Consider the following 57,671-nt stretch of genomic DNA (forward strand, 5'->3'; position numbering starts at 1 on the left):
CGCTTGATTCACTTCTTTTGCCGTTCAGAAAACGGGGTCCTTTGCACTTTTGGGGTCTAGTTCAAAAACGGGGCGTTTCGATTCGGACCGTATGGGTCCGACATTATTCGATAAAGACCGCATCACGCATCATCGATCGGCGGCGAGCGACAAGGCTATTTCTCCTCTTCCTCCGATTCGTCGACGGTAACCCAGAACTCGACCTGACCGATGCGGCGGACGTCCATCGAACGAACCACGAAGCGAACGCTTACGTTGCCTTCGGCATACGTGGTTTCGTCGCCGGCCTCGGGAATGCGGTCGAACGATTCGAGCAACAGGCCGCCGAGGGTTTCGTACTCGGGGAAGCCATCGGGATCGAAGCCCACGCATTCGGCGAAATCGTCGATAGAGCATGCGCCGGTGGTAAGGAAGTGACCCTCGGAAACCTTGGTCAGGGTTTCGTTGTTGCTATGCACGTACTCGTCGTCGTAATCGCCGATGATCTCTTCGAAGATGTCGCCCATCGTAACGACGCCGGACGTGCCGCCATGCTCGTCGACCACGATGGCAATCTTGGTCTTCTCCTTCTTAAGCAGCTGAAGAAGCTTGACCACAGGCATGCTCTCAGGCGCGGCGACGATGCGGCGAATACGGATATCGGACATCGTGATGCCAGGATCGAGATTGTAGAGGTCCTTGATATGCACGAATCCGACGATATCGTCTTTATCCTTGCGATACACGGGGAAGCGCGTGAACTTATGCTCTTCGACCACATGCAGATTCTCTTCGAGCGAATCCTCGAGGCCCAGGCATACCATATCGGGACGCGGGGTCATGATCGCTTCGACGTCTTTATCGGCGATATCGAAGATGTTATCCACGAATTCGTTCTGCTCGGAATCGATCAGGCCGTTTTCGGTGCTTTCGTCGATAAGCAGACGGATTTCCTCTTCGGTATAGACGTCGTGCTCGTCGGCGGGGTCATGGCCCATCAGACGCACCACGCCATTGGTGATCGAATTGAACAGCCACATAATCGGATAGGTGAGGCGATAGAACCACACCAGGGGACCGGCCGTGAACAGCGCGTATTTTTCGGTGCTGAAAATAGCGAGCGATTTGGGAATGAGCTCGCCCACCACGATATGCAGCGCCGTGACCAGGCAGAAGCCGATCGCCACCGACACGGCGAAATTCACGCTGTCGGGAACGCCGAGAAGCGTGAACAGCGGGTGGAACAAAGCCGATACGGCAGGCTCGCCCAGCCAGCCGAGGGCAAGCGAAGCCAACGTGATGCCGAGCTGACAAGCGGAAAGATAGGCGTTGACGTTATTGGCGATCAGCTGGGCGTACTTAGAGCCCGGACGGCCCTCTTCGACCAGCATATCGACCTGCGATTTACGCACACGCACAAGCGAAAACTCGGCCATGACGAAAAACGCGTTCATCAGAAGGAAGAAAACGACAAGAAGCAGACTTAGGCCAACAGGCATAGGTGAGACTCTCTCCTTTCAGGACGGTTGCAAGGGTCTCGTCGGAACCCGCCCTATGCGAATTCCGAAACGGCTTGAACAGCCGTTTTTCAATACCAGCAAATGATACCTGAACAGTAGCCCCTCGAGTATCGGAAATGCGCTCTACCCGGATCCGTCACCAATCGGATACATGCGCGAAGCCTCCGGAAGCCGACGCGGAATCGAAGGATGAGAAGATCGGCGCCGTCGATCAGCGCATATATTTCAACGTGTCGCCCGAAGCGGAAGAACTCCCAGGTGCAGGCGACTTCCCTCGCCCTTCGTCGCCGTCGTCGAACAAGTCGGATTCTTCATCGAAGCGCATCGTCTTCTCTTTACGCATGCGGCGCCTGCGCTCCTTCTTGCCGCCGCCCAGAAACAACGCCCTGATGACGTATGCCAGGCGCTCGAACGGACGCGACACATACGGCGTCAAATCGATAGGATCGTCACCCGTGCGCCAATCGAAATACACGCTCGCATAGCGCAGCACCAGGACGGTAAGAACGCAAATCGCCGCGGCGACCGCAGGGTCGATGCCGAACGAAGCGAAGAAGACGTACGCGAACGACCCGCCGATGGCCGCGACGGCATAGTAATTGCTCGATTTGAAAATACCGGGAACTTCGCCGACGAACGAATCGCGAATAGCGCCGCCGCCGACGCCGACGATGGCCCCCAAAACGACCGACATCACCACGCCGCTTCCGCAATCGAACGCCTTGCTCGCGCCCGCGACGGCATACAGCGCGACCGAAAGCGTGTCGCACAGAAAAATAAGCGAGGGCAGGTGACGGAAGATCCCCCGGAAATAGAACACGAAGAAGCAGAGTCCGACGCATAGCAAGAACAGGTACGGGTGCGACATGAAATACACGCCCTCGTCTTGCAAAAGGAAGTCGCGCAGAATGCCTCCGCCATAGGCGGTAAGCAGGCCGCACACCGTGGTTCCCACGATATCGAGTTTCCGGTCGCAAGCGAACATCGCCCCCGTGACGACGCCCACCACGACGGCGAAGTAATCGATGAAGGCAGGCACCACGCCGCCCGAAGCGGTGATGCGCTCGGCGAACCATACGAAGATTTCGTCCAACTTTTCCGCCTCTCACGAGTACGAACGAGCCGATGGCCCGCCGGATCGGGCCATGGCGGCATCTTAGCACGCCACAAGCCCGAGAAATACGCAGTCTGATTCCCGGCGGACGAAGCCGACCGCTGCATCGACGACGCATGTTGTGCGAAATCATGCGAAACAAGCTGCGAACCGATCAAGCTCAAACCGGTCCGCAACGGCGCTGCGGCTATTCGGCGGACGGTTCATCAAGCGCGCGCACGCTTTTCGGCAGATAAAGCGCGATGCCGATGAGCGCGCAGACGATGCCGTCGATCACGAAGAACGGCGCCACGCCGATGGGTTCGGCCGCAACGCCGCCGATGGCGATGCCGATCGGAGACGCCAGGCCCATGGCGGCCGTGACGAAGCCGAGCGCGCGACCCATCTTCTCTTCGGGCACATTGCGCTGGACGAGCGTGACCGTGGGTCCGTTGAACCAGGCGCACACCATGCCCATGAGCACGCACAACACCGCGAACACCCAAAACATCGAAGGCGCCAGCAGACCCGACGCGGTCGCCAGCACGCCGAACGCCACGCACGACACACCCAACAGCAGCGCCAGACGCTTTCCGCCGCCCCACGCCATGATGATGAGCGACCCGACGAACAAGCCGCCCGCAAACGTCGCCTCGGCCACGGCCGCCATGAAGCCGTCGCCGCCGAAGTGGTCATAGGTCATGAGCGGATAGAGCGAGCCCATCGGCCCGAAGCTCACCATGCCGAGCGTGATCAGCACGATCAGCAGGAACAAACCGCGGTTCGCGCGCAGGGCATCCCAGCCCTCCTTCATCTCGGCCAGGGGATGGCGCTTCTCGCAGGCGGCCGCCTCTTCATGAACGGAAGGAATGTGCGCCTTGACCAGCGCAAGGCAGGCCAGCGCAGCGCCGGCGAAATCGAGGAACATGACGGCATGGAAACCGACGCCTTCGTAGAGCATGATGCCCAGCGCGGGCGACACGATGCCCGCCACGCTCATCAGCATCATGTCGAGCGTGTTGATGCGCAGAAGATGTTTCTCGGGAACGAGCATAGGCATGGCCGCCATCATAGCCGGCCCGTGGAACGCCTGACCGACGCTGCGCGCGACCACCATGAACATAATGGCCGCGATGCTCACATCGCCCAACAGAATGAACAGGCCGAGCGCAAGCGACACCAGCCCCACCGCCATGTCGGCCGCGATGATGACCGCCTTGCGGTTATAGCGGTCGGCGACGACTCCTCCGTAAGGCGACAGAATGCCCTGGGGCAGATAAGCGCAGATGCTCATGGCCGACAGCAGAATGGCGCTACCCGTGGTCTCGGTGACGCACCACACGGCGGCGAAGCTCGCCGCGTAGCTCGTGAACATAGAGACAGCTTGGCCGGCCCAAATAAAAGCGATGATTGCAAGCCAGTTTTTGGAAAGAGGGCGGCCAGACGCGCTCAAGCGCGACTCGGCGGAATTATCCGGAAGCGGACGGGAGGAAAATCCCATAGAAGTTCTCCTTATGTCGAAAGAATGCAGGTATGCAGAAATCGCGGCTGAAAAGCCGCGTGATGCAGAACGCGCGGAATAGACGACGATGTCGCAACGCACGCGATCCGTATAAGAGGTTATTTCCTACAGGAAATACGGCTGCACCTACATAAGTCCTTCCGACGTGGAGAAAATGACGGCCCGCTACGAAATAGCAGGCCGCAAAAGTCTATCACATACGCCGCCGCGCCTTCCAGTAGCGGACGGCTCGTTTCGCGGAATGGGAAGCCGATGAAGTTAATACGCCTCGTCGAGCGGAGCATGGGCCTTCACGTCAAGCGACCAATCGGCGAATTTGCCCTGTTTATAGCGGTCGTGCGCCACAAGCGCAATCATGGCCGCCTGGTCGCCGCAGGCCGAAAGGGGCGGCATCGAAAGGCGAACGCCGCGCTTCTTGCAAGCCTTCTCGTACGCCGCGCGCAGGCCGGGATTGGCGGACACGCCGCCGCCCACGCAGAATTCGCGCGCGCCCGTCTCGTCAAGCGCCGCCATGGCCTTTTTCACCTGCACGTCCACCACGGCCTGCTGGAAGCTCGCCGCGATGTTCGGCATGTCGAGTTCGCGGCCCGCCTGCTGCTCTTTCTGTATATAAGTAGTCACCGCGGTCTTGAGGCCTGACAGGCTGAAGCGCAAATCGCCCGAGTGCATGAGCGCGCGCGGGAAATCGATCGCCTTCGGGTCGCCCTTAGCCGCCAGCTTGCTGATGATGGGACCGCCGGGATATCCAAGGCCGAGCGCCTTGGCCACCTTGTCGAAGGCCTCGCCCACCGCATCGTCGATCGTCGACCCCATGGTGACGTAATCGCCCCAGTCGCGCACGTGCACGAGCATGGTGTGGCCGCCCGACACGAGCGACACGACCATGGGCGGCTGGATGTCCGGCGTGGCGATCTTGTTCGCATAAAGATGGCCCTCGAGATGGTTCACCGCGATCAGCGGCAGATCGGCTCCCCATGCGGCTCCCTTGGCGAAGGCCACGCCCACCACGAGCGCGCCCACCAGGCCGGGCGCGTACGTCACCGCGACGGCATCGAGGTCGCGCCAACGCAGGCCGCGAACGCCGAGGCTGCGCGCGGCGGACTCGAGGCATTCGTCGCACACGCCGCAGATGGCTTCGATATGCTTGCGGCTGGCGATTTCAGGAACCACGCCTCCGAAACGCGAATGGAAATCGATCTGCGAAGCAACCACATCGGACAGAAGCGCGCCCGTGCCGTCGACTATCGAAGCGGCGGTCTCGTCGCACGAGCTTTCGATGGCAAGGATCAGCGGATGCGATGCGGTCTCGCACGCATCGGTGCCGCCCGCCACGTCGTCGACATGCAGGCGCATGCCCGCCACGTCGCGGCGCGCCTCGGGCAAAGGACCGCTCATGATCGTCGCGTCTTCGCGGTCGCTGTAGTAATGCGGACGCGTGCCAATGTTAACCAGGCCCATACGCTCGTAGAACGTCTGGGCGCCGGCGTTGGACGCACGCACCTCGAGCGACATCTCCGTCGCCCCCAGATTGCGCGCATCGGATGCCACCAAAGCGATCAACTCGGCGGCGATGCCGCGGCGGCGATATGCAGGGTCGGTCGCGATCTTGAGGATCTGCACCTGGCCGTCAACAACCCAACCGCCGCAATAGCCTACCAGCGCAGGACCATCGAAGGCGGCCCACCAGGTGCGATCCTTGCGAGGAAGTTCGTCGGCCACAAGCGACGCCTTCCAGGCATCGCTTCCCATGGTCATCTTCTCCAAGCGTGCCACATCGGCTGCGTGGGCCGCGTCGAGCGGACGGTAGTCGATCGGGGCGGCGTCCTGCGAGCCCTCGAACAGCTGCACGCCGGTGCGCAGGTTCTTGCCGCCGTCTTCTTTCGCCAGGCGGATACGCTCGTTTTCCTCGGCATCGGAAAGACGGGTGTACACGGGCAGCAACGTTGCGGGGTCGGCGCCTAGGCGCTCGGCCAAGAGCAGACCGCGTCCGCTGACGGCCCACAGGGATTCGTCGGCCACGACGCCCAACGGCTCGAAGATATCGGCGTATTTCACCAGGCCATCGCCCAAAACGGCATCGAAGCGGCATGCATCGGCGCTCTCGCCGAGAGCCTGCAGGGCCTCAGCCGCCCACGCAGGGGCATCGACCGCTTTGACCACGGCATCGGCAGTCAGGCGCGAAACGCCCGCCTCTGCGATGTCGAACAACACGGGATAGACCTCTTTGCGCATGGCGTCGGCGGCGACCAGCACGCGACCGCGCAGGCCCTGCGCCCATGCGTTCCATGCGACGGCATCGAGCGTGGACACGCCGAACAGCGGCACCTCCAACGCGGATGCGGCGCCCTTCGCGGTAGCCATGCAGATGCGCACGCCCGTGAAGCTTCCAGGACCGCGGCCGCACACCACGGCAGCGATCATGTCCTTCGAAACGCCCGCCTCGGCCAGCACGTCATCGACCAAGGAGAGCAGCACGGTATTGCTGGCACGATGGGCTTCGACCTCGCGCGCGGCTGCGATGTCGGACAGGGCGCACGGCCGCCTCAATGTCGCCACGTCGTCGCGCGACGCCGCATCAATGCGGCCGAGACCGACGGCCACCACCTCGTTGGCCGTATCGAACGCCAGGATATATGCATGTTCAGCCATCGCCGAAACCCTCCGAATTCTTCGAACGCGCCGTCTATCGCGAAAGCGCCGCACACCGCGGCTTCGTGGCACCAGGACCTGGATGCGGCGGCTGCGCGGCAAGACGGTAAAACAAAAGACCGGCGGGCGCTGCGGCTTCGCTGCGCGCCGGGCCGGTCGAAACGATACGGATTTTACAACGCCCCTCGCGCGCGAACGCGTCAATCGACGTGATTGCGCACATAATCAAGAACTTCCAGCGCTGGTGCCTGGTTGTTCTTTCAAATGCCCCACCCTCGTCGAAAGCGGAGCCGAGGGGCCGGAATCCGTTCGGGACGAAGCGCAACGAGGGCATCCTTTACACAAACGGGCGCCGGCTGCGACACGCCGGCGCCCGTCCTCGCGTTTGCACGCATATATACAGTTAGTCCTTTCGGCCCTTACGCCTTGTGCTGCGCGGCGCGAAAGGCAGGCACGGCGCTTTCGACCGTCTGGGCCAGCGCCACGCCGACGAACAGCTTGATGGCGTCGAGTACGATGAAGGGCGCGATGCCTGCGGCGAACGCTGCCACCGGGCCCATGCCCGTCAGCACCATGAGCTGGATCCAGCCGCACAGATACGACGCCAGAAGCAGCACCAGGGCGCCCGCGCCTGCACGCGCCGCGCGCATAGCCTTGCTCTCGGGACGACGCCAGGCCTTGAACAGCAGCACCGCCAGAATGGCGCCGATGCCGAAGCCCACCAAGAAACCGCCCGTCGGACCCACGATGGAGGCCAAACCGCCTTTCATGCCCGAAAACACCGGCACGCCCACGGCGCCCAAAGCAAGGTAGCCGAAAACGCCGATCAAAGCCTGGCGTGCGGGAAACAACGTCACGATGAACACCAAGACCATGGTCTGCAACGTGAACGGCACCGGGCCGAACGGCACGGTGACCCAGGCGCTCACGGCCAGAAGCGCGATGGCCAAGCCGCAGAATGCGACCGTTTCGGTTCGCTTAAGCGTCGTATTCTTCATAAACCTTCCTCCTTACGTGGTCGGCAGCAAAACGTCAGGCATTGTAGCACTTTAGCGTACGATAGTAAAAGCCGAACCGTGTGGACCGTGAGGACCCAGCGGGCCGCGCCCCCGCTTTGGATGCGGTCGCGTATGATGAAGCCGACCCCGGCGAGAGGAGCCCCTCATGATCAACCGATTCTGCAAAACGCCGCTGTGGGAGTGCAGCAAGACCCTTGCCGACGTGGCCCTAGGCCGCGCCCCCGCCGAAACCGTGGTTCGCAACGCACGCCTGGTCAACGTGAACACGCGCGAAGTCATCGAAGGCGTCGACGTAGCCGTTTCATGCGGACGCATCGCCTATATAGGAAACGCCGCGCACTGCATCGGCGATGGGACACGCGTCATCGAAGCGGACGGGCGCTACCTTGCGCCCGGATTCCTGGACGGACATATCCACGTAGAGTCGTCCATGATGGGCGCAGCGCAGTACGCGCGAGCCGTTGTGGCCCATGGCACGGTGGGCATCTACTGGGATCCGCACGAGGTGGCGAACGTCGTCGGCCTCGCCGGCGTGAAGGCCATGGTGGAAGACGTGCGCCGTACGCCGCTCAAGGCCATGGTGACCACGCCCTCATGCGTACCGGCCGTTCCCGGGTTCGAAGACACCGGCAGCGCGATCGGTCCGGACGACATCGCCGAAAGCATGACGTGGGATTGCGTGGTAGGCCTCGGCGAAATGATGAATTTCCCCGGCGTGCTTTCAGGCGATGCCCGCCCGCTCGATGAAATAGCGGCCACGCTGAAAGCGGGCGGCTGCGTGACGGGCCATTACTCCGTCCCCGAAACCGACCGCGGCCTGAACGCCTACATAAGCGCGGGCATCCGCTGCTGCCACGAATCCACACGCGCCGAGGACGCGCTGGCCAAAGCGCGCCTGGGCCAATACGCCCAACTGCGCGAAGGTTCGGCCTGGCGCGACCTGGCCCAGCTGGCACCCGCCATCGCCGACGGGGCCGTGGACACGCGCTTCTTCAACCTGATATCGGACGACACCCATCCCAACACGCTCGTCGAATACGGCCACCTCGATCATATTCTGCGCCGCGCCGTGAAGGAAGGCATCGACGCGCTCGTCGCGCTGCAGATGGTCACCATCAACACGGCCACGTGCTTCCATATGGAACACGAGCTGGGAAGCATCGCGCCCGGCAAGTGCGCCGACATGGTGCTTTTCTCCAGCCTGGCCGATTTCGACATCTCGCTCGTCATGATCGACGGCGAGGTGGCGGCCGAAAACGGCAAGGCGACGTTCGAGGTGGAGCCTTTCGACTACCCCGCCTGGATGACCGATACCATGCACGTGGGCGAAGACATCGCAGCGGACACCTTCCGCATCCCCGCAGTAGCAGCCGACGGGCGCGCGATCGAAAGCGGCGCCGTGCGCGTGCGCGTCATGGAGGCGCTTTCGGGACGCGTCAACAACGTCGAGCGCATCGTCGAAATGCCCGTCGAAAACGGCGCCATCGAAGCCGATGTGGAACGCGACGTGCTGAAGGCTTTCGTCTTCGAGCGGCACAACGCCACGAAAACACACGGATGCGGCCTAGTTTCAGGCTTCGGCATCAAGGGCGCGTTCGCACAGACCGTGGCCCACGACGCCCACAACCTGCTAGTGGTGGGAAGCAGCGACGAAGACATGGCGCTTGCAGCCAACACGCTGATCGCCTGCGGCGGCGGGGCGACAGCCGTGCGCGACGGCGAAGTGCTGGGCTTGGTGGAGCTTCCCGTAGCGGGCCTGATGAGCACGCGTCCGCTCGAAGACGTGGCCGCCCAGGTGGCGGGGCTCGAGCGCGCGTGGGAGCAGATGGGCTGCGCCATGCCGTCGCCGTTCATGACGATGGCCCTGCTCTCGCTCGCCTGCATTCCCGAACTGCGCCTGACCAACCGCGGGTTGGTGGACTGCCGCACGTTCGAGTTCGTGCCCCTCGTGATCGACGAAATTCGCTAAACGACGCGAAACGAAACGACGCCTCCGCTGCTCATGCGCGGAGGCGTCGTTGTTTCGATGGACTGTGGAAGGGACTTGAAACCGTCCGTTTCCGCAGACCATATACCCCTTATCCGTATCGAAACGCCCTATGCGAGCGACGCCTCGTCGGCGGCGAGCGCCGCGGCCGCCTCGTCCAGCTGAACGCGCACGGCGTCGTGGCCGGTGCCGCCATAGGTGGTGCGGGCTGCCACGATGGCGTCGATGTCGAGCTCGCCCGCGATGTCGTCCTCGAACAGATTGCTTGCGCTCTTGAGCTGCTCGAGCGTCAGATCTTCGAGGCCGCAGCCCTCGGTTTCGCACAGCAGGACCAAACGTCCCACCACCGCGTGGGCCTCGCGGAACGGCATGCCCTTCTTCGCCAGATAGTCGGCCACATCGGTGGCGGCCATGAAGCCCTGGCCCGACGCCTTGCGCATGGCGGCCTCGTTAAGCTCCATGGTCTCGATCATGCCGCCCATGCACAGCATGCAGTCGTGCAGGGTCTTCGCGGCGTCGATCGCGCCCTCCTTGCATTCCTGCAGGTCCTTGTTGTAAGCCAGCGGCAGCGACTTCATGGTGACCAGCAGGCCCACCAGGTCGCCAACCACGCGGCCCATCTTGCCGCGCGTCAGCTCGGCGAAGTCGGGGTTCTTCTTCTGCGGCATGATCGAGCTACCGGTCGAGAAGGCGTCGGAAAGCGTGATGAAGGAATACTCCGACGACGACCACAGGATGATTTCCTCGCACAGACGCGACAGATGCATCATCGACACGCTGCAGGCATACTCAAGATCGAGCAGATAGTCGCGGTCGGACACGGCGTCGAGCGAATTGGGGATCGCGTGGTCGAAGCCCAGCAGCTCGCTCGTCATGGCGCGGTCGAGCGGATAGGTGGTTCCCGCCAGCGCCGCAGATCCGAGCGGATTCGCGTCAGCCGCATCGTATGCGGCGGCCAGGCGCGCGAAGTCGCGCGTGAACATCCAGAAGTACGCAAGCATATGATGGCTGAACAGCACCGGCTGGGCATGCTGCAGATGCGTGTAACCGGGCATGACCACGCCGAAGTGAGCCTGCGCCTTCTCGATCAGCACGTGACGAAGCGCGATATTGCCCTCCATCAGCGACATGAGCAAGTCTTTCGCATACAGACGCAGGTCGGTGGCCACCTGGTCGTTGCGCGAGCGGCCCGTGTGCAGGCGAGCGCCGGCCGAGCCGATGTCGGCGATGAGCGCCGCCTCGACCGCCATGTGGATGTCTTCGTCGTTCACGTCGAAGACGAACGAACCGTCGTCCATGCGCTCCTTCACGGCCGCGAGGCCCGCGTCGATCGACGCGGCATCCTCGGCGGAGATGACGCCCTGCGCGGCGAGCATCTTGGCATGGGCGCGCGATCCGGCGATATCGTGCGCGTACATGTTCTTGTCGACCTCGAGCGATGCGCCGAACTCCTGGGTGAAGGCATCAACGCCTCCGACGAACCTTCCCGACCACAGTGCCATTGATAAAACCTTTCCCGCACCATGCGTCGCCTGCATGGTTTCTTTCAGATAGCTTCGAATTTGACGAGGTATTTTACAGAACTTCTGTCTACGCGGCGTTGGCTGCGGCCGTCTCGTCGGCGGCCTGATCGGCCTGCGGCGCGACATCGGCCGCGGGACCCTGCATAGCCGACCACGTGGTCACGGGCAGACCGTACAGGTCGATGAAGCCCTTGGCCGACTCGTGGTTGAATACGTCGTCGGCGCCGTAGCTGGCCAGGTTGAAGTCGTAGAGCGAATAGGGGCTCTTGCGGCCCGTCACGGTGCAGCTTCCCTTGTACAGTTTCATCTTCACCGTGCCGGTGACGTATTGCTGCGTCGCGGCGCAGAACGAATCGAGCGCCATCTTCAGCGGGGAGAACCACATGCCCTGATACACCGCCGTGGCCCACTGCTGCTCGACGCCCAGCTTGTAGTGCTGCGTCGCGCCGTCGAGGCACAGGGTCTCAAGCGCCTTGTGGGCGTCGATCAAGACCTTCGCCGCGGGAACCTCGTAGCACTCGCGCGACTTCACGCCCACGAGACGGTTCTCCACCATGTCGAGACGTCCGATGCCGTGCGCGCCGGCCTTCACGTTGAGGGCCTTCACGATGTCGACGAAGGGCATGTCCTCACCGTTAAGCGAGCAGGGAACGCCCTGCTCGAAGCCGATTTCGACGTACTCGGCATGGTCGGGGGCGTCGGCCGCATCAGCGGTCAGCGTCCAGATGTCCGCGGGAGGTTCGGCCCAGGGGTCCTCGAGCACGCCGCACTCGATGGCGCGTCCCCACAGGTTGTCGTCGATCGAATACGGGGACTTCTTCGTGGCGGCAACCGGCACGCCGTGGGCCTTCGCCCATTCGATTTCCTCCTCGCGGCAGTGCAGGTCCCACTCGCGCACCGGCGCGACGATTTCGAGCGTGGGGTCGAGCGCCTTGATCGAAGTCTCGAAACGCACCTGGTCGTTGCCCTTACCCGTGCAGCCGTGGGCGATGTAGTGCGCGCCGAGCGCGTGGGCCACTTCGACCATGTGCTTTGAAAGCAGCGGGCGCGAAAGCGCGGAAAGCAACGGGTAGGAGTTCTCGTACAGGCCGTTGGCGGCGAGCGCCAGGGCGAGGAACTCGTTGGCGTATTCCTCGCGCATGTCCACGGCGAACGAGGCGATGGCGCCCATGTCCAGGGCCTTCTGCTTGATCGCGGCCAGGTCGCTTTCGTCCTGGCCCACGTTACCGCACACGGCGATGACGTCGAAGCCCTTCTCGACCTGCAGCCACTTCAGGCACACCGAAGTGTCCAGGCCGCCCGAATACGCCAGAACGACCTTTTCTTTGGCCTGGCCCTTGTTCGCGTTCATCGTGGTTTCCATGTTCAATCTCCTTTTCGTCAGCCGCGCCGTTGCTGCTTGCGCGGCCGGCGTCGCGTTCGATTCGCCGCCCCTGCGGCCCGTCGTATGCATGCCCGATGCATGCGCTGTCATGGTTTCTTGCGGTGGCTGCGGCGCTTCGCCGCCATTCGCCCGAAAACAAAAAAGCACCCGGCGATGCCGGGTGCTTCAGGGTCCTTATGATGGGATGCTACAAGGAAGCTACCTTGTATGGACCGCAAGAAACACACGCGTGCATCGCAGCGTGTTACGTCGGTCCTGGCGTCGGAAGGAAAACTGCTGTGCGGTTGCGAACATGTCAGTTACTCCTTTCCGTTGAATCGCCGTTCGGGCATACATGGTACTTCGCTTTATTGCATTAAAGCGTAAATCGAACTTTAACGAATATTCCAAAACAATGCAAGGAGAAATATAAATTTTCTCATTTCAGAATATCTATGCGTATAGAAGGAACGCGCGGGCGCGTTAGAGCACCGTTTTCGTGGCGATCGCGTCGATTCCGGTGTCGCAAATATCGGCCACGACCACATCTCCTTCACGGACGGGAGGCTGTACGCGCGCGGCCGCGAGAACGGCGGCGACTTGCATGATCTTGTTCTTCGGAACGGGCTGCGCGGTCTTCACGCTCACGGGGCTGAGCCTGCCCTCGACGGGCACGCTCGCCGTGACCATGCGCACCGGATGGGTGGCTTCCTGGCGTGCATAATCCTTGCCGCGCTTGCACTTGTAGCCCACCACGCCCAGCGTATCGAGGCCCTCGTCGCTTTGCGAAAGCATCACCGTGAGCCTGCAGCCCAACGGACAGCAGATGCACGTGTACGTTTCCTCGAACGTGCGCTCGGGACGCCCCGTCTTCAGCGGCCCGCCCGGACGCGACGACGCGACGCCGCCCCACCGCGGCGCGTCGGCCTGCACGTTCTTGACATCCGAACGCAAAAACGCCCGTTCGGTCGATGCGCCGGGATTCGCGCCGGCGCCGGTTTCGTTGATATCGCTCATCGCTGCTCCTGCACCTTCACCGTCACTTCGATCGCCTGCGACAACACGTCGCCAGCGATGTCGATGCCCTGCATCTCGGCGGGCACCGCCACCGGCACGCGGCGCTTTTTGACCGTATGCCACGCGCCCTCGGCGTCGCGCGCCTCGACGAGCACCGTCGCCGCCTCGAACGCCTTCGACGTGCGGAAACGCAGCGTGATGCGCTCGGATTCGTCGCTGATGAACTGCGGCACCGCGTAGCGCACGCCTTCGCCCGCCGTCACGGGAACGCCGCGGCGGGTTTCGTATCCCGCGACGCCCGCGGCGTGACGCGCGGCCGCCATGCCGGCGCGCTCGCCCTCGCTCGACACGAAGTCGACCAGGTCGTGGATGTGCAGCGCGTTGCCGCACGCGAACACGCCGTCGACGCCGGTCTGGAAATCGTCGTCGACCACTGGGCCTCCCGTCACCGGGTCGAGCTGCACGCCCGCAGCCGACGCCACGGTGTTTTCGGGCACCAATCCCACCGACAGAAGCAGCGTGTCGCACGCGATGCGCTGCTGCGTGCCCGCGATGGGCTTGAACGTCTGCGGATCGACGCGGCTCACCTCGACGGCCTCGAGGCGCCCCTCGCCCTCGATGCGCGTGACCGTGCGCCCCGTATACAGCGGAATGCCGAAGTCGTCCAGGCACTGCACGATATTGCGGCGAAGGCCGCTGGGCTCCTGATTGATTTCGAAGACGCCTACCACGCGCGCACCCGCGAAGGCCAGACGGCGGGCCATGATGAGGCCGATATCGCCCGAGCCCAGAATGACCGCCTCTTTGCCGGGCAGGCACCCTTGCAGGTTCATCAGGTTCTGCGCCGAACCCGCCGAATACACGCCGGCAGGGCGCTCGCCCGCCACGTCCAGGGCGCCGACGCCGCGCTCGCGCGAACCCGTGGCCAGCACGACCGCGCCCGCGCGCACCTCATGCGACCCGAGCGGATCGACGTAAGACACCCGTAGCGCCTCGCCGTCGGCGCGGCCGAATCCGAGCACGCTGGCCTCGGCCACCACATCGACGGAAAGACCTTGCAGACCGGCCAGCTCGCGCGAAGCGTATTCGGGGCCCGTCAGCTCCTCGCCGAAACGATGCAGGCCGAATCCGTTGTGGATGCACTGCTTGAGAATGCCTCCTTGGTCGGGCTCGCGGTCGATCACGAGCACCGACGCCCCTGCGCGGGCCGCCGACGCAGCGGCCGCGATGCCCGCCGCGCCGCCGCCGATCACCGCCACATCGTAGGCTGCGCGCGCAAGATCCTGCAAGGCTTCCGCCCGTTCGCGCGCAACATGGTCGAGCCGCGCGGTTGCGCAGTACTGCTCGGGAGCCGCTGCCGCCAGCATGCCGCCCTCCAGGCGCTTCGGCAACTCATCGGGAGAAACTCCCAGCTCGCACGCCACGATCTTCGCTATTTCGGGAACGCAGAAGCCGCCGTTGCAGCCGCCCATCATGGCCTCGGTGCGCCACTTCACGGCATCGATGCACAGCACGGGAATACGGGTGTGCAGCACGGCCGCAACGTCCGCTTCGCTGATCTTCTTGCAGCGGCACACGAGACGGCCGGCGCGCGGATCGGCCGCGATGGCGGCGGCACGGCCCCGGTCGTCAAGCGCCGAGAACAGCGGCGGCATCTTCACCACGGGGTCGAACGATTCCTTGCGCGGCGCGCCCACGTACGCCGCGATACGCGGCGCCATATCGACGGCCACGGCAGGCGCCGACGTCAATCCCGGCGAATCGAAACACGCCACGTTGAAGAATCCAGGCGCATCCGAAGCTTCGCCGATGACGAAATCGCCCGTGTCGCCCGTTGCGCGCACTCCCGCGAAATTCGCGATCTGGGTGCGAGGATCGAGTCCTGGAAACGTCTTGCGCGCGGCATCGAAGATGAAATCGAGCCCCTCGCGCTGCGTCGCCACGGCGTCTTTGCTCTCCTGTTCGACAGCGTTCGGACCCACCAAAAGGTTTCCGTGCACCGTCGGCGACACGAGGACGCCTTTGCCCGCCTCGGTCGGCGCCTGAAACATCGTGTGCGCGAACTTCTCGCCCGCCGCCGTGTTCATGAGGCGGTAATCGCCGCGGCGCGGCGTGATGGAGAAGCCGGCGTCCGAAACGCAGGCGGCAAGCTCGTCTGCATGAACGCCCGCCGCATTCACCACGGCGCGCGCATGCACACGGCGGCCGTCGGCAAGCGCCAGCACGTATCCGTCGCCTTCGGCGGCACGCTCGATGCGCTCGACGCGCGACGAAAAACGAAACTCCACGTCGTTCGCAGCGGCGTTTTCGGCGGCACGCCACGCCACCTTGTACGGGTCGCAGATGCCGCCCGTCGGCGCCAGCAGGGCGCCGATCGCTTCAGGGGAGACGTTCGGCTCCAGATCGCGCAGCTCGGCGGAGTCGATCACACGCAGCCCCTCGACGTCGTTGCGCTCGCCGCGCTGCGCCAGCGCGCGCACGGCCTTCAATTCGTCATTCGTGAACGCCAAGACGATCGATCCGTTTTGCTTATAGGGAAATCCCAGTTCGGATGCCCATTGGGGGTATAAACGCGACCCTTCGACGTTATAATGCGCCTTCGCGCTGCCGGGTGCGGGATCGAACCCTGCGTGCACGATGCCGCTGTTCGCCCGCGTCGCCCCGCCGGCCACGTCGAGACTGGCCTCGAGCACCACGACGTCCGCCTTGAAACGCGCGCATTCTCGCGCCACGCAGGCGCCCGCGACGCCTGCGCCTACGATGGCGATATCGAACCTTTCCATACGCTCTCTTTCTTTTTTCGGATATCCGTTGCGCAGGATACGCCGGGCATGTCTTACGCATCGGGTCGCTCCGTCGAACCGCTTGTCCGCCTGTGCGAACGGCGCGCGAACGCAAAACGGGCGCCCCGCATACGGAACGCCCGCGAAAACCCTACAGTTCGATACGTTCGAAAAGCTCCTTGCCCACGCCGCAAATCGGGCAGCGGAAATCGTCGGGAAGCTCGTCGACGTATTCGATATGGCCGCAGATCGTGCAACGCCACGCCACTTTGCGCTCGGCGGTCTCCTGCGGCGCGGCGACCTCGACCTGCGCGTCAGGTGCTTCGTAGCTCGACGCCTTCGGGGGCGTCTTGCCGCCCTTGACCTGGTGATAGTATGCATACGTCATAGGCTCGTCGGAAGAAAGCGCCTCGGCCTGCACCACTTCGCCGACGATGAGCATGTGGGTTCCCAAATCGAGCGCGCCCTTCACCTTCGCCAGAAAATGGGCCACCGTCTGCTCGGCCACGTAGGGAATGCCCGCCTCGTCGAATTCGATCGCGGTGTCGGAGAATTTATCGGTGTCGGCGCTCGTATGGAAGCCGAAACGGCCGATCAGCTCCATCGTTGCATTCTGCGACAAAACGGACGCCTCGAACATTCCCGACTCCAGGATGACCGCCGTGGTGGCGTTTTCCTTGTTGATGGCGATGCTCACCTGTGCGGGAGTCGAAGTGACCTGGGCGAACGTATTCACAACGCATCCCGCATTGCCCGATTCGCCCCGAGCCGTCACGATATGGAGTCCGTACGAAAGGCTCCTGAATGCTTTTTTATCGATTGCCATAGCTGCCCCTTTCGATGCGCATGATGCCTTCACATCCGTCTCCAAACCTGAAAAAGCTCTGGAAACGGACTTTGTTCGCGGCGCAATTTCCATTGTTCCATTTTAGCCAAACCCACTCGGTGCTACAGTTGCGAAGAAATATCGCTCATACCCAACCGAGGAGCATCTTTTATGACCGATGGAAACCATCGTCGTCCGAGCGCCCATGACAACAACGGGCTCGACGACGAAGCGCGCGAAAGGGCTCGCGAACACCTGCGTCAACGCCAACAGGCCGAAGGCCGTCGAAGCGGCCCAGCGCACGCAGCGAGTCGCGAGAAGCAAGACGACGCGCGTCCGCAAGCCCGTAGCACGGCCGACATGGCGGCTCGCGCCGCAGCAGGCGCACGATACACAGCCGACATGGCATCCGCCCTTCCCAAAAGCGCGCTGGCGATCGCGGCGGCGGTCGTGATCGCGATCGCGGGATTCGCTGCCTTCCAATGCACCCGTCCCGCAAACGACCCCACGACCGAACCCGAGCCTGTCGCAACGCAGGTAGAAACGCCCGACGCCGAGGAAGCTTCCTCGGAATCCGAGCCCGTGCCCTTCGAGCCGACCCCCGAAGCGCTCGACGGCATTCCCGAAGGAAACGGCTTGCAGACCTTCGCGCTTGCGGGCGAAGACGCACCCGGCCTCTCCGATACGCAACGTTCCGCCATCGAGGACGCCATCGACAACGCCGAAGAACACGGCGACGTCAGCCTGGTGTTCTACAACCTGGAAACCGGCAAGGGCATCAGCTACGATGCTGACACGACCGTCTACGGCGCCAGTTCGTTCAAGGCCCCATACGCGCTGTACGTGTGCCAGACGCAGGTCGACACCGGCAAGATCGACCTCGAAGACTCCTGTCAGGGCACGAGCGCCTATGACCCCAATAGCTACTACAACGGCGGCTCCTATCCGCTGTCCGACCTGATCGCAGATGCGATCGTCTATTCGGACAACAACGCCTTCGGCTCGCTGCGCGACGCATTCGACTCCGAGGGCTATGACGAATGGGTCGACGAACTCGGTCTGGACGACGTGCACTATCGCGCCGATTCATGGTATCCGTGGTACTGCGCCCGCACGTCCGCCAAGCTGTGGACCGAAATGTATTCCTACCTGCAGACGCCGAGCGAGGCGGCACAGCTGCTCAACGAGCTCACGAGCCAGACGGAAGTCTCCTTCATCCGCGAAGCGTTGCGCACGACCGGCGCATCCGTGCAGGACAAAGCCGGCTGGTGCGCCGACTCCGACCCGCTTTGGAATGGCGTATGCGACGCGGGCATCGTGACGCTCGACGGCAAAACCTACATCCTCTCCATCATGACGGGCATGCCCGACGGAGATACGAGCTATGCGCTCTACGAAGACATCGCCGCGGCCGTCTTCGATGTGCGCGACACGCTCGCGTAAGGCGCGTTCGCAACACGAATGGCCGACGGGCGCTTACGGCAATGCGCCCGCAGGCCGTATAATGATCGGGCCGCGCGAATCGACCGTGCGGCCCGCATTGTTCGCATAGCTTGAAAAGAAGCGTTTCTATGGCATTTTCCATCGAAAACCGGCTCGTCAAACCCCAGCCGAGGCTCGGCGCAGGAGGACTGCTCATTCTGCTTGTCGCGGCCTCGCTCATTACGCCGCTTTCACTCGACATGTACACGCCCGCCGTACCCGGAATGGCGCGCCACTTCGACACCGACGTCTCGCTCGTGAACATGACGCTCGTGGGCTATTACGCCTTCTTCGCACTAGGCATGCTCGTGTTCGGACCGATGAGCGATAAGCACGGACGCCGCCCCGTGTTGCTGGCAGGCGTCGGCCTGTACAGCGTCTCATCGGCAGCATGCGCCCTGTCCCCCACGATCGAATTCCTCATCGGAGCACGTATCGCGCAAGCCCTCGGCGCCGGCGCCATCAGCGCCGTCTGCACGGCTGCAGTGAAGGATTCGTTCCAGACGTATTACCGCGAGAAGATCCTCTCGGTCATTCAGGTGCTGTTCGTCGTAGGACCCGCCACCGCGCCCGTAATCGGCGCGGGCGTCGTGGCCGCGGCCGATTGGCGCATGACGTTTTGGATTCTGGCGGCGATCGGCGTAGGATGCCTCGCCCTGACCGTGCTTTTCGAAGAAACGCTGGACGAAAAGGAGCGGTCGAGGGGAAACTTCTTCCATACCATGGCGCAACTCGTCGTTGTCGGCAAGAATCCCGGATTCATGACGTTTCTACTGCTGACCAGCCTTTTCGAAATTCCTTTCATGGGATATATCGCCGTCGGCTCGTATATCTACGTCGACTTCTTCGGCACGGGCGAAGTAGGATACAGCCTATTTTTCGCAGTAGCCGCGATCGTCATGGCGGCAGGGCCGTTCATCTGGCTCGTGGCGTCGAAACGCATCTCCGTTATTCGCTTCACCACGTTCATGCTGGCATTTTCCATCGCCATGGGAATCGTCATGCTGCTCGTCGGCCAAAGCAGCCCATATGCGTTCTGCGCCTGCTTCATCGCCTTCGCCATGGCCGAATCGTGCACGCGGCCTTACAGCATGAACATCCTGCTCGAACAGCAGGCGCGCGATGCGGGATCCGCATCGGCGCTGATGAACTGCATCCGCACGGCGATCGGCAGCCTGGGCATGGTCTTGGCGGCGCTTCCCTGGCCGAATTACGTCGTAGGCATCGGCGCATTGATCGTGGCGTTCATGACCGTATCGTTCGGTATGTGGACGATGCTTCTACGCTCGGGCATTCCGCTTGTCTGCGTGAAGGAGGATAGACCCGTCAAAATATGGTGACCCGCTTCGCCGCGACAACGTAAAAATCAAGAACCCCTGATGGAGTACCCTTCAGGGGTTCTTTTTTCAGTAACATCGTCAGCGCCGTCAGGCAGCATGCATCGAAGACGGAGCGGATAGGGCGCGCCTAGACCGTCTCGTTCCGCTCGAAGAAGGAACACGCGTTCTCGAAGCAGATCGCCTCGGCCACTTCCACGCCGAACTCCGCAGCGAACAGATCGTACAGCGTACCGACCTTTTCTGCGGGTTCAAGCCACTCGGGCACGTCGCAGCCGTCGTAATCGCTTCCCAGCGCGACGACGCGTTCGCCGCCCAACTCGAGCATATGGTCGACATGGCGCAGCACGTCATCGCGCGTCACGGGGCCTGCGTCCGAAAGGAAGCGCTGGCAGAAATTCAGGCCCACGATGCCGCCGCGTTCCGCGAGCGCGCGGAACTGGTCGTCGGTCAAGTTGCGCGGATGGCCGCACACTGCGCGAGCGTTAGAGTGCGATGCGGCGAACGGACGCTGCGCCGCCTCCAGCACATCCCAGAAACTGCGATCGTTAAGATGCGACACGTCGACGACCACACGGCGCTGTTCGAGCATGCGCACGGCATCGCGGCCGAAGAAGCTCAGGCCGTCGACGGTTTTGTTTCCGGAAGCGATGGCGTTTTTGTCGTTCCAGGTCAACGTCAGCATTTTCACGCCCGCGTCGGCCGCTTCGTGAATGCGGTCGAGGTCCTCGCCGATAAACGATCCGCCTTCTACCGTGAACATCGCAGCGCAGCGGCCCGCGTCGACGATGCCGCGGATATCGCGCGCATCGCGCACCTGCTCGACCAATGCGGCGTGCTGTTCGAGCTGCCCCGCGAAGTAGCGGCGCACTGTGTCGAACACGCGGTAGCCGCCCTCGACGCCGATGTCATCGGGAATGAACGCAGCGAAGCACTGGCACCATGCGTAACCTGCACGCGCCATACGCGTCAGGTCGATATGGGCGTCGTTGTCGGCCAGCGAGCTCATGCGGTAGGCGGGAATGGCGGCGTCTTCGGCCATGAAGCCGGCCTCGGGAATAACGCTATGCAGCGCCAGGCGGTCGAGCGTGTCGCAATGCAAATCGAAGATACGCGTCGGCTGCGTGATGATAGGCATGATGGATCCTTTCAAATACAAGAAGGGCTCCGGAATCGGAGCCCTTACAGAATACCGTCGAAATAGAAGGAAGGGGAATCCCCCGATCGGCCCGACCGGCGCAGGGAGCGTGCTTCGCACGTGACCGGAGCACGGAGGGACGAGACAGGGTGCCCGGCGGCTTTGCAGCGTCGCCCGGTTTCGTCGGCCGAACGGCCCACGAAACTACTTAACCTCGTACAGCCAGTCGCTGTATTCCTCAAGCTCGCCGGCGGTCATGGCGAAGAAGCGCTCCTGGATGGCCTTGGTAATCGGGCCGCGGCCGCCGATCGGGCGGTCGTCGATCGCCGCGACGGGCGTCACCTCGGCCGCAGAGCCCGTGAAGAACACTTCGTCGGCGGCGTACAGGTCGGCACGCACCAGGCGCTCTTCGACAACAGGAATATCCAGGTCCATAGCAAGGTTGAGCACGGTGTCGCGCGTGATGCCCTCGAGCAGTCCTTCGGCCACAGGCGGCGTGGAAAGCACGCCGTCGCGCACGATGAACAGATTCTCGCCCGTGCCCTCGCACACGTAGCCGGCCTCATTGAGCATGACGGCCTCGGAATAGCCGTGGGCCTTCGCTTCGAGCTTGGCCAGGATGGAGTTCATGTACGACGCTGAAGACTTCATCTGCGGCGGAATGGCGTTATTGGAACGCTGGCGCCAAGAAGAAACGCCGGCGGTGATGCCCTTTTCGAGAGCCTCTTCGCCCAGGTAGGCGCCCCAGGGCCAACACGCGATGATCACATCGACGGGAGCACCCGTGGGATCGACGCCCATCTGGCCGTAGCCGTGATACACCAGAGGACGGACATAGCAGGAAGGAAGCTCGCAAGCCTTGATGGTCTCGAGCGTAGCGGCGACAAGTTCGTCGGCGGTGTACGGAACGTCGATCATGCACATCTTCGCGGAACGGACCATACGTTCCATATGGTCTTTCAGACGGAAGACGAAACTCTTTCCGGTCTCTTCGTTGTAATAGCAACGCATGCCCTCGAACACGGCCGAGCCGTAATGCAGGGAATGCGTGAGCACATGCGTGGTACACTCGGCCCACGGAACCAGCTCGCCGTTCTTCCAGATATACTTCGCTTCCTCCATCGCCATGGCCGATGCTCCTTCCCTGCGTACGCGACGCATTGCTCGAAACGATGCGCTTTAATTCGGTATCGAAGGATTATACTCCATCACAGTAGAGTGCGAAGTAAATTCAGTGTTACAGGACGCTTTCGCGAAAAACGCGGCGAACGGGAAGGACGCGAAGCTATTTCAAGCGGGCTCCGCATTCTTCGACGGCACGAACGGCAAGCACTTCGAGCGCGTCGACCACCAGCATCCCCCGAGCCTCGGAGGGCGCATCGATGACGGAAAGCTCGGTACAGCCCAAAAGCACGCTGTCGCAACCGCGCTCGCGCAGATGGGCGCATACATCGTCGAAAGCCCGCATATCGGCAGGACGGCCCGCCTTCACGTCGTCGTAGATGATGCTCATGACCTTGGCCTGATGCTCTTCGTCGGGAAACACGGCGACGAGGCCTTCGGCCTCGAGCGCCTGCTGCAGCACTCCCGCGCGGCCCGTTCCGTCCGTCGCCATGACGCCGACGACGGCCTTTCCTTCACGCGCAAGATAGCGCGCGGCCTCGAGCGGCATATGGAGGACATGCGCCGTGGTCAGGCACCCGAACGTCTCGTCGCTTTTGTAATGGCCTGTCACGCACGGCATGCACAGCACGTCGCAACCCATGGCTTCGAGCTCAAGCGCCGCCTCGCGCACGGCGGGAACGTAAGATTCGTCGCTTTTGCCCAGAATATAGGCGGTGCGGTCGGGAATCTGGGGGCGATTGAGAATCGTGATGTCTATATGGTCTTGGTCGGTGGCAGCATCGGTATGGTCGATGATGCGCATAAACAAGCTCGCCGTAGCGGCGGGGCCGAGCCCGCCGATGATGCCGAGCTTTTTCAACGCAGCGCTTTGGCCCATGAATTCCTCCATTCCGCCGATTCCTACGGCATGTATCCTTCGAGAATAAACCGCGCGGGCGGAGAGGAAGCGCCCGTGTCGCAAACCTCCATATTATAATCCTTTGCGTTTCACCCGTTTTTCCCCTATTTTCGTCAGGACGAGGTTTATGGACCCCATCACATTGCTTATCGTTTGCCCGCTTGTCTTCCTTGCCGGATTGGTCGACTCCATCGCCGGCGGCGGCGGGTTGATTTCTCTGACCGCCTACTTGCTGGCGGGGCTGCCGGCGCATGCGGCGCTCGGAACGAACAAGCTTTCGTCCTCGATCGGAACGGCAGTGGCCACGGCCCGCCTTGCTCGCGGCGGCTACATCGATTTCAAGCTGGCCGTTCCCGCCGCCGTAGGCGCCGTGGCGGGTTCGGCGATCGGCGCGAAGCTCGCCCTGCTCACGCCCGACGGCATATTCCAAATCCTGCTGGTCGTGGCGCTTCCGTTCGTCGCCTTCGCCGTGCTGCGCAAACGCACGCTCGAAGCTCCCGAAGACGCCGAAATCTCGCCGCGCAGGCAATACGTCATCGTGGCCGTCGCTTCGGTGCTGCTCGGAGCCTATGACGGATTTTACGGACCCGGTACAGGCACGTTCATGCTCATCGCCTTCACTGCCGCAGCCAAGCTGCCCGTCAAGCATGCGTCCGGCGAAGTGAAGGTGGCCAACCTGGCATCCAACGTGGCGGCACTTGTCACCTTCTTCATGCACGGAGCGGTCTGGCTGGGCCTGGGGCTTGCGGCAGCCGTGTTCAGCATCGCCGGCAACTACCTGGGCGCAGGCATGGTCATGAAGGACGGCACGAAAATAGTGCGCCCCATCATCATCGCGATACTCGCCCTGCTCTTCGTGAAAGTAGTCTTCGACCTAGTATCGTAGAAACCCGCTGCAACGGCGGCGGAATCAGGCAGGGCATCTCGAATGCATCCGCCCCCTGAAACCGTGCATGCACGATCGCAAATATGCAACAATACCCCGACGCCAAACGCCCGGCATCTTAATATCCGATAGGATGGAACCATAGATGATCGAAGGAGCGAATCATGCCTGACTCACGGGGCCACAAGGTCAGCTGTTCCAATTATCAATGCGAAATAGAGCTCACGCTCGAGATCCTAAGCGGAAAATGGAAGGCGCTTATCATCTGGAGTCTTCACTTGCACGAAGTCATCCGATACAACGAATTCCGTCGCCTTATTCCCAGCATCACTCAAAAAATGCTCACCCAACAACTGAAAGAACTGGAGAAATACGGCATCGTTGCACGCACGGCGCATCCTACGGTCCCGCCTACCGTGGAATACCGACTAACCGATATGGGCAGAAATCTTATTCCCATCATGGAAGCTATGGATCATTGGGGGAAAGCCTACGTGGACTTTTATCGCCACGACCACGAAGGCAACTGAACCGGATACTACGCGATGCAATTCTTACTTTTCGGTGCATAGAGCACCGAAAAGTGCCCTCTTCCCCCCAACGACATCCTTTTCGATAATGCACTCAGAGCAAGGAGCCCTTCGTCTATTTCGAGAGGAGTCATACGGGCATGAAGGCCCATCGCTCCAAAGCATCTATCGTGATGGCATGGATGGCCATGGCAGTCGAATTCAATTGAGCGCGTGATCATATCATTTCGGCATCGCCCCAATGCCCCGTTCAAGATCGGCAACTCGCAACGATTCCGAACATACTCCTTAATGCGGTAAAGCAACCGTAGAATCTCGACATGCAGCGACGCCGACCAAGAAATAAGCCCGAATACAGGAGCGCGACTTCGCATGGGCCCCGCATAAAAGGCAACGACACCCTGCCGCAGCGGGCTTATTCCCCTTTCGGTACCCCACCTCTCCCATACTAGACCCGTTCCTGGAAAACAAATGACTCGCCCATCCTGCACCACCTCCCAATCGACCGCATTGCGGCATTGGGACGAATCAAATAGAAGTCCTAAAGGAACCCTTGCTCTTTTCCGAACATAAGAAAGAACCCAGAATGGAAGGGAGCGCCTATGATTAAAAAAATGTACTGGATTTCTCTCGCCTATATCGCAATCGGCCTAGCATTGGGCTTGCTGAATCACGAAATAGCCTACTGGACCCATTTCACTGGAGAATCCGTGCTTGCAGAAGTCCATCCTCATGCAATCATGCTTGGAGGGTTCGTATTCCTGTCGATGCCGCTGTTCATGAAAAACTTCGATATCGAAAAACAGAGAAGTTTCCGGATTTTTCTTTGGGTGTACAACATGGGGCTCTTGATGACCTTAGGCTTCATGACGGCACGAGGAATGTCTCAAACCCTGGCGATGCCGCTCCCGAGCCTCGCCGACCACATGGTAGGAGGATTGGCGGGAATCGGCCATATCATCCTCACCATCGGACTGGGATTCTTCTTCCATGCGCTTTTCAAACCCATAAACGATAGGAGCAGCGAATAATATGGCGAAGCGAATCTATCATATCGGACTGACCGTATTCGACATGGAGCGATCGATTCGTTTCTATCGAGACGTGCTCGGCCTTCGATTCCAGGGCGAAATCCTGATGCAAGGACCTGAAACGGATGCGATGTTCCAACGAAAAAACTGCAGGGCGCGCGTAGCCTATCTGAATGGGTCGGAGCGACAAGACATGCCCCCCGTCGAACTTATTCAGTTTCTAGACGACGAGACGGATCGGCAGGCGGGCGACCTATTCACCACGTCCATATCGGAACTGTGTTTTCATACGGAAGATGCCGAAGAGACCTACCGCCATCTGCAGGAACATGGAGTCGAATGCCTCTCCGAGCCTCAAACCTTCGATTTCACAGATGCCGGCTTCGGAAAGAGTAAAGCATTCTATTTCCGCGACCCCGACGGCATCATCCTGGAAATGATGCAACCCCTGTAACCACATGCATCAATCCATCCGCAACGACAGGGCCCTCGCGACCGGCACTACCCGAACGGCGCAGGGCCCTATCTGCGTTATTGAAGCTCGAGACAAAAGCCGACAGAAGAAACTTCGGTCAGGCGCACAGGCCTCGGGCAGCCGTCATCTTCGTAAGGCCCGATACCCCCATTCCACCCGCATTGAATCGGCAGACTTGCATGTTGGCGATAGAAAAAGCATTGCGGCAGCGAAGGCGCATCGAGGAGCCGCAAGCAACCGGAAAAGCAACGCGCCGCGATCGGCTCGCTATACGAATTTGGCGATCAGGAAGCCCGCGATCACGCCGACCATGGCAACCAGCACGGTGAAGACGCTGACCATCCAATCGTGGCGGCGATCCTCCTTGCGATGACGCTCGACGCGCAGCACCTCGGCACGTTCCTCGTCGACGATGCCCAGGTATGAATACCCCTTCGCGAGCACCTCGACCACATAGGGATTGCCGTCTTTGTACATGGCGCCGATCATGCCCAGCTGGTCGAGCCTGCGCATGGCCGAACCCGCCTCGGTATCGCGCTTCACGAACGCGAGCGGACCTTGTTTGCGCTCCTGGCGGCGAGCGGTTTCCAGCTGCACCAGTCGGCGAAGGACTTTTTCATCATATGCGCTCAGCCTGTCCTGCATGGCCAAACCTCTCTCATCGTTCGCGTATTCGTTTCGCATCAAAGCCGTAGTATACCGCTCTTGCGTGCTTATGCCGCGCATTGTCACCTCCTCCAGCCTAATCGCGGGGCTCGATGCCCGCAGCCTCGAGCGACCCCGCCTCCAGCAGACGCAGAAGGTCGGCTTCGTCAAGCACGGGGACGCCCAGCGAAACCGCCTTGTCGTACTTGCTGCCAGCAGCCTCGCCCGCGATCACATAGCCGGTCTTCTTCGACACGCTGCCCGACACCTTCGCACCCATAGCCTTCAAGCGGGCGCCGGCCTCGTCGCGCGTCATGCCGCTTTCCGTAAGCGAGCCCGTCAGCACGAACGTGATGCCCGCCAGCGTCTGAGGCGTTTCGTCGTGAACGGCCGCGTCTTCCAGCGACACGCCCATGCGGCCCAGACGATGGATGACCTCGCGGTTGTCCTCGTTGCCGAAGAACGCGCGAATGCTCTGCGCGATCACGCCGCCGACGCCTTCCACCTCGGCCAGCTGTTCTTCGGTCGCTTCCATCAGGCGCTCCATCGACGGGAACGCCGCGGCCAGCTGCTCGCCCGTGGTCTTGCCCACGTGCCTGATGCCCAGGCCGAACAGCACGCGCGCGAGCGGGCGCGCCTTGGACGCCTCGATCGCGGCGATCAGCTTGGCGGCGATGGTCGAACCCAAGCGGATCGGCTCGCCTTCCTTGTTCGTGCGGCCCGTCTCAAGCGTGGCCAGCTCGTACTCGGTCAGGCTGTAGTAATCGGCTACGTCGCGCACGCGCTCGCTTTCGACCAGGCGCGCGACAATTTCCTCGCCCATGCCGTCGATGTCCATGGCGCCGCGGCTCGCCCAATGCAGCAGCCTTTCGAGCGCCTGCGCCGGACAATCCATGGAGACGCACCTGAACGCCGCCTCGCCCTCTTCGCGCACGATCGGGCTTCCGCAGCTCGGACACGTCGCGGGCATCTCCCATGCGCGGGCGCCTTCGGGCCTCAGGCTCAGCACGGGACCGAGCACCTCGGGAATGACGTCGCCCGCCTTGCGCACGATCACCGTGTCGCCCACGCGCACGTCCTTACGACGCACCTCGTCGAGGTTATGCAGCGTGGCGCGCGCGACCGTGGATCCGGCAACGCGCACGGGGTCCAGTTCGGCAACCGGCGTGATCGCGCCCGTGCGGCCCACCTGCACGGTGATGTCGCGCAGCACGGTGGTCTTTTCCTCGGGCGGGAACTTGTAGGCGATGGCCCAACGCGGCGCCTTCGCCGTGAAGCCCAGTTCGCGCTGCATGGCGAAGGAATTCACCTTCACCACCACGCCGTCGATATCATAAGGAAGCACCGAGCGCTTTTCGGCCACCGATTCGCAGAACGCGCGCACTTCGCCAGGCGTTGCGCACAAGGCCACGTCGGGGTTCACATGGAAACCGCTCGCGCGCAGCCACTGCAGCAGCTCCCACTGGTTTTCGGCTTTCACGGCGCGCTCGTCGGCGATCGCGTAGATGAACGTGGAGAGGTCGCGGCCCTTGGTGATCTTAGGGTCTTTCTGGCGCAGCGAGCCGGCGGCGGCGTTGCGCGGATTGGCGAAGGGGGCCTTGCCGTTCGCTTCGGCGGCGGTGTTGAGCGCATCGAAGCTCGCCTTGGGCATGTACACCTCGCCGCGCACTTCCACCGATCCGTCGGCGTCGGCCAGCCCCGCTGCGCCTTCGTCGCGCAGGCGTAGCGGCACGTCGCGCACGGTGCGCATGTTCACCGTGACGTCCTCGCCCGTCACGCCGTCGCCGCGCGTGGCCGCCTTGGCGAGCACGCCCGCATCGTAGGTCAGCGCGATCGAAGAGCCGTCGATCTTCAACTCGCAGACGAATTCCACCGGACGCCCCGCAGCCTCCACCGTGCGCTGCGTCCACGCGTCCAGCTCTTCGAGGTCCATCGCGTTATCGAGCGAATACATGCGCTGAGCATGACGCACGGCGGAGAACTGCTCGCCGACGTAGCCGCCGACGCGCTGCGTGGGCGACGAGGCGTCGATCAACTCGGGATGGGCCGCTTCGAGCTCGCGCAGCTCGGCCATCAACGAATCGAACGCGGCGTCGGATATCTCGGGCGCGTCCTGCGCGTAATACAGGTAGCTGTGATGCTCGATTTCACGGCGAAGGGCCTCGACGCGAGCGGCAGGGTCGCTCGCCAGCGCGGCAGAGGTCCGGGCGTCGAACATGCTCTCTTGTTCCATCATGATGCAGATCTCCGAATTCCTCGATGCGTCATACGTTGTTCCAGCCGCCTATGATACATGCGCCCATGCCTCCGAACCACGACGGCACGGCATCGCCACAAGGGAACCCGAGCCATGCCCCTGCGCAGCAGCAAACCAGAACACAACAAGGCCCCCTTCCCCGCCGACATGACGCCGGGCTGCGAAAAGGGGGCCGTTCGCGCAGGAAGCACGCGTGCTACCAAAGCGTATTGGTGCGGTCGCGACCGATCGGCAGGCTGAACACGATCATGTCGACGGCATGCACGAAAGCGAACAATCCGATGAAAATGCCCAAGTTGGAAGGCCAGACGCACAGCAGAACGCCCAGCACTACTTCGGCGATACCGGAAATGCCCACGAGCAGGCCGATTCCTGCGCCCACCGCGTAGAACCTGCGGGCCGCCACCAGCTGCACCACGCCGAATAGAATCGCGCCCAGGCCGAGCGCCCATCCCATGAACGCCACGCCCACCATGGGAAACATAATCAACATGACGCCGATCAAGATGAGCATGATTGCGAAAAACAGGCTCCAGCCGCTCTGCTCGAACAGGGTGTTGCGCGCACGGATGTAAGCCGCCGCGTTGATACCGCCGGCGATCATGATCAAAACGGCGGCTATCACATTGAACCCGACCAGTACCTCCAAGGGACAGAACACGCATAGCGCGCCGAACGCCAGCAGCAAGATGCCCGAAAGAAGCTGCATCCAGTTCACCGAACCGCCGCTGCGGCCCGGCCTGAATTCGTCGCGCGAATCCATCAGCTCGATACGGATGTTGCTCATGTCAGTTTCCCTCTTTTCGAATCTTGCGGTCGAGCGCGGCCGCCGCCGCGGCTATATGGTCAAGGACGTCTTCCGCCGTCACGCACAGCTCGCATCGATCGACCGAGGCCAGCATGCCGGCGCGGGCATGTAGAAACGTAGCTGCGGCGCACGCGTCGAAAACCTCGGCGCCCTGGCTTATCAGCGATCCGATCATGCCGGCCAGGATATCGCCCGTTCCCGCCTTGGCGAGCGCCGAAGTCCCCTGCAGCATGGCCGCCACATCGCCCGCCGACGCCTCGTCCCCCGTAGCGATGAACGTATCGGGGCCCTTCAAGACGCAGGTCACGCCGAACGCCCGCGCCAGCACGAGCGCCATCTCCTGGGGTTTCAGGCGACTGGGGTCGGGCATGTCTTGCGAGCCTTCCGCAAGAAAGCGCATAAGGCGCAACGCCTCGCCGCCATGCGGAGTGATGACCGTGGGAATTCCCTCGACGAAACGACGGCGCGCCGCCGCGGCGCCTTCCTCGCAGGCCAGGGCGCGCAGGCCTCCGCCGTCGAGCACCACGGGAGCCTTGCAGGCTTCGAGCAAGTCGAGCGTACGACGGATTTCCTCGTCGGTGCCCGCCATGCCGCACCCCGCCACCACGGCGCGGGGGCGACGTTCGTCGAAAACATGGTCCTCTTCGAAAAATGCCTGCTCGGAAAGCACGACCGCCGACGGCTGCACGATATGCAGCACGTCTGCGGCTTTGTCGCATGTATATGCCTTCACGTAACCTGCGCCCATGCGGTTCGCCGCCGATACCGCCAAAACGGCGGCGCCGACGAAGCGGTCGCTTCCCACCACGAGCTCGCAGACCCCGCGCGTGTATTTGTTCGCATCGGCACGAAGCGCCGGCAGAGCGCGGGCGGCCTTCTTGGATGTGATCGACTTCATATCAATACCCGCCTTTCCGAGAAACGGGAGCATCGGACGGCGACGCGCCATGTGCGACGACCGTCTCAGCCTGCCGGGTCGTTTGCGACCCCAGCTCGTCGAGCATGGAGCGGGCGCTTTTGAACTGCCTGGCCAAATCGGCCTTCGCATCGCGGCGCTTCTCGCGCTCGACTTTGGATTCTTCCGTGATGGCCACCGCGTTGGCCACCGCCACGCTATGAGTGTAGGACAGCGAAAGAGGAACTTCGACGACCCCCTGCTCGCGAGCCGCGGCGGCGGCCTTCCCGTGAAGCGCCACGGCGGGCTTGCCGCGCCCGTCGCGCACCACTTCGACATCGGTCATGCGCACGCCATGGGCGAGGATGCCCGTGCCGAGGGCCTTGCACACGGCCTCTTTCGCGGCGAATCGGGCGGCGTAATGGGCGGCGGGATTAGGCTTCGCGTCGCAATAGGCGCGTTCTTCGGCCGTGAACGCCTTACGTGCGAACGCAGGCGTGCGTGCGAGCACGGCTTTCATGCGTTCTATCTCGACGATATCGACTCCGAGGCCGACAGTCATGGGCGTTCCTTTCGTCTGTTTCCGCCATTGTACTCCAGAGGGACCCGCAACACATGAAAAGCGCATGCGAACAGGCGGTAACGTGAGCGGACGAAACGGTCGCGAAACAATGTCCGAAAGGTCGCGCGCGACCGAAGTCGCGTCCGAACGACAGAGGCCGCGCACACGGCGCGGCCTCTTGGAAATCGGATTCGTCGCATACGCAAGCGCATGCCCGTACGACGGATGTTTTATTTCGCGTTGGCGAGCGGCGACGGCGTGGAATACACGCGGGAAGCGTATTCGCGGTCGAGGTCGTAGAGCGCCTTGGCATCGGAGCCGAACAGGCGCATCTTGGTGATCATGTCGTCGGCGTTGGTCTCTTCTTCCATCTGCTCGTCGATGAACCAATCGAGGAACTTCATGCAGCGATAGTCCTTCACCTCGGCCGCGGCGGCGTAGATGGCGTTGATGCGGGCGGTGATATAGCGCTCATGTTCGAACGCGGCCTCCAGCGGGCCCATGAAATCACCGAACTCCTTGTCGGGCTGGCCGATGGCGGCGAGCTTGATCTTCTCGCCGTTGTCGTGCAGATAGTTACGGAAAATCAAGGCATGGTCGCGCTCTTCGGCGGCCTGGATCATGTAGTAGTTCGCGTAGCCCTGCAGGCCCTCTTCCTCGTAGTAATCGGCAAACGACATGTACAGATACGCGCTATACAGCTCGGCGTTGATCTGGTCGTTAATCAGTTCGTACACCTTCTTGTCCATTGAAACGCTTCCTTTCCGAAACGCCGCGCGTGGCGGCTCGCCCTTTCGATGCGGATATTGTACGACGCAACGATGCACACACAGCGAAAACGCCTCGAATCGCGATAAGAAAAACGGCCCGCCGAAATGGCGGACCGTTGCGGGTTCGTAAAATCACGCGAGCTGGAAACGCCGGGCATTTTCCAGGACCGAAAGGGCGCTTAATCGAGAATCTGCACGCCGATGCCGATCAGGCCGGGGCCCGTATGGACCACGAGAGCGGGAGAAATCTGCTCGAAGACGAACTCTTCGGCGTCGGACATGGCCTCGCAACCCTGCTCGAACAGCGCACGCGCCTCTTCGTAGGCGCCTCCGTGCACGACCGCGAAACGATAGCGCTTCGCGCCCGCCGCCTTCTTCTTCACGATAGAAAGGGCTTTTTTCAGCGATGCCTTGCGGCCATGCGCCTTCGCCACGGGAACATAGACGCCCTCGTCGTTGCACGCGATGACAGGACGAACGTCAAGAGCGGAACCGATCGAATACACGGCCTTGCCGATGCGGCCGCCCTTGTACAGGTATTCGAGGGTATCGACGCAGAAATACGCGTAAGTGGACTGGGCCGAACGATAGGCGGCCGCGACGATTTCGTCGAACGGGACGCCCTGCTGCGCCAAGCGCGCAGCCTCGACCGCAGTGAGGCCGGAACCCAGGCCGATCCTTTTGGTGTCGACCACCTCGACGGTCAGATTTCGATAGCCCGTAGCGACGCTCTTGAGCAGGTCGTGCGTGCCGGAAAGGCCCGAGGAGATGGTAACGGCGACCACATGGGTCACGCCGTCGGCCACCATGGCGTCGAACGCCTCGGCCACATCGGACGGAGCAGGAGTGGACGTGCGAGGAATCTCTTCCGCGAAGCGCGCGTACACCTCGTCGGGCTGAATGTCCACGCGGTCGCGATACGACGCATCGCGATAGTTGATGTGCAGAGCAACTACATATATGCCCAGTTCGGCAGCGAGCTCAACAGGAACGTCCGAGCACGAATCGGTGATCACGGCAATTTTTTGGGCCTTTTCCATGCGATCCCTTTTCCTCGATTCATATCTAGTATTGAATACCAGATTATGTAATGCTCCATATCATGTCAAGCAATGTGATTTTTACGAGAAAGCATCGTGGTGTCCTTCTCCATCTTCACGAAAACCGCCGAACGACGATAAGCTACGCATATGAAACCTTTGAACAACACTGAAGAAGCCTCGACCGCCTTCGAGTGCGCCCTCCATGATTTCGAAGCGTTCGTGCAGACGCTGCATTTTCCCCGATATAGCGAGCTGCCGGCCATCGAGCTATATATGGATCAGGTGCTCACGTACGTGGACGACCAGCTGCGGCCTTTGCTCCCCGAAGGAGAGAAGCTGCTCACCTCGTCGATGGTGAACAACTACGTCAAACAGAAGCTCATCCCCACGCCCGTGCACAAACGCTACGGGCGCGAGCACGTGGCATTGCTTATCTTCATCTGCCTGATGAAGCGCTCGATTTCGATATCCGACATCCAGCGCCTATTCGCCGTGCAGGCAACCGCCTCTTCCACCGAGCGCTCCTACGACTTCTTCTGCACGGCCGCCGAAGAAAGCCTCCGTTCGCTGTTCTGCGGCACCACGAGCGCGCGCAATCTGAGCGAATGGGCGATCGAGGACCCGAGCGGCTTCGCCTTCTCGCTGCGCATTTCGCAAGCAGACGAGCTTTCGCTCGAACGCAGGATCGTGATCGCAGCGGCCACGGCGATCGCGAATAAGATCTATCTGGAAAAATGCCTGGAATTCTCCAGCCTGCGCTAACGCGGAAGGACCACTGTGAATACCGAAGAAACCATCGAGCTATCCTACGAGCGCCTCGGAGAACGCATCTCCGAGAAATTCCGCTGCAAGGATATCGCGCGCGATATCGTCACCCTGGCGGGCATGGCGGAAATCTACTGTGCCGACCATCATGACGACGGGCTGCGCGTGCCGTTTCGCAGCAAAGCCGTCGAAGCGGGCGTCTACCCCGCGCGCAAGGTGCCGCGCCTGTGTCCCGATTGCGCCATGCATGTGCGCTACGGGGAGGTGCGTCGAGCACTATGCACGCGCGACCCCAGGCCGTCGTGCAAAACCTGCTCGAACCACTGCTATGCGCCCGACGAAGCGGCCTGGCAGCGCACGTGCATGGCATACGCCGGCCCGCGCGCGATGTTTCGCGGACACGCGATCGAAGCGATCAGGCACCTGATCCAAACCCGCCGAAGCTAGCCGGCGGCTTACGCCCCGGACGAAACGCCCCAGGCGCCCTCGTTTGGAACCGCGCTTTTACGTACTTTGGATTTTTCGGCCCTTTTCGGCCAAAAAATGCGAGTTTTGTCACGAAAACCGAGCGGGATCCACCGCCGCGCGCGGAAAATTCGCCGTTCACGACGGAAAACATACCGTTAGACGCGACTAAATCGCTTCGCACCCCTTTGACGCCGCCTCCTTTGTGGCAAAGCCTCGAAAAAATGACCTGAAGGGCCTCTTTTTTACAAACTTCATAGCGAGCAAGACCGAAGGGCGCGCCACGAAAAAGGCCCTCGGTGCGAGGGCCTGAAAAACGCGAACGCGATTCGGCAAGAGCCGGCGACCGAGCGGCCTGTCCTAGCCCAACGCGACGTCGAGCACCATCATGGTCAAAAAACCCAGCATGACGCCGGCGGTGCCCCAATTGGCATGCTCGCCCAGATGCGCCTCGGGAATGAGCTCTTCGACCACCACGAACATCATCGCGCCCGCCGAAAACGCCAGCATCCACGGCATATACGGCGTGATGAATCCCACGCCCAGCACTACCAGACAGCCGAACACCGGCTCTGCGAGGCCCGACAGAGCGCCCATGGCGAACGCCTTCGGCCTGCTCATGCCCTCTTGCGCAAGCGGCAGCGAAACCGCGGCGCCCTCGGGAATGTTCTGAATACCGATGCCGAGCGCAAGCGCCGTGGCCATGCCGAACAAAGCGGGATCGGCCCCCTGCTGCGCCGCCATGGCGAACAGCAGGCCGACGCTCATGCCCTCGGGAATATTATGAAGCGTGACGGCCGTGAACAGCAGCGTCGAGCGGCCCCATCGCGAGGGAAGGCCCTCGGCGCGCTCCTTGCCTATGTTGAGATGAGGCAGCAACGCATGCAGCACGAACAGGAACAGAGCGCCCAGAACGAAGCCGCCCGCTGCGGGAATCCATCCGACCTGGCCCGCTTCCTCGGCTTTTTCGATAGCAGGAATAAGCAGGCTCCAGACGCTGGCGGCGATCATGACGCCGGCGGCGAAACCTAGAAACAACGTCTGCGCGACGCCGCCTTTCTTGCCGCGCAGCAAGAACACCGCGGCGGCGCCGAGCGCCGTGCACGCGAACGTGAAACCCGTGCCCGCCGCAGCCCCCAAAAACGATTCGACCATATCAAATCCTTCACACGCGGCCCGCAGGCCGCAACGAAATCCTACACAGACGTCCGCCGCGGAAAGGCGGCGAAAACGCATCGGCCCATCATACGCCGAAAGCATGCCCGCGCAGGCGGCAATGCATGTCGAACGCCCTGAATACGCCGGGGATACGGCGGTGCGCAGCGGCCGAGCGGCGGCGGCGCGCACATCGCCGCGCATTCCCGCATGTGGAGGAAAAATGCGCCCGCGCGAACACCCTGGACGAGCAATACCGTGCATAATGGAAGAGGAACCGCGCGATCGAAGCGATTGCAGCAGGCGCCTTCGATCCGCACCCTGCCAAGGGACATCCTGCCAGAACAGAGGGGGAAGCATGATCAATCAGCGCATGTACGAATTGGGCAGCGAGCCATCTGCCATTCGCGAGCTTTTCGCCTACGGCCTCGCCCGCAAAGAGGAGATAGGCGCCGAAAACGTCTTCGACTTCAGCCTAGGAAACCCCAGCGTCGCCGCCCCCGAGGCCGTGAAAAAGGCGGTGCTCGAACTGCTGGAAATGCCCGCGCAGCAGGTGCACGGCTACACGCCCGCACCCGGCGCGCCCGGCGTGCGCGCGGCGATCGCGGCATCGCTCAACCGCAGGTTCGGCACCGCATATACCGGCAACGACCTGTATATGACGGTGGGCGCGGCGGCATCCATCTCCATCTCGATCAATGCGCTGGGCACACCGGGCGACGAATTCATGGTTATCGCCCCGTATTTCCCCGAATATCGCGTCTGGATCGAGAACGCAGGATGCGTCTGCGTCGAAACGCCCGCGCGCATCGGAAGCTTCCAGCTCGACATCGAAGCGATCGAGGATGCCATCACCGAGCGCACCAAGGCCGTCATCATCAACTCGCCCAACAATCCCACCGGCGCGGTCTATCCCGAGTGTGATCTGGTCGAACTGGCCAACACGCTTCGCCGCAAGCAGGATGAATACGGCCATCCGATCTACCTGATTTCCGACGAGCCCTATCGCGAAATCGTCTACGGCGACGCCAATGCGGCATTCATCCCCACGCTGTTCGAAAGCACGCTGGTGTGCTACTCGTATTCGAAGTCGCTCAGCCTGCCGGGCGAACGTATCGGCTACGTGCTTGTTCCGCCCGCGGCGGCCGACGCCGCCGACGTCTACGCCGCCGTATGCGGCGCCGGCAGGGCGCTCGGCTACGTCTGCGCGCCCACGCTGTTCCAGGGCGTCATCGAGAAATGCGTCGACGAGCCTTGCGATGTCGAAGCGTATCGCGAAAACCGCGACGCCCTGTACAACGGTCTGGCCAAACTGGGCTACGAATGCGTGGCGCCCCAGGGAGCGTTCTATCTGTGGATGCGTGCGCTCGAACCCGACGCGAAGGCATTCTCCGAACGCGCGAAGAAGCACGAGTTGCTGGTAGTGCCCAGCGATAGCTTCGGCATCGAAGGATGGGTTCGCATCGGCTATTGCGTCGACCATGCGGTCATCGACGGCGCAATGCCGGCGTTCGCCGCGCTGATGCGCGAGTATCAGGCCGAGAGCCTCTAGCGAACCATAGGCCCGAACGCAGACGAAGCGGCCCGGCGACATAGTGCGCCGGGCCGCTTTTTTCGCGCCGCAAGCGCCTTGGAACCGCAGCCGGCCGGCCCTGAGGCAATCGAATAAGTGCAACCGTTGCACTTATTCGAACGAGCCTGATTTTGCACCAGCCGAAAACAAACGGAGGACGCGAAACCGCGTCCTCCCCCTTTCGCCCGATTGAGCCCGTATACGTTAGAACGTACCGAACATGTAATCGAATTCCTCCTCGGCGGAATCCTCGTCGATAACCCAGGCATCACCCTGCTTCTTGAAGTCGAATGCCGCGAAATACGTGGTCATTTCGGCAGTGTCGGCCATAGTCTGGCTGAACAGCTCGGCCACCTTCGCCCGGGCATCGGAATCAGATGCCGTATCCGCATCGATGGTCTGGCTGTATGCCGCAACGGCGTCGCCGAAGTTCATCAGGAACTGGAACGTATCGCGCTCGGTAGTGTCGACATACACCGTAGCCATGTCGCCTTCGACGAAAACGCTGTCGATAGAATACGAGAAGTCGGTCAAAGCCCATTCAGCGAACGCAGAGGGGTCGATGCCCATCTCGGCATACGTGGCCCCGAAATTCTGCTCGAAAGATTCACCGTATTCTTCGGAAAGCTCGTCCTTGAACTTCGCGTCCTTCGCGACGATACCGTCGAAAAGCACGGTGACCTGATCGTATACGGCCTGCTGGTCCTTGTCCATGTCGACCGCGCCGCCCGTCGCCGACCAGCTGGACGAATCGTTCGAAGACGAAACATGCGCAGGCACGGAATCGTCGTAATCGGAGCCCATCGTCGAAACCGCACCGAAGCCGATCATCATCACGGCAACCGTGAACACGATCATCAGCACCGAGAATACGATGCCCAGAATGCCGCAGACCTTGCCGCCCGTGGCCTTGCCGCTGCGGCCGAACATACGCACGGCCTTGCCGGCGAACACGATGGCGACAATGCCCAAGATGATGCCGACGATCGGAATGAACGAGAACACGATAGCCAAGATGCCGCAGACCAAGGCAACCGTCGCCTTGCTATTGCTCACAGAGGCGTTCGGCGCAGGAGGCGGCGGATAGGCGCCCATAGGCGCGGCGGCGGGCTGGGGCGTGGGACCGCCCGGCTGCGCGGGGGCTCCCATGGGCTGCGTCGGTGCAGCAGCGGGCGCAGATGCAGGAGCAGCGGCGGAACCGGCCACGGGCGCCTGCGGAGCGGCAGGCGCCTTCGGGGCCGGCGGCACAGGCGCCGCGGCAGAAGCCGCAGGCTGGACGGGAGCGGCGGCCGGATCGACCGGAGCCGTCTTCGGAGCCGCAGGCTGAGCCGGCGCTTCGGCGGGCGCGATCGGAGCCGCATCAGGCGCACTCTTCGGAGCCGCAGGTTCTGCCGGCCTGTCTGCACGATCCGCAGGAGATTGCGGCGCAGACATGGGAGCCGCCTTCGGGGCGGCAGGGACCTCGACCGGCGCTGCCTTCGGAGCTGCAGGTTCGGCCGGCTTATCTACGGGATCGCCGGCAAGCTTGCTTTCTTCGGACGCCTGCGCATCGGAAACGGCGGAACGGTCATCGTCGGGAAAAGGCTGCGGTGCCGTCGGCTTAGTCTTGTCTTCCATGGTTCCTCCTTGCGGAACGCGGCGGCGCTTCCCCTGATCGATGCCGCCTTTTTTCGCCCGTAGTATAGTGAAAAACCCGATGGAAAACCCCTGATTTCCACGATATTTCGGCAGGATACCGTGAACAAAAAAAAATGTCGCGAAAGCGACGTTCGCCAGCATCTTTCAGCGTGCGCGGCCGCCTTGCCCGCAGAAACCGCGCACGCTTTCCATTCCGCAAGAAGCCCGTTCGACCTATGCGCGAACGGGCTTCTTCTCCGCCGCCTTATCCAACCGCCTATTGCGGAAGTAAACGGCCCAGTTCACACCGAGGCATGCCAGGTTTATGAAATACACCGCCAGAACCCAGCTGATCGAACCCGCACAGAACTTCGCGCCGATGCCCGCCACGTAGCCCAGCGATATCAGCCCGAGAAACTGCCAGCTGGTGCCCGCCGCCGTACGCGCCTTGAAGTTCTTGTACGCATTCATCGGCCACGACAGGCCGAAGCAGATCAGCATGATCGCCTCGAGTATTTCCGCCATCGTCCGTTCCCCCCTTCTTCGCGGCGTTACGCTCGCGATTCGAACACAAACTCGAACCATGGTAGCGGGACGAATCGCAACTGCCAAACGATGAAGGACAGAACGGGCTCGAAACGAGGCGCATCCACAGGAACAGCGCGGCCTCGAAACGCCCTGGAAACAAGATGCGAAAAGCGGGCCCGAAGGCCCGCTAGAGATAAGAACGCCGCATGAGGGGAGGGAGGGGCGGCGTTACGAGAGTTGTCCGCTTCGAGAAAACGTGGATCGTCGTCGCGTCAAATGGCGCGACGACGCGAACCTACATGGCGGCGACGACCTTCACCACATGAAGGGCCTCGGTCATCGTGCGGCCGCAAGCAAAACCGTGCAGCTGGTCGGGATAATTTCCGCTGAACACGCTGCCCGAGCAGTCGCCCACGGCGAAAAGGCCGTCGATGACGTGACCCTCCGTGTCGAGCGCCTGGCAATCGCTGTTGATGCGAATGCCGTCGATGGTGGTCAGCAGCGTGCCGCCCAGCGTGGCGCCGAAGAACGGCGGCGTACGAAGCTCGGAAAGGCGATAGGATTCCTTGAAGAAATCGGTATCTTCCTGAGCGTCGTAAAGCTCGTTGTAGCGTTCGCACGTGGCCAAGAAGGTCTTTTTCGCCTCGGCATCGAATCCCAGCTTATCGGCGAGTTCGTCGAGCGTGTCGGCCTTCTGCAGGCGGCCGTCTTCGAGCTGCTTCTGGAAGTATCCGTCCAGATCGTAGGATCCGTCCTCCTTCTTGAACGCCAGCACGCCCATACGAGTGCCGGCCGAGCAGCCCAGCGTGTGGAAGCGCTGCACGTCTTCACCGAAGTTGCCGTCCCATACCGAAATATAGGTGCCGTTAGGCTGCTGGGCGGCGGCGTGCGGAAGGTAGTCGTAATCGGCCGACTCGTTGGCGAAGCGCTCGCCTGCCATGTTCACTTTCAGGAACGGCTGCGTACCGGGGTTGAACTGGCCGTTGCCTGGGAACTGCGGGTCGCCGGCTTCGATGCTCTCAGGCGTATAGCCGGCCGGGGTTCCAGGAGCCACCAGGCCGCGGTCGAAGATCATCGTGGCGCTGGTAAGGTCCTTGGCGGCGCCTGCCCACATGGCGGCTTTGATGCCCATGCCTTTGTTGTTCTGGTTATAGCCCAGAGCCGTCACGCTTTTCGCCGTAACGGGAGACAGCGCCTCCACCATGGCGGGATTGGCCGCATAGCCGCCGGTGGCGAGCATGACGCCCTTCTTGGCATTGACCTGGACGTATCCGTTATCGGTTTCAAAGATGGCTCCGGTCACCCGACCGCCCTCTTCACGCACCAGCTTCGCCAGAAGATGACCGTAGGAAACCTCGTAACCCGCTTCGTTGATATGCTTCTCGAACAAGACGTTGCGCTCTTCGATGCCGTCGCGGCCTCCGTCCTTGTTGCCGTAATGATGCTCGAACGGAGGCGTATAGAACGACGTGCCGCCCATGCCGCCCGGCATATCGTTCTCATCGGCGATGACCACGGCGCCGGACGCGCTCATGATGCCGTCGACGAACGCGAACATATCGCCGGATTCGTCCATCCACATCTTGATGAGGCGCTGGTCGCAATTGCCCGACGAATAACGGATGATCTCGCCCATAAGACGCTGGCGATCGACGGGCTCGCGATCGGCGAACGGAGGCGTGTCGAGCGCCGCGAACCAGTGGCGGGTCGCTCCGACCTGCGTGCCGCCTTCGCACACCATGAAGTCGATTCCCTGATCGGCCGCATAAGCAGCCGCGGCCATGCCGCCGTTGCCGGCGCCCACGATCAACAAGTCGCATTCTTTGGTTTCTGCGATGTCGGAAATTTCAGGCGCCTCTCCCAACCAATCGAGCGCGCCGCCCGGCGCCTGTTCGCCCTGAGCCGCTGCGGCCTTCGTATCCTCGGCCTTCGACGGGGCGCATCCCGCAAGTCCCGCAGCCGCCAGCGCCCCGACGCCCGCCATGCCCGCCAGGAAACCGCGACGAGATACTTCTGCTGTCATACCGAATCCCTCCTTGATGTTCTTCACCGCAACGGCGAGGCGGTCCTTGCACCCGCCCTCGAACGCCGCCGCGAAACTGCTTCCACCCTAAGCGCCGACACGGGCGCCGTCACTTCCCCCGCCAGGGGCATTCTTGGAGAAATCCCAGGTAAATCACGTCACCCCCGCAGGGGTATCTTGCCTGAAACACCGATCGAACCCCTGTCGAAGGCGCGAAAACAAATACAATGGGCATCGGACAACAGGAGGGGGTATCCATGCATACCATCAGGGGAAAGCGGGCGTTCGCGTGCGCCCTTGCCGCCGTCGCGCTCATGGGCGTATACGGCTGGGTTCAAAACAGCGTGCTGTTTCCGCGCTTCGCGGAATTCTTTCCTATCGGAAGGGAGATCGATACGGCCGCACGAGCGTTGCTCTATATAGGCGTGGCCGTGGTGGCGAGCAAACGCCCCGATCTGCTCGACGCGAAAACCATCGCGGCCGTAAGCGTGGTGGCGACGGCAAGCGCGACGGCGCTGCTCTACGCCTCCGTCGTTCTGCAATCGATTGCAATGGCCGCGGCGGGCGTCCTGTTCTTCGAGCTGGGACATATCTGGACCGTCGTCTTCTACGGCCTTGCTATCTGCCTTTTGCCCACGTCGCGCCATACCGCGCTAGCCGCAGCGTTCGGCATCGCCGCGAGCGATCTGGTCGAACAGCTGATCGGCGTTCTATCGCTCGAGGCAGGATTGGCGGCCATGGCGGCGCTTCCTCTTGCAGCGCTCGCTCTGTCGTGGACGCCGGCGTCGGAATTCATGACGCGCATGCAACACGCATCGGCGCCCTCCGACCTCGAAATATCTCATCCGCGCGCGTTCCTCAAGCCCACCAATGCGCTTTTCGCCTGCATTCTGGTGTTCAGCATCGCCTCGGGTTATGCGCTCACGTTCAACGAAGTGGGCAACGCGCCCAATACCAGCCCCATTGAATGGGCGGTGCTTTTCGCCGTCGCCGTGACGATAGCGCTCACGCGCAAGCCGGGCGGCGAAGACGCGCTCTTCTCGTTTTCGGTGCTGCTGGTTATCGCAGGTTTCCTCGCGGCGCCGTTCGCATTCGGAAACGATACTGCGGCGGCCAACGCCTTGCTGCGCATCGGCCGGAACTGCTTCGACATTCTGCTTTGGATGACCGTCGCAGCGATCGGAAAGCAGAACCCCTTCGCGCTCATGATAGCCCTGGGCCTGGCCAACGCCGCACGCGCCCTGGGCACCATCGCCGGCGCCGTGGCAGGGCATACCGTCAATGACGTGGTTCCCCTGGGCGGCCAAGAAGCCCAAGCCATCACCGCCTGCGTTCTATTCGTGTTCGTCGCCTTCCTCTGGCTGGGCTTCAGGGGCTTCAGCTTCGAGCGAACCATCAACGCCGTCGAAACCCCTTGCGTCTCCGCGCGCGAAGAAAACCGCGAAGAATCGTTCGAAGACAAGTGCATGGCGATCGGCAAGGCACACGGGCTGACCGAGCGCGAGAACGAGATCTTCCTCTGCATGGCTCGCGGTCGCAACGTGGGATTCATCCAGGAGCATTTCGTCATATCGCGCAATACCGTGAAGACGCACGTGAAGCGCATCTACAAGAAGCTCGACGTGCATTCGCAGCAAGAACTTATCGATCTGGCCGAAAGCGGCGAAAACGACGAGGGCCGACACGTGGCTTCGCAATAGACCGCGGCGTCAGGGTCGTCGGGGCGTGCACGACCCTCGCCTAGCGGCGTTTCCTGAATCCGGTCACGTTCATGCGGGCCACCGGATTGCCGGCGGAATCGGATACGTCGACGCGGGCGAAGCACAGGGTCCGGCCGTCCTTTTCGACGCGGCATTCCGCCACAAGCGCGCCCGTCTTCGGAGCGCCGAGAAAATCGATGTTGCAGTTCGTAGACACCGTAGGAGCCCGCCCGATATTCGACGCGACGGCGAACGCGAAGTCGGCCATCGTGAACGAAACGCCGCCCATCAGCGAGCCCATGCCGTTAAGATGGCGCTCTTCCATCTTAAGTCCGACACGAGCATACCCGGGGCGCGCCTCTTCGATAACGGCGCCGCAAGCCACGGTGGCATAGCGATCGTTCGCGAAAAACGCTCGTACCTCATCGAGCGTGGCATCCCCAGCCACCAGCGGTTTCACTTCAACGTCCATTAAAATCGCATCCTCTCCGTCGTTTCCTGCGGCAATGATATACCGTGTTGCACAGGCGCAGAAAGTCATCGCCACGTCTTTTCTATTGCGCTGGCCGCTAGCTGGAATCCATCGCTTTTCCTTCTTGGTTGCGATGACAGGCAGCCCGAAAACCTTCGCGACGTCGCTCTGGCGCGATTTTCTGCACATTTTTTGCAGTAGGCGGTCTTTTCGGAAACTTCCAGCTTTCAAGAAGGCAGAGAAACCCCAGCTCAACGAAATCGACAAGCCTGATCGTCGCTTCGATACCCATCGTAAAGGGTCGATTCGGGGTCCGCATCGACCGCCAACTGCATTTTTCTTGCAACTTTTCGGGAAATCGGAGCATCGGCGAACGAATCTTGCGCACTTCATACGTCAGCGCGCAACCCTCGCGCAACTGAAGCAAAACGGCCCCCGCCATTCAGCGAGGGCCGCAGAAATCACGCGCCATGCAAACAGGGGGCGTCAGTTACACATCCAGATGCTTGAATGCCTCGGGAACTTCCTTGAAGCCCTTCGATTTCACCACCAGGATAATAAAGCCGATGACGAACCAGGTGATGCCCATGATGTAGGTTATCGGCTGGAAGCCGGTGAACACGTAGGCCAGGATGATGATGCCGATCCAGGGGCAAATCAGGTACTTGACCCAGTCGCCGAAGGTCTTGCGCTTGCCTTCCTTGATGAAGAAGAACCAGAACACCGAGAAGTTCAGCATGATGAACGAAGCAAGAGCGCCGAAGTTGACCAGCGTGGCCAGGTCGGCCATGCCCAGAACAGCGACCAACACCAAGGCGACGGCGCCGATGAACAGCGAACCGACCCACGGAGTCTTGTACTTGGGATGCACCTTGCCGAAGATGCTCGGAATAACCTTGTCGCGGCCCATGGAGTACAGCAGACGCGAGGCGGCGAGCTGAGCATTCATGATGTTGGCGATGCCGACGGCCACGATGTTGATGACCAACATGATGTTCATGAAGATATTGCCGCCGATGAGCTGGCAACCATAGAAGAACGCGTTATTGGCGTGCTCCTCGCTCCAAGAAGCCCAGTCAGGCTGGATGAGGGATGCGATATAGGTCTGAACGGCAAAGCAGACGATGATGATGCCGAGGGCGATAAGGATGCCGCGACCGATATTCTTCTCGGGATGCTCGGTCTCTTCGGCGAGCGTGGAAATGCCATCGAATCCGAGGAAGTTCAGGGCCGCGATGGAAATGCCCGCGGCAAGGAAGTTGAACGTGACCTTCTCGGGCTGCCAGACCGGATCCATATTGAATTCGCCGGCGCCGCCGCCGCCCATGATGAAGTTGCAGCCGAGCGCCACGAAGGCGATGACGGCGATGATTTCGACGGCGAAGATGACGAAGTCGATGCCTCGAGTGAGCGAAACGCCGCGAATGTTCACGAACGTGTTGAACGCGATGAACACGATGATCCACAGCCACCAAGGGCTATTGGGAACGAGCATGGTGCCCCAGTTGGCCACCATGGTGTAGAGCAATGCCGGCGTGATGCAGTAATCGAGAAGGATCAGCCAACCGGACATGAATCCCGCATGAGGATTCAGGCCGCGCTGCACGTACGAATACACCGAACCCGCGATGGGAAAACGGCGGCTCATGCGTACATAGCTCAAAGCCGTGAAGCCGATCGCCACGAAGCCCACCAAGTAAACCAGGGTAGACATGCCCAGACCCTGCTGCTGCACCAGGCCCCAGATGGAGTGCGGGGCGATGATGACCATGAACAGAACGCCGTACAGAACGACGTCCCAAAGACCCATGCCGCGGCGCAATTCCTGCTTGTAGCCGAATTGCTCAAGCGACGCGTTCGCGCCCTTGGCCTTTGCTTCGGTTTCCGCCATTTGACACCTCTTTCGTTTCCGAAGGTATATTTCCATCAGGCGCGATCGAAGCCGGATGCCGTGCATGGCCATCCGGCTTCGATCTTGTCTGATTTGTCGATGTTGTGAAGTTTAGCACTGCATCATGCTAAAGCAGACCAGGAAACGGCAGGTAAACGGCCCCGAAGAACCCCAGGCGGCAAACGGCTTTCCAGGGGCGGCAAACGGAAGCCGCGCCGCCCCTTTCAACCGAGCGAGAAGCCGCCTACGGGCGCGGTACCAGCGGGGCGAACTGCGGAAGCTTCGGCGTGCCGATGCGCAGCGAAAGCTGGACCTCGCACGGCTCGCAGCCCTGGCTGATTTCGACATCGGAGCGAATGGACATATACATATAGGTTTCGACGGCATCCCAGCCGGTCACGGCCATGAGCAGACGCTGCATCTCTTTGGATCCGTTCATCAGGGCCTCGTCGTACTTCGGCGCACTGGCGTTGACGTACCACTTGTCCTTGGTCTCGAGCACGGGCCAATGAAGCTCGAAGCCCTTCACCAGCTGCACCTTCACCGTGATTTCCGCGGGAATCTCGATGCCGGTGCCGCACAGCTCGCCGTCGCCCATGGCGGCGTGCACGTCGCCCATCTGCAGAAGGGCGCCGGGAACGCGCACGGGGAAATACAGGCGCGCGCCGCGGGTGATGAGCTTGTTATCCATGTTGCCGCCGTGAGCGCCTACGAAGCCGTCGATCACGTCGTCGCCGTCGGGCGCCGTGCCGATCACGCCGACCATGGGGTCGATCGGGAACTTCACACCGTTGAAATCGGCCATGCCGTCGACGATCTTGACCTTCTTGGTGCGATAGTCGGTTCCCTCGAAAAGGGGGCCGCAATGGTCGTCGGTGGCCACGGTGCCTTCGTCGGCCACGTCGATTTCGTAGATATCGACCACCAGCACGTCGCCAGGCTCGGCGCCCTCGATGTACACAGGGCCGGCGGCAGGATTCGCAAAGCCGTAGGTGTAGTCCAAGTCGGCCATGGTGGTGTTCTCGTCCGGGATGCGGTTGCTGAAGCAATCCTTCGTAACGAATTTCAAAAGCTCGCCGGGCTTCGCCGTAACGCACGGCGCATTGTCCTTAGAAAACGCGTAGACCTGTTCCTCGATGACCTGCATATGCCATACCCCTTTCGAACATCGCCGATAGACGCGGCCGCCATGCCCCTTGCATCGCGGCCGTATTTTCCCGATGCCACTATCACATAAGCGCCGATGAAAAAGAGCGGCGGATTCACCAGCGACCGTATTCGTCCGCGAACGCCGTCGGCCGGCCGAATACCGCCGCACGCATCCGCGTCGCTTGCAGGCGAACGGCGGCGTTTCGAGATTCCCCCTTCGATCGACCGTTCGCCCGCACCGGCGCCCGAAAACATGACAAGCGCCGTTCGCCCGTCGGGTCCGCGCGGGGCGACGACAATTGGAAAGAGCGTCGCGAAACGCCCCGATCGCCGGCACGCCGTACAATTTCTCGACCGCTTGGCGAAACGGTTCGCCAGAACGGCGAAAACCAGGGCGCTCTTTGCAAAATCCCAGGAAAACCTCGGTGTCGGATCGGTAACGCTCGGTAATGGCACCTCTTTGGCAGGAGCCGTATATCTACAATGCATTCTGTCACGAAGCCATAAGACAGGAGGTGAGCGGCATGCCCCATACCGATCCGTTCGTTATAGAAGGAACCTTGCGAAACGTGGGGATCAAAGTCCCCGAAGCCATCGAACAGTGCAGCGGCATTTCCCTCTACGGGCACTGCGTCAAATCGCTCATCTTCTCTACCGATATCGCAATCATCCGAAACAGCAACGCCGACGCCGTGCTGGCCGTCTATCCCTTCACGTGCCAGCCCGCCATTACCCAGGCATTGCTCTCCGCCGCCGAAATGCCCGTGCTCACGGGAGTCGGCGGCGCCGTCACCACGGGCCAGCGGGCCATAGACCTTGCCGTCCATTCGGATATGCAGGGCGTGGCGGGCGTCGTCGTAAACGCCTCGACCGACCCCAACACCATCGCTCGCATGGCCGAACGCATCGACGTGCCCATCGTCGTCACCGTAACCAAGCTCGACGGCATGGCGTTCGACCAAATCGCCGCAGGCGCACGCATCGTTAACGTTGCAGCCGCCAAAGAAACCCCGCACGTGGTGGCCGACATCCGCCGAGCTTTCCCCGCCATGCCCATCATGGCAAGCGGCGGATCGAGCGACGAATCCATCCTGAGCACCATCGACGCCGGCGCCAACGCCATCTCGTGGACTCCCCCCACCCTGCAAGAACTCGAGCGCCGCATCATGGACCGCCATCGTCAGAAGAACGACCTCACGTTCGTGGCGGCATAAACTTCGACGCGCCTTCGCGAAAACGAAATCCACTGAAGCGCCGCGTGCGCATAAGCGAGAAACGGCCCCTGAGCTGTCCTGCGACACAGCAGCTCAGGGGCCTTCCGCATTCTCGGCGTCTTCGCTTCGCATCGAATGATCGCAAAAAGAAAAGCAGCCTGCGACACCACACCGCAGGCTGCTTTTCTGTATTTGATCGGCTGGAATAATAGGGGCGTTCCAGCCCTCCACGAAAGGGGCTCCGGTAAGAGAGTTTGCTTTCGAATGGATGCGTCGATAAGCCGCGTTTCTGCGGCTGGCCGCGCCTGCGCGAAGCAGGCCGCCAAGATTAGTCGAACTGACGCAACGCGGCGCTCAGGCGCTTGAGGCCCTCACGAAGCGTCGCCTCGGGCGCGCAGTATCCCAGACGCGCACCGCGCGGCAGCTCGAAACGGCTGCCGGGAACAAGCAGGACGCCCTGCTCGGCAAGCAGGCGCTTGCAGAATTCCTCGTCGTCGATCGGAATGTCGAGCTTGATATAGGACGTGGACACGGCCTTCGGCGGCACCCACGAGACACGAGGCTCGTTGTCGACCCATTCCTGGGCAATGGCGAGGTTGTTGAACACGATCTTGCGATTACGGTCGAGCACCTTGTCGCGATTGCGCAACACGTGCACGGCAAGCGCGTCGTTGAACACGCCGTCGCAGATCATCGTGTAATCGCGATACACGCGGAAGCGGTCGGCCACTTCCTTGTTCGAAACCGTCCAACCGATACGCACGCCGGGAACCGAATAGGTCTTCGACAGGCTGTTGGACACCACGGCCTTGTCGTACAGGTCGGCCATGGAAACGAACGACTCGGTGTCTTGCAGCGGCAGATACACTTCGTCGGACAGGACGTAGGCGCCCACCGACGCGGCGATTTCCGCGATCTGCTCGAGCGTTTCCGCGGGCAGCACCGTGCCCAGCGGATTGCTGGCGTTGTTGATGCAGATCAGCTTGGTATCGGGACGAACGAGCTTCTTCAGATCCTCGATGTCGGGGTTCCAGCCGTTCTCCTCGCGGATCCGCCAGTACTCGACCTCGGCGCCGAGCGTACGGGGAATCTCGTACAGCGGCTGATAGGTCGGGTATTCGGCGATCACGTGGTCGCCGGGCTCCACCAGGGCCATCAGAGCGAGCAGGTTGGCGCCCGTCGCGCCGTTGGTCTGAAGGATGTTGTCGGGGTCGACGCTGCGGTAGAGCTTGGCCACTTCGGCCTTGAAGTCGGGCGAACCCTCGATCCAGCCGTAGTTCATCTTCTCGCGACCCAGGCGCTCGTAAAACGTCGCGCCTGCTTCGCCGTCCAGGGCGAGGATCTCGTCCATGGTCATCGAAGAGATCGTGGACTGCGCGATATCGTAGACCGCGCTTTTCTCCCACACGTTCAACCAGTCTTCGACGCCGATCGTTTTGATGTGCATCGTACACCTCCCCCGTACGGATCCGCCGCCAGGCGGTTCCGATCGATTGGGCGGAAGGGACCGAAGGCGACACAGGAGTCAGCCATGAAGCCTCGTCCGCAGCCCCTTCCGCACGCATTGAGAAAGCCGAAGCGAACCGACCGGCTTATGCAGGAGCGCCGATCGGTTCGCTCAAGCAGCTTAGAAGCTGATGACGCCCATGGCGAGCAGCACCAGAGCAAGGATGCCCAGGGCGACGATGACGCCCATGACGATCTTCTCGCCCTTGGTCAGCTCCAGGCCCTGGTCCTTGCGGGCCTTGGCGTACACGAAGAAGCCGGGGATGTAGCCGACGCAGGTCAGCAGCAGGAAGGACCAGCCGTTGAACAGAACGGCGATGACCTGGAAGGCGACGGCGACGGCGCCGATGGCCAGCTGGCCCCACTCGCGACGGCCGGCGGAGAACTTCACCTGGTAGGCCGCGGCGAGAGCCCACGTGACGACGATAGCGACGGTGCACATGGAGAACGCGAAGTTGTAAGCGTCCTGAGTCAGCAGCAGGGTGAGCATGAACACCTGGGTGCAGCCGCCGACGATCAGAAGGCTGAACTGCGGGGAGTTCTTGTCGTTCAGCTTGCCCCAAGAAGCGGGGAGCAGCTTGTGCTCGGCCATCTCGGACGTGGTCTCGGCAGGCAGAATGGTGAAGGACAGCCAAGCACCGAGGACGGAGATGATGATCGCGATCGAGATGAACGCGCCGCCCCAGCCGGGAGCCATGTCGTCGAAGACGTAGAGCATGGCGGGGTAATCGAGCGCGGCGATCTCGGTGTAGGGCATGTAGCCGTACGGAAGAACGGAAGCGCCGATGTAGATCAGAAGCAGGCAGACCAGACCGATGACGGTGGCCTTACCCACGTCGGACTTCTTCTCGGCGCGGGAAGACACGACCGTCGCGCCCTCGATGCCGATGAAGACCCACATCATGATGATCATACAATTCATGACCTGAGAAGCGATGCTGCCAAGACCGACGGCTTCGGTGCCCATCTCGCCCATGGCCACGGCGTTGTTGTACAGCGTGCCCCAGAAATCGGCGGTGAAGACGCCGGCGTTGAACAGGAAGACGGAGAACACGATGAAGATGCCGATGGCGGCGACCTTGCACACCATGACGATGGCGTTCAGGAAGGAAGCGCTCTCGACGCCGCGGATGACGAGCAGCGTCAGCAGCCACATGACCACGGAAGCGATGATGATGCAGGGCACGGTGTTGCCCGGCAGGAACGCGGGGAAGAAATAGCCCAGCGTGGACATCATCATCGTAGCGAAGGCGACGTTGCCCAGCCAAGCGGACAGCCAGTAGCCCCAGCCGGACAGGAAGCCGGCCAGCGGGCCGAAGCCCTCCTCGGCGTAGGTGAACACGCCGTGCAGGTCGGGGCGCTTGGCCACCAGGTTGTTCAGCGAGTAGGCCAGCATCAGGAAGCCGATGCCGACGACGAGCCATGCGATCAGGGCGGCGCCGGGAGATGCCACCTGGGCGATCTGACCGGTGATGGCGAAGACGCCGGAGCCGATGCACGACGAAATCACCATGCCGATCAGGCCGAACAGCCCGATACCTTTCTTCTTCTCCTCCATACGGATTTTCCTCCTTTGTCGATGGAGGCCGCTCTGACGAAAAATAACCGGCCGCGCCTAATGGAGCGGCGCGGCCGGAATCGCAAAGACCTGCCAGGCGAAACCGGTTCGAGTTCTTTTCGCAAGGCGAGTCATGCGAGCCATGGCGGCGCGTCCTCTCTCGCGGGCGCAGGCCCGCACGCACCGCCATACCTCGTCCGAGGCGGCGAATGACTTTGCGAGAGAATTGTCACCGCGCGCGCGGTCGGTGAAAAGGTATAAAGCGCGTATAGAACCGGGTAGAAATATGGTGTAGATGCACGCCTAAACCACCTAAACCAGCATTAAACCCCTGGTGAATAGCACGCGAAAAAGACAGCGGCGGCGTAAAGAACATGTGCGGATATGCTATAGACGACGTTAATCGAAGCAATCGCGAGCGCATAAGGTACTATACGGAAAAACGAATCGTCCGCATGGATAGCGAAGGTGCCCATGGAGCTCGCCCAATTCTATTCAGTTCTTATCGTTCAGCTCGTGTCCGTGCTGGCGGGAGCGGCGTGTCTTTCGGTCTATTTGGTATCGAGGCGCCGGACGTTTCTCTACGCCTTCTGGGCGTTTTTGTTCTACTTCTTCGACGTCACGCTGGTGTTCCAAGACAGCTTCGTCTCGCTTGCCATGAACCTGAACCTTGCGGAAGAGCGCGTCTATCTTGTACTGCGATCGTTCGCATCCATCGTTTCGGGGTGCGGCATCTTCGTGTCGCTCTGGTTTTTGGCGTGCGATTTCGTCGGAGAGAAGCGCAAAGCGCTGCTATTCGCGCCCGGCGTGCTGTTCGTAGCGGGCAGCCTGGCAACCCTGCTCCTAGAGCAAGGCGACCCCACGGCCCGTTTCGCGTTCTACGCCATGCGCGCGGCCCTGTTCGTATGGACGCTCGTCTTTCTGGGGGCGCGCTATTTTTCCACCCACGACGAAACCGAGCGCACCCGCATGAAACGCTACCGCCTTTTTTATGCGGTGCTTTGGGCATTCGGCATCGGATTCATCCTCGAAGACGTCTACGGCTTTTTGCTGGCGCCGCAAAGCGAGGCGTTCCTGCTGTTCTCGGCCGAGCGCAATTACATGGAAGAGGCCCTGATGCTGGTATGCGCCGCCGTGGCGTGCGCCAGCGCATATCGCGCGCTTTCGCTGCGCTACGAGCACCCGCCCGTACGCAACAATGACGAACGCGTCGAGTCCATGATCGACGGCAACCTGGAAATCTACGGCAAGAAACACAAGCTGTCCAAGCGAGAGCAGGAAGTACTGCGCCTGGTTTTGACCGGCCTGGACAACCAGAACATCGCGTCCACCATGGGCGTGGCGCCGAGCACCGCGAAGGTGCACGTGCACAACATCCTGCGCAAAACCGGCCATGCCAACAGGCAGGACCTGATCCAGGATTTCTGGAGCACGTGGTAAGAAAGCGGAAAGAAGAGGCCATGACGGATGAACGAACGGCGGCGTTTTTCGCTGGACATGAGACAGCCCTGCCTCTTTACGAAACATTCGAGGAGCGGCTTTTCGAGGCCTTCCCCGATGCGCACAGGAAGGTGCAGAAAACCCAGATAACCTTCAGCAACAAGCACGTGTTCGCATGCGTATCGTTTCTGCGCGTGCGCAAGAAGGCGGACCTCCCCAGCCCCTACATCGTCATAACGCTAGGTCTTTCGTACCCCCTGGAATCCAAACGGGTCGCCGCCAAGACGGAACCATATCCAGACAGATGGACCACGCATATCGTAGTCGGCGATGAGAAAGACATCGATGACGAGCTGCTGTCGTGGACACGCGAGGCCTACGCATTCGCCACCTCGAAATAACGGCGCCTACCTCACGCCGACGCCCTCCTTATACAAGAAATCGCCAGCCGCGAAGCAATGCGGCTGGCGATTTTCATTCATCTGGAAAGCATCCGATGGACGTCCGATTTTTAGCGAGGGCGAGCCGAACCCGCCCTCGCTTATTAAACTACTGCCCCGCCTGGCAATCCTTACGCGTACATGCCCCCGACGAAGCGCATGAGCACCGTGGCGATCTCGGCGCGGGTGGCGCCGTCGGTCGGATTGAGCTCGCCGGTGACCGAGTTGCCCGCGAACAGACCCTCGGCGACGGCCCAGCTCATGGCCTCGTACGCCCATCCGGAGACCTCGGCGGCGTCGGGGAACGCGACCTCGGCGCGGGCGGAGGTGTCCATGCCCAGGTAGTCCGCGTAGCGCATCAGGAACATGGCGACCTGTTCGCGGGTCACGGGGTCCTCGCCGCGGAACGCACGGCCCGAATCGGTCTCGACGCCCTCGAGGACGCCCGCCTCGACGGCCCAAGCCGCCGCGTCGGCGAACCAGTCCGTCTCGGCCACGTCGCCGAAGCCCGCGCCAGCCGATGCCTCGGGGTTCATCTCCAGATTGTGGAGCATCTTCACGAACATGCCGCGGCTCGTGCCCAGGTTGCCCTGGAATTCGAGCGTGCCATCGGCCAGGGGAATGCCGTTGACGATGCCGCGCGCGGTGGCGAAGTCGACCACGTCGCCCGCGAACCAGTCGGAGTCCTTCACGTCGGGCATGGCCTTGGCGTTGTCGACCACCTTGATCGTGACGTCGCCCTCCGCCTCGAACACGACGCTGCCGTCGGCGTTCACGGCGGACTTGGGCAGCACCGTCTCGTTGCCGTCCGCGTCGACCGCGAAGACCACGAGGCCGTAATTCGGCTCATCGCCTTCGGCCTTCGCCACGGGGACGGTCACCGTAACGGGATTGTCGGGGGTCACGCTCGCGGGCACCTTGACCTCGACTTCAAGCGCATCGGCGGCGTCGGCGACGGATTCCACGCCGGCAATCGGAAGCTCGACCGCGCCGGACTCGGCGTCCTTGTCGGAAACGGAAACCTCGGTGGAGACGACGTTGCCGCTTTCGTCCTTCGACACGACGGACTCGGTGCCGTTCGCGGTCTCGTGCGTGACCGTCTGCGAGCCGTCGGGCTTGGTCACGGTCGTGGTGGTGGAACCGTCGGCATTGTGCTCGACCTCGGTCTTGTCGCCGGGGGTGACGGTGCCGCCGCCCGTGGGCGGAACGTACGTATTCAAGTCGCTATCGAGCATGGCGTCGCGAACGTAGTAGACATCGGCACCTTCGACATTCGTCTTCATGCCGTCGGGAATCTGCGTGGCACTCGGCGCTTCGCCGCCCCAGAAGTTCTTGGAAACATCGACTTTGGCGTCTCCCAGGTCGTCGCTCTTTGCGAGATAGGAGTCAGCGGAAATCTTGTTCTTTTCGAACGCCGCAGGGGCTGCATAGAACTTAAGCCTGCACACGCCATCGAACGTATTGCCAGACACCTTCACGGAAGCACCGCAAACGTTCAGCTTGCCTTCTGCATCCTTGGCCCCGACCACGGTATTGCCAGAGAAAACGCCGTTCGGAGACTTCATGATCACCGAGTAATCGCAATTCTTGATGGTGCAGTTCTTAATGAAAAGGGAGTCGACCTTCCCTTCCTCGGAATCGTAAACAGCCGATCCCATACCGTCGAAAACGCAGCCATCGATAGAAACGGCCTCATCTGCCGCATCGGTGCCGTCGACCGAGATACCGAACGAGAGGTTCTTATTGCCCTTGATCGCCACCTTCGAGAAAGAATCTCCCGGCGCTGCGGAAAATGCGCGGTACGGGAACGGCGATGCGTTCGGAATATCGCTCAGGTCGATGATCAGATCACTGAACGCATTTCCGCCATTGGACTGAACGAGGGCGTTATGGTTGTCGCCGCTCTCGATGGCATTCACCTTCAAAGTGTGGCCGCCGCCATTGACGGTAATGCCCGAAACATTCCAAATCTGGTCCCAGGAGCCTACGGTCACATCGCTCAGCAGCTTCACCGTATCGCCCGCCTTAGCGTTCTTGATCGCCTCGGCAAAAGTGAAATACGACGTCTCGACGCCGTTGGACTCGACCGTCGCCACATGGCCGGTGCTGACCTCCGTGTCGTCCTTTGCGACGGGCACGGTCTGGCCCTTGCTCCAGTCGACCCCGGATGCGCCGTGGAAGCCGGGAGATTGCAGCGACACGGAAGCCTCGGTGCCCGAAATGGCCAACTTCGGCATGGACGCGTTCTTTCCCGTACGACCTTCGCCAAGCAGGATGTCGCCATTGACGGTCGGCGAATTTCCGTCCGTGTAATTGAAGGCCGCATTTTTCACCGTAAGGTTCGAGGTGCTTCCCTCGACTGTATTGAGAACGCGAATCGGCGCCAGATACTTCCTCAGATCGCTTCCCTCTGCGCCCGCCAGCCCCTCGGTGCCGCAGTTCGTAAACACGCAGTTTTCCACCGTAATGGCCTGATGGCCCGCACTCTTATTATTCAGATTGAGAGCGAGAGCCATGTTCTCGAACTCGGTATCCCTGACCGTCACCGAACCAACAGCATTCGTGTAAATGGCGGTGTCTTGATATCCCCACTTTTTACCATCATAGGAGCAGCTGTTAAGTTCTATGACGTTTTCGCCGGACGTGCCCGAAATATAGACACGCTGCATGTCTTTGCAGTTGTTGAACTTAGCAATGATTTTATATGCGGAATTGCGCTGTCCCCAAAGGGCAATGCCGTTCAGGTCATTGACCTCGATTTCGATGTCCGACGTGAGATAGCTGCCGTCAGCCGCCTGCTTTCCTGTCGCACGATCGTATTTATAGGTGTCGACCTCGATATCGTGCTCGCCGCCCTCGGTCACCGTTGCACCATTGCCCCAAATGGTGATGCTGTCAGCAACATGCGCATGAGTCATGGAGCCAAGATCGGCACCGGGCTTGCAATACAGCACAGCCTCGCCTTCAGGGCCATCCTTGTAGTATTCAGCCAAAGCATCGAAAAGAGTCTCGCTGTATACGAGCTGCCCGCTTTTATTCTTAAACACACACGTATTGCCGTCCGTGAACGATTCCGCGGTTACCCCTTCCGGCAGAACGACACGAACCTGCCCGGCGACATCGTTCGAAGAATCGTTCTGGCCCGCCTCGGACGCAGCAGGCAACCCCGCCGCATCTTGATCGGCGAAAGCGACCCCCGTACCGGTCAACGTCAATGCCGCACACAAGCCCACGGTAGCGACGACTTTAACACCCCTGACATTGGACATGCATCCACTCCGTTCTCTCTAGCGAAGGCGCTACGCCATCGCGCTGAACATAGCGCGATAATACCCCACCGGTGCTCGAATCGTTTGTAAAATATAGTTTTGCCTGCTGAAAAAAATACGCTGATGACCAGGTGCGACAGCCCATCGGACGAACCGACCGCATACGGCGTACAAACCGCCGTCGGCCCTCGGGGAAACGATGAATAGGAGCGGGCTTTTTGCCGAATCCGTCGGAAAGCAGCGAGGTTTGGTCTCGGAGGACTATATTCGCCGCGCGCACGTCACCTGCAAATGCCGAATCAACGCCCCATCGTCGAGGCACTGGCGGAGAAAACCAATAGCATTCGCCTTCAGCCCAATCAGAAAAGAGAACCACCGCTCAAGCCCTGTTCAAATATCTCTCGGACTTAATGAACGCGGAGAATAAAAAAGGCACCCGATGGATGCCTGAGAATTTGGTCGCGGGGGCCGGATTTGAACCGACGGCTCCATCAAGCTTCTCGAAATCTAAAACGCCGCTAAGGAACCTATTCATTCTTTACGGTGCTCCAGATAAACCCACTCACAAAAAACTCCGTCTCAGCAAACGCAGAGGTTCCGATGACGAATCAAGGGCACACCGACTGCAGCGAAAACACGGCATAACGGCACGAAGCACCAAAGAATATGTTCGGCATTCAGGCCCCTTCCGGCATGATGACCGCACTCAAAAAAATCCGATTCGCCGAAAAGCACCTCATCCCTTTCCGCCCACATTGAAGGCGCCGGCAAGGTCGCTCGGTGCAAGCAGCACGCCGCCTGAACTACACACGCCCTCGTAAGCCAGGTTCATCGCGCGAAGCTTCATAGCGTCGGGATTTTCCGCATATACATCGGCAGCTTCTACAAACATTTCAGAAATATCCTTTTCGACCTCGGCCAGGATGATGCGCGCATTCCGCTCGCGCTCGGCCTGCGCCTCTCGAGAAAGGGCATCCTGCAATTCTTCAGGAATGACGATGTCGCGAATCTCGACAGACAATACAGTGATTCCCCATGCTTCGCATTTGGAATCGAGCATCTTTTCGAGCTCGTGGTCGATCTGCTTTCTCCTGGTTGAAATGTCGGCAAGATTCAACTGGCCTATAGCATCGCGAAGCGCGGTTTGCGCAGTACGTAAAACGGCTTTCGGATAGTTTTTCACTTCCAAGCACGCCTTCTTGGCATCCCAGACCATCCAAAATAAAATGGCATCCACATCAACAGGAACCAAATCGGCAGTCAAAGCCGCCTCGGCAGAAAACGATGTCGTCATGGTGCGCTGGTCTATATGGATGGCAATCGAATCGACGAACGGAATGCAGAAATACAACCCCGGACCTGCAATTCTGCGAAACTTGCCGAAACGCAGAATCACAACACGCTCCCACTCTGGAACCACATGCACGCTCATGGCGGCAACGACGCCGACGCATGCCGCCAAGACGAACGTCATTACCGTCAACGGAGCAAGTAAATACCAAGCCCCCACGAACAGCAGCATAGATGCACAAAACGCGATCGAAGCGAACCCGTACACGCTTATACGTGAAGCGTCGTTGGGGTCGAACTCCGTATCGGCGACCTGCCTACGGGACGATTCCGACCGCGCGGTCTCGCTTTGCTGCTTTACTCTACGAAACGCCATCTTATCCCCCTACCGCTCAAGATCACTTATTGAACTCGGCTAAACGGCCTTCAAGCAACAGAACTATTCGTGAGGCA

47 protein-coding genes (1 of these 47 running past the window's edge) are annotated in these 57,671 nt (G+C 61.4%); 14 read left to right on the forward strand and 33 right to left on the reverse strand.

Translation table 11 applies throughout. The annotated features are described in order from the left end of the window. Positions 1-155 precede the first annotated feature (155 nt). The 5 genes from Q6E04_RS02945 to Q6E04_RS02965 form a co-directional block, all read right to left on the reverse strand. Positions 156-1,478: a hemolysin family protein gene (locus Q6E04_RS02945; RefSeq protein ID WP_303249315.1), complete on the reverse strand. Its 1,323-nt coding sequence runs from the start codon at positions 1,476-1,478 to the stop codon at positions 156-158. Positions 1,479-1,710: 232 nt separating this feature from the next. Then, entirely contained in the window at positions 1,711-2,592 is an 882-nt protein-coding gene (locus tag Q6E04_RS02950; protein ID WP_303249316.1) for a trimeric intracellular cation channel family protein, read from the reverse strand. A gap of 208 nt (positions 2,593-2,800) precedes the next feature. Further along, on the reverse strand, positions 2,801-4,093 hold the full coding sequence (locus Q6E04_RS02955; protein WP_303249317.1) for an MFS transporter: 1,293 nt from the start codon (positions 4,091-4,093) through the stop codon (positions 2,801-2,803). 279 nt (positions 4,094-4,372) lie between these two features. Continuing rightward, on the reverse strand, positions 4,373-6,763 hold the full coding sequence (tsaD, locus tag Q6E04_RS02960) for a tRNA (adenosine(37)-N6)-threonylcarbamoyltransferase complex transferase subunit TsaD (RefSeq protein WP_303249318.1): 2,391 nt from the start codon (positions 6,761-6,763) through the stop codon (positions 4,373-4,375). A gap of 419 nt (positions 6,764-7,182) precedes the next feature. Further along, complete coding sequence (locus Q6E04_RS02965) at positions 7,183-7,761, reverse strand: biotin transporter BioY (RefSeq protein ID WP_303249319.1); 579 nt, start codon at positions 7,759-7,761, stop codon at positions 7,183-7,185. A gap of 166 nt (positions 7,762-7,927) precedes the next feature. Here Q6E04_RS02965 and ade point away from each other — a divergent pair, with 166 nt between their 5' ends. Beyond that, entirely contained in the window at positions 7,928-9,751 is a 1,824-nt protein-coding gene (ade, locus tag Q6E04_RS02970; RefSeq protein WP_303249320.1) for an adenine deaminase, read from the forward strand. 128 nt (positions 9,752-9,879) lie between these two features. On the opposite strand, the gene argH is transcribed toward ade, so the two are convergent. From argH to Q6E04_RS02995, 5 genes are all read right to left on the reverse strand, one after another. Beyond that, the gene (gene argH, locus Q6E04_RS02975) at positions 9,880-11,271 is read right to left on the reverse strand and encodes an argininosuccinate lyase (protein ID WP_303249321.1); all 1,392 of its coding nucleotides are present in this window, start codon (positions 11,269-11,271) and stop codon (positions 9,880-9,882) included. Positions 11,272-11,359: 88 nt separating this feature from the next. Then, entirely contained in the window at positions 11,360-12,655 is a 1,296-nt protein-coding gene (locus tag Q6E04_RS02980) for an argininosuccinate synthase (protein WP_303249322.1), read from the reverse strand. 483 nt (positions 12,656-13,138) lie between these two features. Beyond that, positions 13,139-13,672, reverse strand: coding sequence for a DUF1667 domain-containing protein (locus Q6E04_RS02985; protein WP_303249323.1), 534 nt, complete (start codon positions 13,670-13,672; stop codon positions 13,139-13,141). Next, a complete protein-coding gene (locus Q6E04_RS02990) occupies positions 13,669-16,455 on the reverse strand; it encodes an FAD-dependent oxidoreductase (protein WP_303249324.1) in 2,787 nt (928 codons plus the stop codon). Before Q6E04_RS02990 ends, Q6E04_RS02985 begins: the two co-directional genes overlap by 4 nt. A 151-nt stretch (positions 16,456-16,606) precedes the next feature. Then, positions 16,607-17,281: a flavin reductase gene (locus tag Q6E04_RS02995; protein WP_303249325.1), complete on the reverse strand. Its 675-nt coding sequence runs from the start codon at positions 17,279-17,281 to the stop codon at positions 16,607-16,609. A 171-nt stretch (positions 17,282-17,452) separates the two neighbouring features. On the opposite strand from Q6E04_RS02995, the gene Q6E04_RS03000 reads away from it, so the two are divergent. Both Q6E04_RS03000 and Q6E04_RS03005 read left to right on the forward strand, forming a co-directional pair. Next, a complete protein-coding gene (locus tag Q6E04_RS03000) occupies positions 17,453-18,724 on the forward strand; it encodes a serine hydrolase (RefSeq protein WP_303249326.1) in 1,272 nt (423 codons plus the stop codon). Between the two features lie 128 nt (positions 18,725-18,852). Beyond that, on the forward strand, positions 18,853-20,103 hold the full coding sequence (locus tag Q6E04_RS03005; protein ID WP_303249327.1) for a Bcr/CflA family efflux MFS transporter: 1,251 nt from the start codon (positions 18,853-18,855) through the stop codon (positions 20,101-20,103). Positions 20,104-20,230: 127 nt separating this feature from the next. Here the strand turns inward: Q6E04_RS03005 and Q6E04_RS03010 are convergent, their stop codons facing one another. The 3 genes from Q6E04_RS03010 to Q6E04_RS03020 all read right to left on the reverse strand — a co-directional run bounded on the left by Q6E04_RS03010 (position 20,231) and on the right by Q6E04_RS03020 (position 23,252). Next, on the reverse strand, positions 20,231-21,238 hold the full coding sequence (locus Q6E04_RS03010) for a dipeptidase (protein ID WP_303249328.1): 1,008 nt from the start codon (positions 21,236-21,238) through the stop codon (positions 20,231-20,233). Between the two features lie 204 nt (positions 21,239-21,442). Then, positions 21,443-22,366 (reverse strand): branched-chain amino acid transaminase, encoded by a 924-nt coding sequence (locus tag Q6E04_RS03015; RefSeq protein WP_303249329.1) that lies wholly within the window; start codon positions 22,364-22,366, stop codon positions 21,443-21,445. A 157-nt stretch (positions 22,367-22,523) separates the two neighbouring features. After that, a complete protein-coding gene (locus Q6E04_RS03020; protein WP_303249330.1) occupies positions 22,524-23,252 on the reverse strand; it encodes an aspartate/glutamate racemase family protein in 729 nt (242 codons plus the stop codon). A gap of 136 nt (positions 23,253-23,388) precedes the next feature. Here Q6E04_RS03020 and Q6E04_RS03025 point away from each other — a divergent pair, with 136 nt between their 5' ends. The 4 genes from Q6E04_RS03025 to Q6E04_RS03040 all read left to right on the forward strand — a co-directional run bounded on the left by Q6E04_RS03025 (position 23,389) and on the right by Q6E04_RS03040 (position 26,162). Next, complete coding sequence (locus Q6E04_RS03025) at positions 23,389-24,147, forward strand: TSUP family transporter (protein WP_303249331.1); 759 nt, start codon at positions 23,389-23,391, stop codon at positions 24,145-24,147. A gap of 164 nt (positions 24,148-24,311) precedes the next feature. Continuing rightward, positions 24,312-24,677, forward strand: coding sequence for a helix-turn-helix domain-containing protein (locus Q6E04_RS03030; protein ID WP_303249332.1), 366 nt, complete (start codon positions 24,312-24,314; stop codon positions 24,675-24,677). Between the two features lie 602 nt (positions 24,678-25,279). Continuing rightward, positions 25,280-25,708 carry a DUF2871 family protein gene (locus Q6E04_RS03035; RefSeq protein ID WP_303249333.1) on the forward strand — a complete coding sequence of 143 codons (429 nt, stop codon included), beginning with the start codon at positions 25,280-25,282 and terminating at the stop codon, positions 25,706-25,708. 1 nt (position 25,709) lies between these two features. Further along, complete coding sequence (locus tag Q6E04_RS03040) at positions 25,710-26,162, forward strand: VOC family protein (RefSeq protein WP_303249334.1); 453 nt, start codon at positions 25,710-25,712, stop codon at positions 26,160-26,162. Between the two features lie 288 nt (positions 26,163-26,450). Here Q6E04_RS03040 and Q6E04_RS03045 read toward each other — a convergent pair whose 3' ends face one another. The 7 genes from Q6E04_RS03045 to Q6E04_RS03075 all read right to left on the reverse strand — a co-directional run bounded on the left by Q6E04_RS03045 (position 26,451) and on the right by Q6E04_RS03075 (position 33,160). Further along, positions 26,451-26,780 (reverse strand): histidine kinase, encoded by a 330-nt coding sequence (locus Q6E04_RS03045; RefSeq protein ID WP_244594935.1) that lies wholly within the window; start codon positions 26,778-26,780, stop codon positions 26,451-26,453. A 145-nt stretch (positions 26,781-26,925) separates the two neighbouring features. Beyond that, positions 26,926-29,061: an NAD-dependent DNA ligase LigA gene (gene ligA / locus Q6E04_RS03050; protein WP_303249385.1), complete on the reverse strand. Its 2,136-nt coding sequence runs from the start codon at positions 29,059-29,061 to the stop codon at positions 26,926-26,928. Positions 29,062-29,281: 220 nt separating this feature from the next. After that, positions 29,282-29,872, reverse strand: a complete 591-nt coding sequence (locus Q6E04_RS03055; protein ID WP_303249335.1) for an HdeD family acid-resistance protein — start codon at positions 29,870-29,872, stop codon at positions 29,282-29,284. A 1-nt stretch (position 29,873) separates the two neighbouring features. Further along, positions 29,874-30,791, reverse strand: a complete 918-nt coding sequence (locus tag Q6E04_RS03060; protein ID WP_303249336.1) for an NAD(P)H-hydrate dehydratase — start codon at positions 30,789-30,791, stop codon at positions 29,874-29,876. A gap of 1 nt (position 30,792) precedes the next feature. Then, on the reverse strand, positions 30,793-31,350 hold the full coding sequence (gene acpS / locus Q6E04_RS03065; protein ID WP_303249337.1) for a holo-ACP synthase: 558 nt from the start codon (positions 31,348-31,350) through the stop codon (positions 30,793-30,795). Positions 31,351-31,580: 230 nt separating this feature from the next. Continuing rightward, positions 31,581-32,099, reverse strand: coding sequence for a ferritin (locus tag Q6E04_RS03070; protein ID WP_303249338.1), 519 nt, complete (start codon positions 32,097-32,099; stop codon positions 31,581-31,583). A 200-nt stretch (positions 32,100-32,299) separates the two neighbouring features. Beyond that, entirely contained in the window at positions 32,300-33,160 is an 861-nt protein-coding gene (locus Q6E04_RS03075; protein ID WP_303249339.1) for a DegV family protein, read from the reverse strand. A 150-nt stretch (positions 33,161-33,310) separates the two neighbouring features. On the opposite strand from Q6E04_RS03075, the gene Q6E04_RS03080 reads away from it, so the two are divergent. Then, complete coding sequence (locus tag Q6E04_RS03080; RefSeq protein ID WP_303249340.1) at positions 33,311-33,925, forward strand: DUF1836 domain-containing protein; 615 nt, start codon at positions 33,311-33,313, stop codon at positions 33,923-33,925. Between the two features lie 15 nt (positions 33,926-33,940). Then, on the forward strand, positions 33,941-34,375 hold the full coding sequence (locus tag Q6E04_RS03085; protein WP_303249341.1) for a nitrous oxide-stimulated promoter family protein: 435 nt from the start codon (positions 33,941-33,943) through the stop codon (positions 34,373-34,375). Between the two features lie 378 nt (positions 34,376-34,753). On the opposite strand, the gene Q6E04_RS03090 is transcribed toward Q6E04_RS03085, so the two are convergent. Then, positions 34,754-35,548 carry a ZIP family metal transporter gene (locus Q6E04_RS03090; protein WP_303249342.1) on the reverse strand — a complete coding sequence of 265 codons (795 nt, stop codon included), beginning with the start codon at positions 35,546-35,548 and terminating at the stop codon, positions 34,754-34,756. 358 nt (positions 35,549-35,906) lie between these two features. Here Q6E04_RS03090 and Q6E04_RS03095 point away from each other — a divergent pair, with 358 nt between their 5' ends. Next, a complete protein-coding gene (locus Q6E04_RS03095; RefSeq protein ID WP_303249343.1) occupies positions 35,907-37,100 on the forward strand; it encodes a pyridoxal phosphate-dependent aminotransferase in 1,194 nt (397 codons plus the stop codon). A gap of 225 nt (positions 37,101-37,325) precedes the next feature. Here the strand turns inward: Q6E04_RS03095 and Q6E04_RS03100 are convergent, their stop codons facing one another. The 3 genes from Q6E04_RS03100 to Q6E04_RS03110 all read right to left on the reverse strand — a co-directional run bounded on the left by Q6E04_RS03100 (position 37,326) and on the right by Q6E04_RS03110 (position 41,289). After that, positions 37,326-38,738, reverse strand: a complete 1,413-nt coding sequence (locus tag Q6E04_RS03100; RefSeq protein ID WP_303249344.1) for a hypothetical protein — start codon at positions 38,736-38,738, stop codon at positions 37,326-37,328. Between the two features lie 234 nt (positions 38,739-38,972). Continuing rightward, positions 38,973-39,263, reverse strand: a complete 291-nt coding sequence (locus Q6E04_RS03105) for a hypothetical protein (RefSeq protein ID WP_303249345.1) — start codon at positions 39,261-39,263, stop codon at positions 38,973-38,975. Positions 39,264-39,561: 298 nt separating this feature from the next. Then, positions 39,562-41,289: an FAD-binding protein gene (locus Q6E04_RS03110; protein ID WP_303249346.1), complete on the reverse strand. Its 1,728-nt coding sequence runs from the start codon at positions 41,287-41,289 to the stop codon at positions 39,562-39,564. A gap of 257 nt (positions 41,290-41,546) precedes the next feature. Between Q6E04_RS03110 and Q6E04_RS03115 the strand changes: the two genes are divergently transcribed. Next, positions 41,547-42,989, forward strand: a complete 1,443-nt coding sequence (locus Q6E04_RS03115; protein WP_303249347.1) for a helix-turn-helix transcriptional regulator — start codon at positions 41,547-41,549, stop codon at positions 42,987-42,989. A 40-nt stretch (positions 42,990-43,029) separates the two neighbouring features. On the opposite strand, the gene Q6E04_RS03120 is transcribed toward Q6E04_RS03115, so the two are convergent. From Q6E04_RS03120 to Q6E04_RS03135, 4 genes are all read right to left on the reverse strand, one after another. Continuing rightward, the gene (locus Q6E04_RS03120) at positions 43,030-43,461 is read right to left on the reverse strand and encodes a PaaI family thioesterase (protein WP_303249348.1); all 432 of its coding nucleotides are present in this window, start codon (positions 43,459-43,461) and stop codon (positions 43,030-43,032) included. Positions 43,462-43,558: 97 nt separating this feature from the next. Then, the gene (locus Q6E04_RS03125; protein ID WP_303249349.1) at positions 43,559-43,753 is read right to left on the reverse strand and encodes a hypothetical protein; all 195 of its coding nucleotides are present in this window, start codon (positions 43,751-43,753) and stop codon (positions 43,559-43,561) included. 198 nt (positions 43,754-43,951) lie between these two features. After that, the gene (locus Q6E04_RS03130) at positions 43,952-45,352 is read right to left on the reverse strand and encodes an APC family permease (protein WP_303249350.1); all 1,401 of its coding nucleotides are present in this window, start codon (positions 45,350-45,352) and stop codon (positions 43,952-43,954) included. 244 nt (positions 45,353-45,596) lie between these two features. Then, on the reverse strand, positions 45,597-46,499 hold the full coding sequence (locus tag Q6E04_RS03135; protein WP_303249351.1) for an acetamidase/formamidase family protein: 903 nt from the start codon (positions 46,497-46,499) through the stop codon (positions 45,597-45,599). Positions 46,500-47,070: 571 nt separating this feature from the next. Here Q6E04_RS03135 and Q6E04_RS03140 point away from each other — a divergent pair. Beyond that, a complete protein-coding gene (locus tag Q6E04_RS03140) occupies positions 47,071-47,715 on the forward strand; it encodes a dioxygenase (protein ID WP_303249352.1) in 645 nt (214 codons plus the stop codon). Between the two features lie 328 nt (positions 47,716-48,043). On the opposite strand, the gene Q6E04_RS03145 is transcribed toward Q6E04_RS03140, so the two are convergent. Together Q6E04_RS03145 and Q6E04_RS03150 are read right to left on the reverse strand one after the other, a co-directional pair. Beyond that, positions 48,044-49,162 carry an aminotransferase gene (locus Q6E04_RS03145; protein ID WP_303249353.1) on the reverse strand — a complete coding sequence of 373 codons (1,119 nt, stop codon included), beginning with the start codon at positions 49,160-49,162 and terminating at the stop codon, positions 48,044-48,046. Between the two features lie 180 nt (positions 49,163-49,342). Further along, positions 49,343-50,779 carry a basic amino acid/polyamine antiporter gene (locus Q6E04_RS03150; protein WP_303249354.1) on the reverse strand — a complete coding sequence of 479 codons (1,437 nt, stop codon included), beginning with the start codon at positions 50,777-50,779 and terminating at the stop codon, positions 49,343-49,345. Between the two features lie 474 nt (positions 50,780-51,253). Between Q6E04_RS03150 and Q6E04_RS03155 the strand changes: the two genes are divergently transcribed. Together Q6E04_RS03155 and Q6E04_RS03160 are read left to right on the forward strand one after the other, a co-directional pair. Then, complete coding sequence (locus tag Q6E04_RS03155; protein WP_303249355.1) at positions 51,254-52,219, forward strand: helix-turn-helix transcriptional regulator; 966 nt, start codon at positions 51,254-51,256, stop codon at positions 52,217-52,219. Between the two features lie 20 nt (positions 52,220-52,239). Then, positions 52,240-52,620: a DUF5655 domain-containing protein gene (locus Q6E04_RS03160; protein WP_303249356.1), complete on the forward strand. Its 381-nt coding sequence runs from the start codon at positions 52,240-52,242 to the stop codon at positions 52,618-52,620. Positions 52,621-52,790: 170 nt separating this feature from the next. Here Q6E04_RS03160 and Q6E04_RS03165 read toward each other — a convergent pair whose 3' ends face one another. The 3 genes from Q6E04_RS03165 to Q6E04_RS03175 all read right to left on the reverse strand — a co-directional run. Further along, a complete protein-coding gene (locus Q6E04_RS03165) occupies positions 52,791-55,928 on the reverse strand; it encodes an S-layer homology domain-containing protein (RefSeq protein WP_303249357.1) in 3,138 nt (1,045 codons plus the stop codon). Positions 55,929-56,664: 736 nt separating this feature from the next. Continuing rightward, the gene (locus Q6E04_RS03170) at positions 56,665-57,450 is read right to left on the reverse strand and encodes a slipin family protein (protein ID WP_368656399.1); all 786 of its coding nucleotides are present in this window, start codon (positions 57,448-57,450) and stop codon (positions 56,665-56,667) included. A gap of 166 nt (positions 57,451-57,616) precedes the next feature. Beyond that, positions 57,617-57,671 carry the final stretch of a GntR family transcriptional regulator gene (locus Q6E04_RS03175; RefSeq protein WP_303249359.1) on the reverse strand. Its footprint extends 350 nt past the window's final position, so only the last 55 of its 405 coding nucleotides appear in the window; its start codon lies beyond the right edge, outside the window; it ends in the stop codon at positions 57,617-57,619.

Origin of the sequence: uncultured Slackia sp., assembly GCF_959608125.1 — a bacterium.
Taxonomy (GTDB): domain Bacteria; phylum Actinomycetota; class Coriobacteriia; order Coriobacteriales; family Eggerthellaceae; genus Slackia.

What these genes read in the sequence shown, in the direction of transcription:
- Q6E04_RS02945 (WP_303249315.1), bottom strand. Translation starts at nt 1,478, where the DNA reads ATGCCTGTTGGCCTAAGTCTGCTTCTTGTCGTTTTCTTCCTTCTGATG.
- Q6E04_RS02955 (WP_303249317.1), bottom strand. Translation starts at nt 4,093, where the DNA reads ATGGGATTTTCCTCCCGTCCGCTTCCGGATAATTCCGCCGAGTCGCGC.
- tsaD (WP_303249318.1), bottom strand. Translation starts at nt 6,763, where the DNA reads ATGGCTGAACATGCATATATCCTGGCGTTCGATACGGCCAACGAGGTG.
- Q6E04_RS02965 (WP_303249319.1), bottom strand. Translation starts at nt 7,761, where the DNA reads ATGAAGAATACGACGCTTAAGCGAACCGAAACGGTCGCATTCTGCGGC.
- ade (WP_303249320.1), top strand. Translation starts at nt 7,928, where the DNA reads ATGATCAACCGATTCTGCAAAACGCCGCTGTGGGAGTGCAGCAAGACC.
- argH (WP_303249321.1), bottom strand. Translation starts at nt 11,271, where the DNA reads ATGGCACTGTGGTCGGGAAGGTTCGTCGGAGGCGTTGATGCCTTCACC.
- Q6E04_RS02980 (WP_303249322.1), bottom strand. Translation starts at nt 12,655, where the DNA reads ATGGAAACCACGATGAACGCGAACAAGGGCCAGGCCAAAGAAAAGGTC.
- Q6E04_RS02985 (WP_303249323.1), bottom strand. Translation starts at nt 13,672, where the DNA reads ATGAGCGATATCAACGAAACCGGCGCCGGCGCGAATCCCGGCGCATCG.
- Q6E04_RS02990 (WP_303249324.1), bottom strand. Translation starts at nt 16,455, where the DNA reads ATGGAAAGGTTCGATATCGCCATCGTAGGCGCAGGCGTCGCGGGCGCC.
- Q6E04_RS02995 (WP_303249325.1), bottom strand. Translation starts at nt 17,281, where the DNA reads ATGGCAATCGATAAAAAAGCATTCAGGAGCCTTTCGTACGGACTCCAT.
- Q6E04_RS03000 (WP_303249326.1), top strand. Translation starts at nt 17,453, where the DNA reads ATGACCGATGGAAACCATCGTCGTCCGAGCGCCCATGACAACAACGGG.
- Q6E04_RS03005 (WP_303249327.1), top strand. Translation starts at nt 18,853, where the DNA reads ATGGCATTTTCCATCGAAAACCGGCTCGTCAAACCCCAGCCGAGGCTC.
- Q6E04_RS03010 (WP_303249328.1), bottom strand. Translation starts at nt 21,238, where the DNA reads ATGCCTATCATCACGCAGCCGACGCGTATCTTCGATTTGCATTGCGAC.
- Q6E04_RS03015 (WP_303249329.1), bottom strand. Translation starts at nt 22,366, where the DNA reads ATGGCGATGGAGGAAGCGAAGTATATCTGGAAGAACGGCGAGCTGGTT.
- Q6E04_RS03020 (WP_303249330.1), bottom strand. Translation starts at nt 23,252, where the DNA reads ATGGAGGAATTCATGGGCCAAAGCGCTGCGTTGAAAAAGCTCGGCATC.
- Q6E04_RS03025 (WP_303249331.1), top strand. Translation starts at nt 23,389, where the DNA reads ATGGACCCCATCACATTGCTTATCGTTTGCCCGCTTGTCTTCCTTGCC.
- Q6E04_RS03030 (WP_303249332.1), top strand. Translation starts at nt 24,312, where the DNA reads ATGCCTGACTCACGGGGCCACAAGGTCAGCTGTTCCAATTATCAATGC.
- Q6E04_RS03035 (WP_303249333.1), top strand. Translation starts at nt 25,280, where the DNA reads ATGATTAAAAAAATGTACTGGATTTCTCTCGCCTATATCGCAATCGGC.
- Q6E04_RS03040 (WP_303249334.1), top strand. Translation starts at nt 25,710, where the DNA reads ATGGCGAAGCGAATCTATCATATCGGACTGACCGTATTCGACATGGAG.
- ligA (WP_303249385.1), bottom strand. Translation starts at nt 29,061, where the DNA reads ATGGAACAAGAGAGCATGTTCGACGCCCGGACCTCTGCCGCGCTGGCG.
- Q6E04_RS03055 (WP_303249335.1), bottom strand. Translation starts at nt 29,872, where the DNA reads ATGAGCAACATCCGTATCGAGCTGATGGATTCGCGCGACGAATTCAGG.
- Q6E04_RS03060 (WP_303249336.1), bottom strand. Translation starts at nt 30,791, where the DNA reads ATGAAGTCGATCACATCCAAGAAGGCCGCCCGCGCTCTGCCGGCGCTT.
- acpS (WP_303249337.1), bottom strand. Translation starts at nt 31,350, where the DNA reads ATGACTGTCGGCCTCGGAGTCGATATCGTCGAGATAGAACGCATGAAA.
- Q6E04_RS03070 (WP_303249338.1), bottom strand. Translation starts at nt 32,099, where the DNA reads ATGGACAAGAAGGTGTACGAACTGATTAACGACCAGATCAACGCCGAG.
- Q6E04_RS03075 (WP_303249339.1), bottom strand. Translation starts at nt 33,160, where the DNA reads ATGGAAAAGGCCCAAAAAATTGCCGTGATCACCGATTCGTGCTCGGAC.
- Q6E04_RS03080 (WP_303249340.1), top strand. Translation starts at nt 33,311, where the DNA reads ATGAAACCTTTGAACAACACTGAAGAAGCCTCGACCGCCTTCGAGTGC.
- Q6E04_RS03090 (WP_303249342.1), bottom strand. Translation starts at nt 35,548, where the DNA reads ATGGTCGAATCGTTTTTGGGGGCTGCGGCGGGCACGGGTTTCACGTTC.
- Q6E04_RS03095 (WP_303249343.1), top strand. Translation starts at nt 35,907, where the DNA reads ATGATCAATCAGCGCATGTACGAATTGGGCAGCGAGCCATCTGCCATT.
- Q6E04_RS03100 (WP_303249344.1), bottom strand. Translation starts at nt 38,738, where the DNA reads ATGGAAGACAAGACTAAGCCGACGGCACCGCAGCCTTTTCCCGACGAT.
- Q6E04_RS03105 (WP_303249345.1), bottom strand. Translation starts at nt 39,263, where the DNA reads ATGGCGGAAATACTCGAGGCGATCATGCTGATCTGCTTCGGCCTGTCG.
- Q6E04_RS03110 (WP_303249346.1), bottom strand. Translation starts at nt 41,289, where the DNA reads ATGACAGCAGAAGTATCTCGTCGCGGTTTCCTGGCGGGCATGGCGGGC.
- Q6E04_RS03115 (WP_303249347.1), top strand. Translation starts at nt 41,547, where the DNA reads ATGCATACCATCAGGGGAAAGCGGGCGTTCGCGTGCGCCCTTGCCGCC.
- Q6E04_RS03120 (WP_303249348.1), bottom strand. Translation starts at nt 43,461, where the DNA reads ATGGACGTTGAAGTGAAACCGCTGGTGGCTGGGGATGCCACGCTCGAT.
- Q6E04_RS03125 (WP_303249349.1), bottom strand. Translation starts at nt 43,753, where the DNA reads ATGGGTATCGAAGCGACGATCAGGCTTGTCGATTTCGTTGAGCTGGGG.
- Q6E04_RS03130 (WP_303249350.1), bottom strand. Translation starts at nt 45,352, where the DNA reads ATGGCGGAAACCGAAGCAAAGGCCAAGGGCGCGAACGCGTCGCTTGAG.
- Q6E04_RS03135 (WP_303249351.1), bottom strand. Translation starts at nt 46,499, where the DNA reads ATGCAGGTCATCGAGGAACAGGTCTACGCGTTTTCTAAGGACAATGCG.
- Q6E04_RS03145 (WP_303249353.1), bottom strand. Translation starts at nt 49,162, where the DNA reads ATGCACATCAAAACGATCGGCGTCGAAGACTGGTTGAACGTGTGGGAG.
- Q6E04_RS03150 (WP_303249354.1), bottom strand. Translation starts at nt 50,779, where the DNA reads ATGGAGGAGAAGAAGAAAGGTATCGGGCTGTTCGGCCTGATCGGCATG.
- Q6E04_RS03155 (WP_303249355.1), top strand. Translation starts at nt 51,254, where the DNA reads ATGGAGCTCGCCCAATTCTATTCAGTTCTTATCGTTCAGCTCGTGTCC.
- Q6E04_RS03160 (WP_303249356.1), top strand. Translation starts at nt 52,240, where the DNA reads ATGACGGATGAACGAACGGCGGCGTTTTTCGCTGGACATGAGACAGCC.
- Q6E04_RS03165 (WP_303249357.1), bottom strand. Translation starts at nt 55,928, where the DNA reads ATGTCCAATGTCAGGGGTGTTAAAGTCGTCGCTACCGTGGGCTTGTGT.
- Q6E04_RS03170 (WP_368656399.1), bottom strand. Translation starts at nt 57,450, where the DNA reads ATGCTGCTGTTCGTGGGGGCTTGGTATTTACTTGCTCCGTTGACGGTA.